Raw genomic sequence first — 56015 nt, 5'->3', positions numbered from 1 at the left:
CGGCAATGCCCACGCTGCACGACACATTCAGCTCGTGCCCGTCCACCGGATGGCTCTGGCGGATGAGCGGGATCAGCCGCCGCTCCACCAGCTGCTGCACATCCTCGCACCCGGCCACGTCGCGCATCACCACCACAAACTCGTCGCCCCCCAGGCGGCTCACGGTGTCGCGGCTGCGCACGGCCTGGGTGAGGCGCGCGGCCACCGAGCGCAGCAGGCCGTCGCCAATGTGGTGGCCCAGCGTGTCGTTGATGGCCTTGAAGCGGTCCAGGTCGATGAACAACACCGCCACCTTTTCGCCCGTGATGGATGCCTCTTCCAGCGCCATCTGCAGGCGCTGCTCGCACAGCGAGCGGTTGGGCAGCTCGGTGAGCACGTCGTGGTGGGCCAGGAACTGGATGCGCTCCTCGCTGCGCTTACGGTCGGTGATGTCGATGGCAATGCCGATGTGGTTGGCCACTGCGCCGCCCTTGCTCTTGCCCTCGCGCAAGGCCGACACCATGAGCCAGGCCGGGTAGGTTTCGCCCGAGCGGCGGCGAAACCGCACCTCGCCCTGCCAGTACTCCTTGTCGAGCATGGCGCGCTGGATCTGCGCTGACAGCAACTCGGCCTCCGTCTCTTCCAGCAAAAAGCCCAGGTCCTCGCCGACGACCTCGTAGAAGTCGTAGTGCGTGCTGCGGCAGAACGCCTGGTTCACACGGATGATCTGCTGCTCGACATTCATGATGATGAGGCCCTCGGACAAGGCCTCGAACACATTGGCCCACAGCCCCAGGCGCCGCTCCATCGCCTTGCGCACGTTGATGGGCGTGAAGGTCGTGAGCACCGAATCGCGCCCCTGGAACTGCAGGCGCCGCGCCGACAGCATGGCCCACGAGGGCTCGTGGCTTCCCTTCCAGCGCACATCGAATTCATCGACCGAGTCCTGGTCCGCCAGGCGCTGAAAGAAACGCGCGCGCACGCCCGGCTCCAGCCCCACGGCCCAGGGGTCGGTCTTGCGGCCGCCCAGCCAGTGGACGGCGGGCACGTTGTAGTGCAGCACCTCATGATCGGGAATCGACGTGACGACCATGGGGATGGGGAAAGCCTCCACCAGCTCGCGCTGCGCCTCGGCCGCGCGGGCGCGGGCGGCCAGCTCCTGCTGCAGCAGGCGGTCGCGGTCGAGCTGCGACAGCATTTCGTTGAAGGCCGTGACCAGGCGGCCGATTTCGTCACGGCTGACCCAATGCGCGCGCAGCCGGTGGTCGCCGCTCCTGCGCACCTCGTCGGCCACGCGGGCCAGCTGCTGCAGCGGCTTGGCGATCTGCCGGGCCACCAGCGTGACCAGGCTCAGGATGCAGCCCAGCAGCACCACCGCCGTGCCCAGGTGCAGCCACATGCGGGCGAACAGGCTGTCGGCGCGCAGGTTCAGCAAACGCTCCAGGTCCCCGATGCCCACCGACCAGGCATCGCGCAGCGCGCCCAGCACCAGGGCCTCCTGCACGCCCACCCGTGCCACCGCCAGGCCCGACTCGCCCGCCGCCACCCCTTGCAGCAGCGACTGGAACCCCGCCAGCGCGCTCTTGAGCGCCTCACGCTGGCCGGCCAGCGCAGCGCGCATCTCGGGCGAGCCGGCAATGAAGGCCTGGTTGTAGTCCGACTCGATGCCCAGCGCTACCGCGTCCAGCCGCCCCGCCAGCGTGAGCAGCTCCGACGACCACTGCGGCCCACGCCGCGACGGCATGGCATTCAGGAAACTCACCGTGTCGTGCACCGCCTGCAGCAGCTCGGGAAAACGCAGCACCACGAGCGACATCACGTAGTAGCTGTCCAGGTCAGGGTCCAGGATGAGGTTGGACTGGTTGCCCACCGTGGTCAGCAGCTCGCGCCCCTCGCGCAGCAGCTGGCTGCGCAGGTGGATGAGCGACTGCGAATCAGCGGCGGGCGAGCCCCCCTGGGCCTGGCCAGCCAGCTGCTGCAGCGCCACGCCAAACCGCTGGGCCACATCGGCCGTGCTCAATGGCTCGTCGTGGGCCGCACGCACGACCTCCAGGCGGGTCAGCACATCGGCCACCAGCGGAGGCTGCTGCGATGCTTCCAGGAACTGCCCCATCAGGCCGTCGCGCACCACCTCCGCGTAGGTCGTGCCCACCACCTCCTTGCGCGTGAAGTCAATGGCCAGGTATTTCTCGTGGATCAGGATGCTGGAGACGTAGATCACCGCCGTCAGGTCCAGCAGATAGATGAGCATGAGCTTGCGGCCCACACTGAGCCGGCCCAGCCAACCCGATACTTGGTGCATGAATGCCATGGTGTCTGCGGCGGTGCCGCCCGGCCGGATGGCCAGGGCTCCCCACCGATGAATAGGAGTGTTACAACATGAAGCAATTTCCGCGCCATTGCAGCGCAGCCCGCCCTCGGGAGACCATCGTCCTGGCGCGGTGACAGCGAACAGACGGGCAACCCTTGCACCACGGGCGCGCATAAAGGCTATAATCTCCGGCTTTGCTGGCAATGCCCCGTCGGCCAAATACTAGTTACAGACGGGGAAACCGCTTTGTACGGACTTGAGGCCCGATCTCCCCAAGCCCCTCTGCAGGCACCATTTGGAAAACATTAGCTAATGACTACGATCCGCGTAAAAGAAAACGAACCCTTTGACGTTGCCCTGCGCCGCTTCAAGCGCACCATTGAAAAGCTCGGCCTGCTGACCGACCTGCGCGCCCGTGAGTTCTACGAAAAGCCCACCGCCGAGCGCAAGCGCAAGAAGGCTGCTGCCGTGAAGCGCCACTACAAGCGCGTGCGCAGCATGCAACTGCCCAAGAAGCTGTACTAAGTACCGCTTCGGCACCGTCCCTCATCGGACAGCCGCCAAACCCGCGCTAGGGACGCCAAGCGCGGGTTTTTGTTTTTGGGGTTTGCCAAAAGGCTTTCTGGCGTCGTTGCAACGCCTTGTCGTAGCCACACTACTGCCTACGGCGTTGACGCCTAGCCAGAAAGCCTTTTGGCAAACCCCTGTTCTTGTCTAAAAACCAACCAAGGAAGCCGCCATGAGCCTCAAAGACCAGATCACCGAAGACATGAAAACCGCCATGCGCGCCAAGGACAGCGAGCGCCTGGGCACCATCCGCCTGCTGCAGGCCGCCATGAAGCAAAAGGAAGTGGACGAGCGCGTGGTACTGGACGATGCGGCCATCGTCGCCATCGTGGACAAACTCATCAAGCAACGCAAGGACAGCATCACCGCCTTTGAAGGCGCGGGCCGCCAGGACCTGGCCGACAAGGAAAAATCCGAAATGGCCGTGCTGCAGACCTACCTGCCCGAGCGCATGTCGGCCGAGGAAACCCTGGCCACCGTGAAGGCCATCGTGGCCGAACTGGGCGCATCGGGCCCCGGCGACATGGGAAAGGTCATGGGCGTCGTCAAGACCCGCCTGGCGGGCAAGGCCGACATGGGCCAGGTGTCGGCTGCCGTGAAGGCTGCGCTGGCGGGCTGATGGCCTGATCCAGGCCATCTGCACGCTTGCTTCTCTTTTAATAGTTGCCAGCGCTTTTATAGAAGCTCTGGCAGCTATTTTTGTTCATACCCCATCTGAATGCCGACGTCTACACAGGCATCGGCATCGATCAGAAGCGCACTACCACCTTGCCAAACGCGCCGCGCTCCAGGTGCGCAAAAGCAGCGGGCACTTCGTCGGCGGTGTATTCGCCCGCAATGACAGGTTCCAGCCCGTTGGCATCCACGGCGCGCACCAGTTCCTCCAGCGCGCGGCGATGGCCCACGCTGATGCCCTGCACCGTGGCCCGGCCCCTCAGGAAGTCGTAGACCGAGCCGCTGACCGTGTCGCCCGCCAGCGTGCCGATGACCGATACGCGCCCGCCGGCGCGCAGCGCCTGAAGAGAGCGGCCCAGGTTGGCGCCGCCCACGGTTTCCAGCACCTGGTCGGCGCCACTCCCACCCGTCAGCGCCCGCACCTGGGCCGGCCAGTCAGCATCACGCGCTAGTGCGTGGGTGGCGCCCAGCGCAAGCACCTGCTCGCGCTTGGCGGCATCGCCCGAAACGACGATGGGCATCGCCCCGTGCAGGCGCGCCACCTGCACGCCAAACAAGGCCACCCCGCCCGTACCGTGGATGAGCACCGCCTGCCCCGCGCGCAGCCCGCCGGTTTCCACCAGCGCAAACCAGGCCGTGAGTCCCGCGATAGGCAGGGTACTGGCGGCGGCCGCGTCCAGCGTGTGGGGCGCCGCCACGGCCCAATCGGCATCGAGCAGCACGTGCGATGCCAGCATGCCCGGGCCGGGCGCGCCCAGCGGCACGGCGCTGGCAGGGCGCTCGCCATCCAGCCAGCCACCCCAGAAGGTGCTGAGCACCCGGTCGCCGGGCTGCCAGCGGGTCACGCCCTCGCCCACGGCCAGCACGGTGCCGGCCAGGTCGGATGCGGGCGTGAAGGGAAACGACAAGGCCATGCCCATGCCGTCCCGCGCCATGAGCAGGTCACGGTAATTCAGGGCCACGGCCTCGGTGCGCACCAGGATCTGGTGGGGCGCCGGCGCCGGCACAGGGGTCTGAACCCGCTCCAGGTGGGGCAGGCCAAAGCGAGGCAGTTGCCAGCGTTGCAGGGTGGACGGGAGGGTGCTGTCGATCATGTTGTTCAAGCTCCGGAAAAACAAACGAAAAAACCAGGCTCGATGCTATTGGCGTCCTCACATCACTAGTGACTCTTATTTTTCCCAAAACTGGCGAATAAAATTCGCCAATGAATGAAAGATTGCAGGGCATCGAAGCGTTTGCCGCCGCGGTGGAGGCGGGCAGTTTTGCGCTGGCGGCCTCGCGCCTGGGCCGCACCCGCTCGGCCGTGGGCAAAAGCATTGCGCGGCTGGAGCAGCGGCTGGCCGTGCGCCTGTTCCACCGCACCACGCGCAGCCAGAGCCTGACGGATGACGGCCAGGCCTATTACGAGCGCTGCCGCCGCGCGCTGGACGAGTTGGTCGCTGCCGATGCGGCCATAGAGGCCGGCCGCCACGCCCCGGTGGGCACGCTGCGCATGAGCATGCCGGCGCTGTTCGGGCGCGTCTGCATCGCACCCCTGCTACTGGACCTGGCACGCGACCACGAGGGCCTTCGGCTGGACCTGCAGTTCAGCGACCGCCGGGTGGACCTGGTGGAGGAACGGGTAGACCTGGCCATCCGCAGCGGGCCGCTCACCGACAGCAGCACGCTGGCGGCCCGGCTGCTGGGGCACCAGTGGATGGGCCTGTACGCCGCCCCGGGCTATTTGGCACGACATGGGCGGCCGGCCCACTGGCAGGCGCTGGTGGACACTGCAGGCAGCCACCGCTTTGCCTGCTATGGCCACGACGAACAGCGGCCGCCATCGTGGCCCTACCACGACGGTGCGACGGGCGAGCTGCGCGAATTCGAGGTGCCGGCTCGCGTGCGCTGCGACAGCCTGGAAGTGCTGGCCGCGAGCGCGGAAGCGGGCCTGGACATCACCCGCATACCGCAGTGGCTGGCCGCACCCGCAGTGGCGGCAGGCACGCTGGTGAAGCTTTTCGATGAGGCGCAGCCCTATGGCTACGCGCTGCACGCCGTGTGGCCCAGCACGCGGACCCTGCCGCACCGCACGCGCGTCGTGATCGATACGCTGGCCGCCCGGCTGCCGGCGCTGCTGGGATCGGCACACCCCCTGCCACGCAGCGCAGGCCGGTAGCGGCGCGGCGCTCCGCGCGCCGTGCCTGCCCTATCCGCCCTGCATTCCATCGGCTGCCGGCAGGCCGAGGCCCAGCCCTTCCTGCCGAAACATTTCCTGCAGAAACTCCACGCACACCCGCACCTTGGCCGAGCGCTCCAGCCGCGTGGGGTACACGGCCCACACATTGGCCTCCTGCCGCCACTGTGGCAGCAGCTGCACCAGGCGCCCGGCCTGCAGCTGCGCGCCCACATCCCACAGCGAGCGCAGCACCACGCCGCGCCCGTCCACCGCCCATTGCACCGCCATCTCGCCGTTGTTGGCCGACAGCGGGCCGCGCACCTTCACCGACTCCTCCTGCGCCCCGCTGCGCAGGCGCCACACGCCGAACGGATGGTCGCGCTCCTTGATCACCAGGCAGTCGTGCGCGGCCAGGTCGGCCACCGTGCGCGGCGTGCCCTTGCGCTGCAGGTAGGCGGGCGCCGCGCAGAGCACCCGGTGGTTGTCCGCCAGGCGGCGGGCGATGAGGTGCGGCGCAATCTCGTCGCCCACGCGCACATCCAGGTCAAACCCTTCGCCCGCCACGTCCACCAGCCGGTCGAACACTTCCAGGCGCACCTGCAGCCCAGGGTGCTGCTCCACCAGCCGCGACAGCGCGGGCGCCACGATCTGGCGGCCAAAGCCGAAGCTGCTGCTCACCCGCAACAACCCGCGCGGCTCGCTGCGGGTGACGGCCACCTCCTGCAGCAGCTGTTCCATGTCGTCCAGGATGCGCTGTGCCCAGTGGAAGACGCGCTCGCCCTCCTCCGTCACCGCCACACGGCGGGTGGTGCGGTGCAAGAGCCTCACCTGAAGGTCCTGCTCCAGCAGGCGGATGCGCTTGCTGACGTAAGCCGGGGAGGTGCCCAGCTCGGTAGCGGCAGCGCCAAAGCTGGATTTGCGCACCACCGCCGTGAATACGCGCAGGTCTTCGGCAGCGGGATTTTTATGCACGATATGTGAAGAATAAGATAACGATTGGCGGATTGTAGTTTTCATGGGCGTTTGGAACAATTGCGCTACCGGGCGACCCATCGTCGCGCACCTCCCCCCACCAAGGAAACGAGCAATGACCCAGCATGAGAAAACCTACCGCATCGCACTGATCGCCGGCGACGGCATTGGCAAGGAAGTCATGCCCGAAGGCCTTCGGGTGGTGCAGGCCGCCGCGCAGCGTTTCGGCATCCCGCTCGAAACCACCACCATCGACTGGGCCAGCTGCGACTACTACGCCCAGCACGGCAAAATGATGCCCGACGACTGGAAAGCCCAGCTCTCGGGCATGGACGCCATCTTCTTCGGCGCCGTGGGCTGGCCCGCCACCGTGCCCGACCATGTCTCGCTGTGGGGTTCACTGCTCAAGTTCCGCCGCGAGTTTGACCAGTACATCAACCTGCGCCCCGTGCGCCTGTTCGAAGGCGTGCCTTGCCCCCTGGCCGGCCGCCAACCCGGCGACATCGACTACTACGTGGTGCGCGAGAACACCGAGGGCGAATACACCTCGCTGGGCGGCGTGATGTATGAAGGCACCGACCGCGAGATCGTGATCCAGGAATCGGTCTACTCCCGCCACGGCGCCCACCGCCTGCTCAAGTTCGCTTTCGACCTCGCCCAGAGCCGCCCCAAGAAGCATGTGACCCTGGCCACCAAGAGCAACGGCATCGCCATCAGCATGCCCTGGTGGGACCAGCGCGCCGAGGATGTGGCCCAGGCCTATCCCGCGGTCACGCTGGACAAGCAGCACATCGACATCCTGACCGCGCGCTTCGTGCTGCAGCCGGGCCGCTTCGACGTGGTGGCCGCCACCAATCTGTTCGGCGACATCCTCTCCGACCTGGGCCCCGCCACCACGGGCACCATCGGCCTGGCGCCCTCGGCCAACCTCAACCCCGAGCGCAACTTCCCCAGCCTGTTCGAGCCCGTGCACGGCTCTGCGCCCGATATCTACGGTCAGAACATTGCCAACCCGATTGCAATGATCTGGTCGGGGGCGCTGATGCTGGACTTCCTCACGCAAGGCCAGGGAGCTGGAAGGCAGGCGCACGATGCCATCGTGGCTTCCATCGAGGAAACCATCAAGAGCGGGCCGCGCACGCCGGACCTGGGGGGCACGGCCAACACCACGCAGGTGGGTGAGGCCATTGCGGCGCATGTTGCCAAGGGCTGAGCCCGTTCACTGCGCGCCCGTTGCAACCGGACTTGGAGTCGCCCGCAGGGCGACCCCACGCCAAAGTGGCCTCACGACGCCCCCAGCGTGCAGACGGCACTGGTCCGACAAGAGAGGGCAGGCATGGACAAGCAGGATGCGCACTGGCGGCCCCTGCACGGTAGTCAAGTTCCCTGCAGAGAGTCTCCAGGCCCGGCCACCTCCTTCAGGCAGCCGACCAGCAAGGCCGTCACCGGCGTCATCCGCTGCCCGCGCAGCGTGATGAGTCCCACCGGCGGCAACTCCACCGCCACCGGCAGCTTCAGCACCGCCACCATCCCCTGCCCCGCGAAATGCTGCGCCACCGTGCGTGCCATGAAAGCCACCGCACCGCGCTGCCGCAGGAAGGAGATCTGCGACAGGAACGAGGCAGACTCGACGATGTCAGCCGGCGGATGCAGGCTGTGGGCAAAGAACTGCTGCTCCAGCTTCACCCGCAGAGACGCCCATGGCGGGGGCAGCACACAGGGCTGGCTGGCAATGTCCGCCCACTGCACCTTGCGCCTGCCGGCCAGCGGGTGGCCGGGGTACACCACCGCCACCATGGGGTCTTGGTAGAGCGCCTCGGTCTCCAGGTCGGGTGAAGCGTAGCCGGGCTCCAGCCGGCCCACGAACAGATCCAGCTCGCCCAGGCGCAGCTTGGGCAGCAGGCGCGTGAGGTCACCCTCTTCGATGAGCACGGTGGTGTGGCCGGAGCGGGCCTTGAGCCGCGCCACCGCCTGCGCCAGCAGCACAGGCGTGGCCACCACCATCGCGCCCACGCTGGTGCGACCCGCCGCACCACTGGCCTCGGCCGCGATCTCATCGCGCGTGCGCTCATAGCCTGCCAACACCGAGCGCGCAAAACGCACCACGCTGGCGCCGGCTGGCGTAGGCTCGGTGCCGCGCGTGGAGCGCTCGAACAGCGGCAGGCCGAACATGCTTTCGATTTCCGCCAGGGTCTTGGAAACGGCGGGCTGCGTGACCGACAGGAACTCCGCCGCACGCCCCAGGTGCCGAAACTGGTCGAGCGCCACCAGCATCTGCAAGTGCCTCAGCTTGAGGTTGCTGCGCAGAACACGGTCAATTTGTGCCATGGTGAGTCCTTGTGAGTTCGTGTTTTCTGTCGCTGTGCACGATACATAACCAAAATGCAATGAAGACAGTCCATATTTTCATTGGATTGTTATGCAACGGTTTTGAACAATCGCAGCTCTCGATTCAAGAAACCACAGGAGACCAACATGCAGACTCCACGCAATGGACGGCGCCAGTTCGTCCTCGGTGCCCTCGGTGCCGCCACCCTTGCCACCACGTCCAGCCGCCTGTTCGCACAGGCATGGCCCGAGCGCCCCATCACCTTCATCTGCCCCTGGCCCGCGGGCGGCACGGCCGACCAGTCCATGCGCGCGCTGTGCACCGTGGCCGGGCGCATCCTGGGCCAGAGCATTGCGGTGGAGAACAAGGCGGGAGCCTCCGGCATGATCGGCTCCAAGGCACTGGCATCGGCCAAGGCCGATGGCTACACCATCGGGCAGATCCCCATCTCGGTCACGCGCTTCTCGCAGCTGGGCACGCTGCAGGCCGACCCGCGCAAGGACTTCACCTACATCGCGCGCACCTCGGGCCAGACCTTTGGCATTGCGGTGCCTGCCAGCTCGCCGTTCAAGACACTCAAGGACTTTGTGGCCTACGCCAAGGCCAACCCCGGCAAGGTGAGCTACGCCCATGCGGGCGTGGGCGGCGCCACGCATGTGGGCATGGAAGAGTTCGCCAGCGTGGCGGGCATCCAGCTCAACCACGTGCCCTACAAGGGCGGCGCCGAAGCGCTGCAGGGCGTGCTGGGCGGCCATGTGGATGCGCTGGCCGATTCCAGCTCGTGGGCGCCGCATGTCGAAGCCGGCAAGCTGCGCCTGCTGGCCACCTGGGGCGATGTGCGCACGGTCCGCTTCAAGGACGTGCCCACCCTGCGCGAGCTGGGCTACGACGTGGTGGTGGACGCCCCCAACGGCATTGGCGCCCCCAAGGGCGTGGACCCGGCCATCGTGGCCAAGCTGCGCGACGCCTTCAAGCAAGCCGTGGCCAGCCCCGAGTTCAAGACCGTGATCGACAAGCTGGACGCACCGCTGCTGTACCTGGACGGCCCCGACTACGAAAAGTACGTGAACACCGTCTACCAGAAAGAGACCGTGCTGATCGACAAACTGAAGCTGCGCGAGCTGATGAAGAGCTGAGCGCACGGTGACGCACGGAGCCCCAGGGATCCCCTGGTGGGCTCTGCCACCTTTCGGCCCCATTGATGAAAGCCCCCATGTCCCGCACCGATAGCACCCTGCTGCACCTGCACCCCAACGACAACGTGCTGGTCGCCAAGACCGCACTGGCACTGGGCCAGGACATTCCGGAGCTGGGCCTGCGCACGCGCGCCCAGGTGCCTGCCGGGCACAAGATTGCCGCGCGCCGCATTGCAGCGGGCGAGCAGGTCAAGAAGTACGACACGGTGATCGGCGTGGCCACGCGCGACCTGGAGCCCGGCGACTACGTGCACAGCCACAACCTGCAGCTGGTGGACTACTACCGCGACCCGGCCTTTGGCGCCGATGTGCAGCCGGTTCATTATGTGCCCGAGGCCGAGCGCGCCACCTTCCAGGGTTTTGTGCGGCCCGGGGGCGGCGTGGGCACGCGCAATTTCATCGGCATCCTGTCGTCGGTGAACTGCTCGGCCACCGTCATCAAGCGCATTGCCGCGCACTTCACGCCCGAGCGGCTGGCCGCCTACCCCCACGTGGATGGCGTGGCCGCCTTTGCGCAGACCAGCGGCTGCGGCATGTCCTCGCCCAGCGAGCACTTTGATGTGCTGCGCCGCACGCTGGCAGGCTATGCACGCCACCCCAACCTGGCGGGCGTGCTCATCGTGGGCCTGGGCTGCGAGCGTAACCAGGTGGACGCGCTGGTCGATTCGCAGGGGCTCAAAGAAGGCAAGCTCATGCGCACGCTGGTGATGCAGGAGGTGGGCGGCACCCGCGTGACCATCGAGGCGGGCATCCGCGCCATCGAGGAAATGCTGCCCATCGCCAACGAGGCACGGCGCACCACCGTGAGCGCCAGCCACCTGAAGATTGGCCTGGAGTGCGGCGGCTCGGATGGCTTCTCGGGCATCACCGCCAACCCCGGCCTGGGCGCGGCCATGGACATTCTGGTGCGCCACGGCGGCACCGCCATCCTGAGCGAAACACCCGAGATCCACGGCGTGGAGTTCATGCTCACGCGCCGCGCCATCACCCCCGAGGTGGGCCAGAAGCTGCTGGACCGCCTGGCCTGGTGGGAGCGCTACACCGCCGGCCAGAACGCGCAGTTCAACGGCGTGGTGGGCCATGGCAACCAGGCGGGCGGGCTGGCCAATATCTTTGAAAAATCGCTGGGCAGCGCCATGAAGGGCGGAACCACCCCGCTGCGCGCGGTGTACGAATACGCCGAGCCCATCACCGAAAGCGGCTTTGTGTTCATGGACTCGCCCGGTTACGACCCCGTGGCCTCCACCGGCCAGATCGCCAGCGGCGCGCAGCTCATCTGCTTTACCACCGGCCGTGGCTCCATGTTCGGCAGCAAGCCCGCGCCCACCATCAAGCTGGCCAGCAACACGCCCATGTTCACCCGGCTGGAGGAAGACATGGACATCAACTGCGGTGTGGTGATCGACGGCGAGTGCACGGTGCCCGAGCTGGGCCAGCGCATCTTTGCGCAGATCCTGCGCCATGCCAGCGGCGAGGAAACCAAGAGCGAGCTGCTGGGTCTGGGTGACCACGAATTTGTGCCATGGCACATGGGGATAGTCAGTTGATCCCCCTTGAGTCGCCTGCACTGGCACAGCGAAAGAACAAGGGAAACCAAACGCTCCCAAAAAAATAGCTGCTAGCGCTTGTCCGATGAACGCCAGAGCCACATTCCATTCAAACCCATGTCCGCATCCCTGACCCTCACCCGAGCCGACCTCATCCGCAGCGCCAACTTCATCGCCGGCCTGTGGAGCGAAGGCACCTCCACCCGCCTGGATGTGACCAACCCCGCCACCGGCGCCGTCATCACCTCCGTGCCCGACTCGGGTGCGGTGGAGGCGCGCGCCGCCCTGGACGCAGCCCACGCCGCTTTTGCCACCTGGCGCAAAGTCCCCGCCAAGCAACGCGCAGCCATCATCAAGCGCTGGAACGACCTCGTGCTGGCCCACCAGGACGATCTGGGCGCCCTGATCTCCATGGAGCAGGGCAAGCCCCTGGCCGAAGGCAAGGGCGAGGTGACCTATGCGGCCAGCTACATCGAATGGTTTGGCGAAGAGGCCACGCGCATGAATGGCGAAGTCATTCCCGCCCCGGTCTCCGGCCGCCGCATGTTGGCCCTGAAGGAGCCCGTCGGTGTGGTGGCCGCCATCACGCCCTGGAACTTCCCGGCCGCCATGATCGCCCGCAAGATCGCCCCGGCCCTGGCCGCAGGCTGCACCGTGGTCTGCAAGCCGGCCGAAGACACGCCACTGACCTCCCTGGCTTTGGTGCAGCTGGCCCATGAAGCCGGGGTGCCTGCCGGGGTGCTGAACATCGTCACCGCCTCGCGCCAGAACACACCGGCCGTGGTGGATGTGTGGCTGGACGATGGCCGCGTGCGCAAGATCACCTTCACCGGCTCCACCCCGGTGGGCAAGCACCTGGCACGTCGCAGTGCAGACACGCTCAAGAAGCTCTCGCTGGAGCTGGGGGGCAATGCACCCTTCATCGTGTTTGACGATGCCGACCTGGATGCGGCGGTGGACGGCCTGATGGCCGCCAAGTTCAGAAACGGCGGCCAGACCTGCGTGTGCCCCAACCGGGTGTTTGTGCACCGCAGCGTGTTCGATGCCTTTGCCGCCAAGCTGGCGGGCAAGGTGGCAGCGCTCAAGGTGGGCCCGGCCAGCGACCCGGCCTCGCAGATCGGCCCCATGATCAATGACCGGGCGGTGGAGAAGATCGAGCGCCATGTGCAGGATGCCGTGGCCAAGGGCGCCAAGGTGCTCACGGGCGGCCAGCGCCTGACCCACCTCGGCCCCAACTACTACGCGCCCACCGTGCTCGGCGGGGCGGATGCCCGCATGGCCTGCGCCTGCGAGGAAACCTTTGGCCCCGTGGCGCCGCTGACGGTGTTTGACGACGAGGCCGAGGTGATTGCACAGGCCAACGACACCCCGTTCGGGCTGGCGGGGTACTTCTACAGCCAGAACGTGCGCCGCATCTGGCGCGTGGCCGATGCGCTGGAGACGGGCATCGTCGGCATCAACGAAGGGGCACTGGCGGCCGAGGCCGCTCCCTTTGGCGGAGTGAAGGAATCGGGCTACGGGCGCGAGGGATCGACGCACGGGCTCGACGACTACCTGCACACCAAGTATGTCTGCCAGGGGCAGCTGGATTGAGGTAGCCACGCCCCGCAGCACAAGACGCGACAGAGGTCCGCCACGACGGGCCACGCAACAGGTCACCCAAACCATTCAACCAAGGAGACAAGCCCATGAGCATTACCAAAGCCCTCTCACGCCGGCCCATTCTGGGCGCCATCGCCGGCATGGCACTGGCGTGCGCCCTGCCCCTGGCGCATGCGCAAGCCCCCTTCCCGAGCAAACCCATCACCATGGTGGTGCCCTACCCCGCCGGTGGCGCCAACGACATGCTGGGGCGCCTGATCGGGCAGAAGATGGGCGAGGCGCTGGGCACACCCGCCGTGGTCGATAACAAGCCCGGCGCCGGGGCCCTGCTGGGCGCGGGCATTGTGGCGCGCGCTCCAGCCGACGGCTACACCCTGCTGGTGGGCGGCCTGGCCACCCACGCGGCCAGCCCCAACCTGCTCAAGGCCGACTACGACCCACTGAAGGACTTCGAGCCCATCGGCATGATCGGCCGCGCGCCCATCGTCGTCATCACCGCTACCGACTCGCCCTACAAGACGCTCAAAGAGGTGGTGGATGCCGCCCGCAAAGACCCGCAGGCCATCATGTACGGCTCGTCGGGCAATGGTTCACCCCTTCATCTGGCGGGCGAGCTTTTCCTGTCGATTGCCAAGGTCAACATGACCCACGTGCCCTACAAGGGCGGCAACGCCCACATCATCGATTTGATCGGCGGCCGCGTGCCCGTGATTTTTGACACCGCCACCAACTCCATGCCCCTGCTGCGCGGCGGCAAGGTGCGGGCGCTGGCCGTGGGCAGCGCCACCCGCCTGCACGACCTGCCCGATGTGCCCACCCTGGCAGAGCTGGGCTACCCGCAGTTCGAGTTCTCTGCCTGGTACGCGCTGTTTGCTCCGGCCAAGACCCCGGCCGATGTGAGCGCCAAGCTCTCTGCCGCCCTGGCCAAGACGCTCAAGCTGCCCGAAGTGGCCAGCAAGCTGGGCGACCTGGGCGTGACGGTGGGCAGCGGCAACGCGAGCGAGCTGCGCACCTTCCTGGCCCCCGAATACCAGCGCGTGGGCAACCTGATCAAGACCGCCAAGATCAAGGCCGACTGACGACGACACTCTCCTGGCGCGTGGTGCCAGGAGGGGCAGCCTGCGGCAACGCCAGACATCACTACACACCCTTTGGAGACACCCATGCCCGACGGCCTGCTGCAACAGCACCCCGATGACGCCACCCGCCAGGTGGCCGACCTGCCCTCCCCCCGCGTTCAGGCCCACGCCGCCAACCTGATGGTGCTGGGCGATGGCGCCCTGGCCTGCGTGTGGTTTGGCGGCTCGATGGAGGGGCGCTCGGACATCTCGGTCTTCATGTCCCGCCTGGCTCCCGGGACCCGGCAGTGGTCCGAGCCCGTGCAGCTGTCGCACGACGCTGAGCGGTCAGAGCAAAACCCCGTGCTCTTCCCGGCCCCCGATGGCACCCTGTGGCTGCTGCACACGGCCCAGCAGTCGGGCCACCAGAACACCGCCGTGGTGCGCGTGCGCCGCTCGACCGATCACGGCCAGACCTGGTCGCCCACAGAGACCCTGGCCGACGCCCCCGCCGGCACCTTTGTGCGCCAGCCCATCCATGTGCACCACGACGGCAGCTGGCTGCTGCCCGTGTTTTACTGCCGGGCCGAAGCAGGCCAGCCCTGGGACGGCAGCCACGACGACAGCGGCGTGCTGCGCTCCACCGACCAGGGCCGCACCTGGCAGCGCATCAGCCTGCCCGGCAGCCTGGGCTGTGTGCACATGAACATCGTGCCGGCGGCCAACGGCCAAAGCCTGCTGGCGTTCTTCCGCAGCCGCTGGGCCGATCACATCTACCGCACCCAAAGCGACGATGGCGGCCTGACCTGGCAAACACCCCAGCCCACCCAGCTCCCCAACAACAACTCGTCGGTGCAGGCCCTGCGCCTGGCCGATGGGCGCCTGGCCATGATCTTCAACGCCAGCAGCGCCGCCAACGCCACCGAGCGGCGCGAGTCGCTGTACGACGAGCTGGAAGACACCGGCGAAGGCGCCCAGGGCGCCACCGTGGCCGCCCCGCCCGCACGCAAGGCCTTCTGGGGCGCACCGCGCGCGCCCATGACGCTGGCCCTGTCGGCCGACGATGGCCTGACCTGGCCCTGGCAGCGCCACCTGGAAGTGGGCGACGGCTGGTGCATGAGCAACGACTCCGAGCGCGGCCGCAACCGCGAATACTCCTACCCCTCGCTGCGCCAGGATGCCGACGGCACCCTGCACCTGGCCTACACCGTATTCCGCCAGCACATCCGCCACGTCCGCCTGCAGCCAGACTGGGCCACACAACAACCCTGAACCAAGCATGAGCCAAGCCACTTTCCACGTACTCGTCACCGCCGCGCACTGGGCCCCTGAAGCCCAGGCGCTGGTACAAGCCGCAGGCGGCCAGATCCACTTCATGGCCGAGCCCATCACCGAAGACCACCTGATCGCCCGGCTGCTGGAGACCGGTGCCCAAGTGCTGCTGGTGCGCGGCATCAAGCCTGTGAGCCAGCGGGTACTGCAAGCCGCACCTGCGCTGCGCCTGGTGGCCAAAAACGGCGCAGGGGTGGACGGCATTGACCTGGAAGCCGCCCGCGCGCGCGGTGTGGCGGTGGCCGTGGCCCCAGGAGCCAACGCCCGCGCCGTGGCCGAGCATGCCGCGGCCCTGATGCTGGCCCTGGCGCGCCAGCTGCCCCTGCTGGACCGCATGGTGCGCGCTGGCCAGTGGGCCCCCAGCGCCTGGCAGGGCCGCGATTTTCGCGATGCCACGGTGGGCATCATTGGCTACGGCGCCATTGGCCGGGGCACGGCGCAACTGACCGCCGCGCTGGGCGCGCGCGTGCTGGTGCTGCGCCCCCATGGCCAGGCCGATGGCTTTGCCACCGAACCCGATCTGCACCAGCTGCTGCCCCAGGTGAACATCCTGAGCCTGCACTGCCCGCTGACCGAGCGCACCCGGGGCCTCATCGGTGCACGGGAGCTGGCGCTGCTGCCCCAGGGCAGCCTCCTCATCAACACCGCGCGCGGCCCGGTAGTGGACGAAGCGGCCCTGGTGGAAGCCCTGCGCAGCGGCCATCTCGAAGGCGCGGGCCTGGACACCTTTGACACCGAACCCCTGCCCGCCACCCACCCCCTGGCCCAGCTGCCCAATGCCTTGCTCACGCCGCATGTGGCGGGCGTGACAAGGGGGGCGTCGCTGCAGGTGTCCACCATCACGGCACGCAACATCGTGGACCACCTCACCGGCCCAGGTGCACCTGCCCAGCACCGCATGGCCTGAGAATTCACCCACCGAAACCAAAGCACCGCCCGAAACGCCTGCACTGTCTGCAGCACGCGCCGAGCCTCTTATTGCCCCCACAGAACCATGCCAGCCCACAACCCCTTCAAAACCGCCCTGGCCGAGCGCCGCCCGCAAATCGGCCTGTGGCTGTCGATGGCCGACCCGTACCTGGCCGAAGCCGCCGCCACCACCGGCTACGACTGGCTGCTGATCGACGGCGAGCACGCCCCCAACGACCTGCGCAGCACCATGGGCGCGCTGCAGGCGGTGGCAGCGCACCCGTCGCACCCCATCGTGCGCCTGGTGGAAGGCAGCACCGCCCTCATCAAGCAGATGCTGGACATCGGCGCCAAAACGCTGCTGGTGCCCATGGTGGACACGGCCGAACAGGCGCGCAGCATTGTGGCGGCCACGCAGTACCCGCCCCTGGGCATTCGCGGCGTGGGCAGTGCCGTGGGGCGCTCGTCGATGTGGAGCAGCCGCAGCGACTACCTCTCGGTGGCCGACGACGAAGTCTGCCTGCTGGTGCAGGCCGAAACAGTGACGGCCCTCACCCACCTGGAGGCCATTTGCGCGGTGGATGGCGTGCACGGCGTGTTCATCGGCCCCGCCGATCTGGCCGCATCGATGGGCCACCGGGGCAACCCTGGGCACCCCGAGGTGCAGGCCGCCATCGAGGGCGCCATGAAGACCATCATCGCCAGCGGCAAGGCGGCGGGTACCCTCACCTCGGACCCTGTGCTGGCCCAGCGCTACCTGGACTTGGGCTGCACCTTTGTGGCCGTGGGGGTGGATGTGCTGATGTTTGCCAATGCAGCGCGCAAGCTGCGCGGGCAGTTTGCCGGTGCCACCGCTGCGGCAGCACCGGCCAGGGCCAGCGCGGCGTATTAAGCGGCATGCAGGGTGCTGCGAAACCTCGCCGGCGCTCCGCAAGCACCACACCCAACAAAAAGGCTCCGGGAACCCAGGAGCCTTTTTGCGTGAGGCCTTGTCGCCAGCCAGTTATCAGCTGCCCGCCACCTTCATGCGGTTGACCAGGATGGAGCCCACGGTCTTGGCACCGTAGTTGTAGGTGTCGGCGCCCACGGCCTCGATGCCCTTGAGCATGTCCTTGAGGTTGCCCGCGATGGTGATCTCGTGCACGGGGAAGGCGATCTTGCCGTTCTCCACCCAGAAGCCGCTGGCGCCGCGCGAGTAGTCGCCCGTCACGTAGTTCACGCCCTGGCCCATCAGCTCCACCACAAAAAGGCCCGTGCCCAGCTTCTGCAGCATGGCATCGAGGTTGTCGCCGGCCTGCGTGAGGCGCGAGGTCATCACCAGGTTGTGCGATCCACCGGCATTGCCCGTGGTCTTCATGCCCAGCTTGCGCGCCGAGTAGCTGGACAGGAAATAGCCCTGCACCCGCCCGCCCTGCACCACCTTGCGCGGGGCCACGCGCACGCCTTCTTCGTCAAAGGGCGAGCTGCCCTTGCCACGCAGCACAAACGGGTCCTCCAGAATGTCGATGTGCTTGGGAAACACCATCTTGCCCAGCGAATCGAGCAAGAAGCTGCTCTTGCGGTAGAGCGAGCCGCCACTCACGGCCTGCACAAAACCGCCCAGCAGGCCGGCAGCCAGGGACGATTCAAACAGTACCGGGCATTGCGTGGTGGGAATCTTGCGTGACCCGAGGCGGGCAAGCGCGCGCTGTGCGGCATAGCGGCCCACGGCCTCGGGCGAGGCCAGTTCGGCCGCGTTGCGCATGGAGCTGTACCAGGCATCGCGCTGCATCTCGGCATTGCGGCCGGGCAGCGAGGCGATGGGGGACACCGAAAAGCTGTGGCGCGAGCTGGCATAGCCACCCCGAAAGCCCCGCGTGTGCGCGCTGAAGAAATGGCTTTGCTGTGCCGACACGCCGGCACCTTCGCTGTTGGTGATGCGGCGGTGGGTCTTGAGGGCGGCGGCCTCGCACGCCATGGCCAGTTGCGCGGCCTCTTCGCTGGTGATGGCCCAGGGATGGAACAGGTCCAGGTCGCGGTGCGTATCGGCCGGTGCAATGTCGGCCTCGTCGGGCAGGCCGGCCATGGGGTCTTCGGCGGTGAAGCGGGCGATGTCGTAGGCGGCCTGCACGGTCTGCTCGACGGCCTTGTCCGAAAAGTCCGACGTGCTGGCATTGCCACGGCGGTGGCCGATGTACACCGTCACGCCCAGCGACTTGTCGCGGTTGCGCTCCACGTTCTCCAGCTCGCCCTTGCGCACACTGACCGACAGGCCACAACCCTCGGAGGCCTCGGCGCCTGCGTCGGTGGCACCCAGTTTCTTGGCATGCGCCAAGGCACGGTCCACCAGGTCTTCAAAGAACGGACGGCTGTAGCTGAAGCCGCGCTCCGGAGCGGGCGAAATCGCGGCGACTGGGGCGGAGGCCGCAGCGCCAGTGGCGCGGGAGGCGCGTTGGGTGGGTTTGTTCATAGCGGCGGCTATGATACTTGCCGCTGTGGTGCGCGCTGCGCCACCTCTCTCTTTGCCCCCACCCATGTCACGCAAACCCAAAAAAGGCTACTTTGTGCGAGGCCAGTTCGTTGCCGAAGGCAGCGAAATGGACATCCAGCTCAAGGCCGAACTCAAAGGCACACCCGATGCCAGCCGCACCGATCTCAAGCGCGAAAGCGACGAGCTGCAAGACCTGGGCAAGGAGCTGCTGACACTGCGCACCGACCTGTTCGACGCCGTGGGCCTGCCCGACAAGCTGGTGGAGGCGCTGGCCGAGGCCCGGCGCATCACCAACTTCGAGGGCAAGCGCCGCCAGATGCAGTACGTGGGCAAGCTCATGCGCAAGCTCGAACCCGAGCTGGTGCAGGCCGCCCGCCAGGCACTGGAAGAGCAGCACAAGGGCTCGGCCAGCGAAAAACTGGCGCTGCACCTGGCCGAGCACTGGCGCGACCGGCTGATTGCCGACGACGCAGCCCTGGCCCCCTGGATGGCCGAACACCCCGACACCGACACCCAGCAACTGCGCGCCCTGATCCGCCAGGCGCGCAAGGACGCCACGCCAGCCGGCAAGACCGCCAACGTGCAGGTCTCCGAGGGCCTGGCCCCGCGCAAGGGCCGGGCCTACCGCGAGCTGTTCCAGCTGGTGCGCGAGCACCTCGGCGGCGCGGCCGGCCCCGACGAGCAGCCCGAGGAGGACGAGCACGATGACTGAAGCCATCCACGACCCGGTCAAGATCGGCATCGTCTCGATCAGCGACCGCGCCAGCACCGGCGTGTATGAAGACAAGGGCCTGCCGGCCCTGCAGGACTGGCTGACCCGCGCCCTGCGCAACCCCATCACCTTCGAGCCGCGCCTGATCCCCGACGAGCAGGACACCATCAGCGCCACGCTGATCGCCCTGGTCAACGCGGGCTGCAGCCTGGTGCTGACCACCGGCGGCACGGGTCCGGCCCTGCGCGACGTGACGCCCGAGGCCACGCTGGCCGTGGCGCACAAGGAGATGCCGGGCTTTGGCGAGCAGATGCGCCAGATCAGCCTGAAGTTCGTGCCCACCGCCATCCTGTCGCGACAGGTGGCCGTGGTGCGCGACCAAAGCCTCATCATCAACCTGCCCGGCCAGCCCAAGGCGATTGCCGAAACGCTGGAAGGCCTGAAAGACGCCGACGGCCAGCCGCTGGTGGCCGGCATCTTTGCGGCCGTGCCCTACTGCATCGACCTGATCGGCGGGCCGTATCTTGAAACGCACGACTCCGTGTGCAAGGCGTTCCGGCCCAAGAACGCCATCCGGTCCGCCCGCACCTGACCGCAAGCCAGATCAGCCCCTGGCCCCTCATTCATCAGCGCAGACAGCTATCAGTTTTGCTGCATTTGGGCGCAGCAACACGGCGCCAGCCGCCGCCGCTTCTTGATCTGGGACAAGCCCGCCCACCTCCGTCACCCCACTGGCACCATTGCGATATAGCCTCGGCAGGTTGTTCAACCCCAGCCTCCAAGGAAACCGCCATGCCTTCCATGATGAAAGCCGCCGTGTTCGTCGAACCCGGCCGCATCGAGCTGACCGACAAGCCCATCCCCGACGTGGGCCCCAACGATGCCCTGGTGCGCATCACCACCACCACGATCTGCGGCACCGACGTGCACATCCTCAAGGGCGAATACCCGGTGGCCAAGGGCCTGACCGTGGGGCACGAGCCCGTGGGCGTGATCGAGAAGCTGGGCAGCGCGGTGCAGGGCTACACCGAGGGCCAGCGCGTGATTGCCGGCGCCATCTGCCCCAACTTCAACAGCTACGCGGCGCAAGACGGCTACCCCAGCCAGGACGGCAGCTACCTGGTGCCGCAAGGCCTGTGCGGCTGCCATGGCTACAAGGCCACGGCCGGCTGGCGTTTTGGCAACCTGATCGACGGCACCCAGGCCGAGTACGTGCTGGTGCCCGATGCCCAGGCCAACCTGGCCCCCATCCCCGATGGCCTGACCGATGAGCAGGTGCTGATGTGCCCGGACATCATGTCCACCGGCTTCAAGGGCGCCGAAAACGCCAACATCCGCATTGGCGACACCGTGGTGGTGTTTGCGCAGGGGCCCATTGGCCTGTGCGCCACGGCGGGCGCACGCCTGCTGGGGGCCACCACCATCATCGCCGTGGATGGCAACGACCACCGCCTGGGCATCGCCAAGAAAATGGGCGCCGACGTGACGCTGAATTTCCGCAATGTGGACGTGGTCGATGAGGTGATGAAGCTCACCGGTGGCAAGGGCGCCGACAGCTCCATCGAGGCGCTGGGCACGCAGGCCACCTTTGGCCAGGCCATGAAGGTGCTCAAGCCCGGTGGCACGCTGTCGAGCCTGGGCGTGTACTCGGAAGATCTGTCGATCCCGCTGGCGCAGTTTGCGGCGGGCCTGGGCGACCACACCATCCGCACCGCGCTGTGCCCCGGCGGCAAGGAGCGCATGCGCCGCCTGATGAACGTGATTGCCGCCAACCGCCTGGACCTGGGCGTGCTGGTGACGCACCAGCGCAAGCTCGACGACATCGTCGAGGCCTACGACCTGTTTGCCCACCAGCGCGATGGCGTGCTCAAGATCGCGATCAAGCCGTTCTGAACGGCCTGTGCCCTGGGTTTTGAGCCAATAGGCCTCCAGCGCCTATCCATCCAGCGCTGGCAGGTGTAAAAAAGAAGCACGCCAATGGCGTGCTTCTTTTTTGCGCATAGCCGGCTGCGGCTACTTGCCCACGAGGTCGCTCAGCTTGCCGGCCTCGAACTGCTCCTTGAGCGCCGCATCGTCGGGCACGCAATCGCCCGTCTTGACGCACTCCGACAGCTTTTCGATGGCCTGCCAGAGCAGCGCGATCTGGTGCTCTTGCGAGGAGGCGTTGTCGATCAGGCCGCGCATGGCCTGGGAGAGCGGGTCGTCCTCTTGCGTGATGCCGTAGGTCGTGAACTTGCGCGGCTGCTGCGGCTCGGTCACGTCGGCACTTTCGCCCGCTTTGGACGGGATGATGCGTGCCGGAATGCCCACCGCCGTGGCGCCCGCGGGCACCGGCTTGATGACCACGGCGTTGCTGCCGATCTTGGCGCCATCGCCCACTTCGAAACCGCCCAGCACCTTGGCGCCGGCACTCACCACCACGTCGCGGCCCAGCGTGGGATGGCGCTTGGCGCCCTTGTACAGCGAGGTGCCGCCCAGCGTGACGCCCTGGTAGATGGTGCAGCCGTCGCCGATTTCTGCCGTCTCGCCCACCACCACGCCCATGGCGTGGTCGAAGAAAACACGCTCGCCGATCTTGGCGCCGGGGTGGATCTCGATGCCGGTGAACCAGCGTGCAAAGTGCGAGATGAAGCGCCCCAGCCATTTGAGGCCATGGTGCCAGCACCAGTGGGCCGGGCGGTGCAGCCAGATCGCGTGCAGGCCCGGATAACAGGTGACCACCTCCCACGTGCTGCGCGCGGCAGGATCGCGATCGAGGATGCACTGGATATCGGAGCGCAGACGGGCCAGCATGGTTGTTATGGTTATTGGTAAATGGAAAACGCAGTCTATCGTTTCGCTTGGGCCGTCTCGAGCATGGCTTTGGCGACACCACGCAGGATGTGGATTTCCTCCGGACTCAGTTGCGCGCGGTTGAAAAGCTGGTTCAGCCGCGGCATGAGCTTCTTGGGCGCGGCGGGGTCGAGAAAACCGATGCCGGTGAGCGCCTGCTCCCAGTGGGCCAGCATCCCGGCCACCTGGGCGGCATCGGCCTGCACGCGGGCGGGCGTGGCCTCCTGCACCGCAAACCCGCCCAGCGCCTGGCGCCATTCGTAGGCGATCACCTGGATGGCCGCGCCCAGGTTGAGCGAGCCAAAACCCGGGTTGGTGGGAATCGACAGCGCCACATGGCAGCGGTACACATCCTCGTTGGCCATGCCGAAGCGTTCGGAGCCAAACAGAAAGGCCACGCCCGACTCAGCCGCCGCACCGTCTGGCTTTACAGCATTTTCGACCTCCAGCGCTTGTCTACTCATCGCTGAATGCTCTCTTTTCAGGAGCATTTCAAAGTGCGCGCGGGGACTGGCCGTGGGCGGGCCAAAGTCGCGTGGCGTCATGGCGGTGGCGCACAGGTGGCTGACGCCATCGAGCGCTTCGTCCAGCGTGGCGACGATGCGTGCGTTCTCCAGCACATCGAGAGCGCCGCTGGCGCGCTGGATGGTTTCCTCGCGCCGCAGCACATTGGACCAGCGCGGCGCCACCAGCACCAGGTCGTCAAAACCCATGGTTTTCATGGCGCGGGCGGCGGCGCCCACATTGCCGGCGTGGCTGGTTTGAATGAGGATGAATCGGGTACGCATGGAGAAATCAGAAAGAAACAAGGGGCCACCGGGGCATGCGCCATTGTCGCCGCTGGCCCGGGCCGGGCCGGGCGGAGGTGCCAGCCCCAGCGGCCGGGCGCCGCCTGCAGGGCCGCGCACCCTGCGTGGGTGTAAAACTCTGTGCGTGGCATGGGCGTTGTGCACTGGTGTGGCGACCCGGACGTTAAGGGCCTGTTGAAGGTCGCTTTGGCACCTCGCACCTCACTCCACCGCTTTCCCACTTTCAACCATCCCTCCATGCACGCTCCCTCCTCCATCGCCAGAACCCTGGGCAGCTGGCTGCTGCTGGCGTTTGCCCTGCTGCTGTCGTCCACGGCCTGGGCGCAGCGCGACGAAGGCCCCTACCAGATCCTGCAGGCGGTCTATGGCACCGACCAGTACAGCATCGACGTCACCGACCGTCTGCGGCAACTGGCCCGCCGCGACCAGCGCTTTCGGCTCACCAATGACCTGTTCGGCGCCGACCCGGCCCCCGGCCTGCGCAAGATGCTGCGCATCCATGCCCGGGGACCCGACGGCCAGCCCCGCAACTTCGACTTCAGCGAATACAGCTGGGTGGATGGCGCGCAGTTCACGGGCTGGCGCAGCGGCCGCTGGGGCCGGGGCTACGACAACGATGACCGGCAAGGCTGGAATGGCGAGGACCAGGGCAGGTATGGCTACGCTGACCGGGACCCTCTCGACATCCGGCAGGCCACCTATGGCACGCCGCAATCGCGCTTCGATGTGACGCCACAGATCCGCCAGCTGCTGCGGGGCGGGCAGCGTTTCCAGCTGAACAACCAACTCTTCAATGGCGACCCGGCGCCGGGCCAGCGCAAAACCCTGCAGATCGTGCTGGGTGGATTTGGCAGCCAGCCCGAGATTCTCGAATACGGCGAAGGCAGCTGGATCGACGGATCGCGGATCGCGCAGGCCCGCGCCCAACTGTGGGAGCAGCGCGGCGGGCGCTACGATGCAGACCACGGCTACGTCAACATCGAGCGCGCCCTCTACGGCAACGGTTACCGCCAGGTGGACATCACCGCGCGCCTGCGCAGCTTGGTGCGTGACGGCCGGCTGGAAGTGGCGGTGGACAACCAGCTCGCCGGCGCAGACCCCGCCCCCGGTGAGCGCAAGAGCCTGATGGTGGAGTTCAGCCTGGGCCAGGGGCCGGTGCAGCAAACCACCGCACGCGAAGGCCAGTGGCTGCAGCTGCCCTGAAGCGCCGCTGAATCTGCGGGATGGCGGAGATGGATGAGCCCCCGCAGCCTGGTACCCGCCCCGCGCCCAGCGGTTTTTGGGTGCAGCGGGTAGAATCCTTCCCCTTGCCGCCGCATCGCCGGTCCACGCCTTGTCCCAAGGCCCCTGTCCTTCACCCACAATTTATGTCGTCCACCCTGCACCCCATGCTCAACGTGGCCATCAAGGCCGCACGCGCCGCCGGCGCCATCATCAACCGCGCGGCCCTGGACGTGGAATCGGTGCGGATCTCGCAAAAGCAGATCAACGACTTCGTGACCGAAGTGGACCACGCGTCCGAAAAGATCATCATCGAGACGCTGCTCACGGCCTACCCCGGCCACGGCATCCTGGCCGAAGAATCGGGCACCGAATACGGCGCCAAGGATTCCGAGTTCGTCTGGATCATCGACCCGCTGGACGGCACCACCAACTTCATCCATGGCTTTCCCGTCTATTGCGTCAGCATTGCGCTGGCCGTGAAGGGCAAGATCGAGCAGGCCGTGATTTACGACCCCTCGCGCAATGACCTGTTCACGGCCACCAAGGGCCGCGGCGCCTACCTGAACGAGCGCCGCATCCGCGTGAGCAAGCGCACCCAGCTCAAGGACTGCCTGATCTCCACCGGCTTTCCTTTCCGCCCGGGCGACAACTTCAAGAGCTACCTGGCCATGATGAGCGACGTGATGCAGCGCACCGCGGGCCTGCGCCGTCCCGGCGCTGCCGCGCTGGACCTGGCCTACGTTGCCGCGGGTTTCACCGATGGATTCTTTGAAACCGGCCTGTCGATCTGGGATGTGGCGGCGGGCTCGCTGCTGGTGACGGAAGCCGGCGGCCTGGTGGGCAATTTCACAGGTGAGGCCGACTTTCTGGAGCAGCGCGAATGCCTGGCCGGCAACCCGCGCATCTACGGCCAGCTGGTGCCCATCCTGGGCAAATACAGCAAGTTTGCGAGCGCGGGTGACAAGGCCGCCGTGCGCCAGGCGGCTGCCACCGACACCCAGGAAGCAGATGGCGCTGCGGACACGGCAGAATCTGCCACCCCACAGGCCGACGCAGCCAAGGGCGAAGACGCGCCGTTCTGACCCGCCTTCGCACCGAGAAGCCACGCTCGCGACGAGCCGTGCTCAATCGCGGGGAGCCATAGCTCCTTCGCACAGGACCCTGGCAAGAAAGCCGCCGATGCTCGCAACACGGCGGCTTTCGGCATTTTGGTCTCGAAGCTACGCTGCCTGTAAACCCATGCCATGGCGTTTCTCAGAAAAACAGTTGTCGTCTGAAACATTGCGCCTGGACTACGCCACCACCCCCATGATGGCGCATCAAGAGCGCATGCCTCGAAAACCCGCATGCACCATGGTTTTCCTGGAGCAAACAGCGATGCGCAGCTTCGCGTCGAGGTCGACGGCCAGCTCCGAGAGCAACTCCAAGGACCGGGCGTTGAGCTTGTCCGGACCTGCGTGAAGCACCAAAGCTTCATCCCGCGCCGACACCAGATGGGCGATCTCAGGCAGGCACATGCGGACAGTCGATTCGATCACCGCGTCTATCTCCGGGTGGCCCGTTTCAAGCTGCATCGACGCCAGCAGCTCGACCGTGAGGTCGGATCCCAGCATCAGATCCCCCGTCACCCAACTGTTGACCGTGAATAGCGATATGGGCAGGCCCTTGGCGTCGAAGCCGATGGCTAGCAGGTGTCGCGTGTGCGCGTCCGAGGCCGGCTGCCCGCAGAGCCGCGCAAACGCCTTTTCGGAGCGCGATTGCAGCCTCCGCCCCCACAGCGGACGCCTGGCAAAGAGATGGATGTGCCCATGCTCGATGGCGCCGGGGCGGTCCTCGGGGCTGTGCGAGTGGTAGAACCACTGGTAGCCGCGGCCCGCGTCGATCGCGTCGTCCTCAGGGTAGTGGCTCCATTGCTTCGGGAGCGCGCCTCCAAGCAAGCCGCCCAACAGATGCTCCCCCCGCTCTGCCAAGGCTCCATAGACCGCAAGCAGGCGTGGGCCAGCGCCGGGATCATTTGACAAGCGCCCGTTGGAGCGCCGGCCCGCGGACATCTCGCTCAGCTCTTGGGCGCGCACTTCGCGCCGCATTTCGGAGCGCACTTCTTGGCGCCGCATTTCGCGGCGTTCTTCTTGGGCGCGCACTTTTTCGCGCCGCACTTCGGAGCGCACTTGGACAGGCCGGCCTGGGGCGCGCACTTGGCGCCTTCCTTCCTGTCTTGGGCCGCGGCGGGCAGCGCCAGGGTCGCGGCGGTCAGCGCCGCCAGGGTCAATTTCAAGCTTGTCTTCATATCCAGTCCTTGGGTTGGTTTCGGTGGCGAGGACGATCCTCGGAGGCTAAGAGGGGTCCCGGCCGCGATCGGATTCGCGGGAACTCAAAAATAGTTGGCAGGCCACGGAAACAGCCGCAGCGGCAGCGCGCTCAGAGCGATCCTCGAGCCGCCGATCCAGTCGACGGGGCGGTTCAAAAGAAATATTTCTCCGGCCGCGAACCCTTTTGCCGCCCTGGCCCCTCTTAGAGCCAAACACACTCCAAGGAACCACCATGAAAAAGCTCGCTTCCATCCTGCTCTGCTCGCTGCTGGGCGCCCTCGCCGCCTCGACCGCCCTCGCGGCCGGCGACCCGGGAGCTCAAATCACTCGCCCGCCCGGCTACCAGCCCAAGGCGGGCGACGTGGCGCTGGGAGAAAAGCTCTTCAACGACACCAAGCTCTCCACCAACGGCATGAGTTGCGCGAGCTGCCACGCCAACCATGGCGCGTTCCAGGTGAGCTTTGCCAAGCCCTATCCCCACACGGTCGCCATGGCCCGGGACCAGTTCGGCCGCAAGACCGTCCATCTCGACGAAATGGTCCAGGGCTGCATGGTCATGCCGATGGCCGCCAAGCCGCTGCCTTGGGACTCCAAGGAGCTGGCGGCCTTGACGGCCTACACCGCGTCGCTGCAAAAAACCTTCAAACCATCCAAGTAAGCGCCAAGAAGCTTCCCATGAAGCTCGCCCAGGCCGCCGCCATCCTCGCCCTCTCCGCCGTCGCATTGATCGCCGCGGCCGGCGAGATCAAGCACTACACCCAAGCCGAGTTCGACAAGCTCATCGGTGCCGCGCTGCCCGCGGTGGCGCTGGCCTACGTAGGGCGCGGCGCGATGGCGCGATGCGCGGAACGCTCATGCAGGCCGGCAAGGCTGGCAAGACGATCATGGGAGGCATCATGATTGCCTTGGCCGCGATGATCCTGTCCGGGGCGGACAAGCCCATCGAAACCTGGCTGGTGGATCATGCACCGGCCTGGCTCACGCAATGGACCACTCGTTTCTAACCCTGATTTCCTGGGATCTTTATGGCCATCAAAGCAGCAACCTTCGATACCGGCGGAACCGTGCTGGATTGGCACACCGGCATCCGCGACGCGCTGGCCGTGGTGGGTCGCGCGCATGGTGAGGAGCGGGACTGGGGCGTGTTGACCAACCAGTATCGGCGTCTCGCGATGAAGAGGATCGTCGGCCAAGTCCAACCCGCATTCAACATGGACGACGTCCACGTCCACGCGCTGGAAGAGCTCCTGAACGCCAACGGCCTGTCCGTGTTTTCGCCAGCCGATCGGGCGTGGATCGCGAACACCTGGCACAGGCTTTCGACCTGGCCCGATTTCGCCGCGCCCTTGCGCGAGATCCGCAGCATCATCCCCGCGATCTCCTTCACCATGCTCCCGCTGTCGCTGGTGGTGGATGTGTCGCGGCTCAACGGCATCGCATGGGACGCCGTCCTCTCCTGCGAAGCCATCGGCTACTACAAGCCCGACCCCAGGGCCTACCGGCAAGCGGCCAAATGGCTCGCGATGGATCCTTCCGACATCCTCATGGTCGCTTGTCACAACTTCGACCTCAACGCGGCGCGCGCATGCGGCTTCAAGACCGCCTTCGTCCGCAGACCCGAGGAGTGGGGTTGCGAGCCCCCGCCGGACCCGACTCCGCATCCCGATTGCGATTACGTCTTCGACACATTTGACGAGCTTGCCGAGACTGTGCGGGCCATCGCTCCCCCAAAAGCAAAACCCGCTCCGTCTTGAAACATTGCCTGAATACAGGTTTGCTGACCCCTAACACATCCAAAGGAAATCCAATGACAGTCTCTCTCCCTCGCGCAATCGCCAGTGCCAGTCTTCTCGCGGCGAGCATGCTTGTCGGCTCGGCTGCCATGGCCGATCCGCTCAGCGTGCAAGCCACCATGGTCCCCAAAGAGCAGATTCAGCTCGACTTCAAGGATGGCTCGGGCCACTTCGTGCTGATGGTTCGCCGCGAAGGCACGGCCGCTGGCTCAGGCCTGCTCGACGGCGCCCAGATCGTCGAATTTGGCCGCCACGACATCATCCCGGGCGTGGCTGGAGACCCCAGCGGCTACCTGGTGGCCACCAAGGGCGAAGGCAACGTCGCCTACATCAAGTGGACCGTGCGGGCCGTCTTCCTTCCTGCCAAGGACGGCAAGCCCCAGATCAACGACAACGGGTTCTGGGAAGTCGTCTCCGGCACGGGCGCGTTCAAGGGCCTCAAAGGCGCCGGCACCCTCCACATCAAGGCAGCCAACCCCACCGACCGCATCTTCATCCTGGACGGCCAGATGGTTCCCCAGGCGAATTGAATTTCAAGGCAGGGCGAGCATGCGACGCAACCCGCCTGAGGAGGCCGCTCTTGTGGGCGATCCCCTGGACCGGCTCCTCTCTCAATTCGCCCTCCGCGCGGGCGTTTTCTACACGGGCAACATCTGCGGCCTGCACGATTTCAAGCGCGACGAGCAGCGGGGCCACCTGCATGTGGTCAGGCGGGGCCCGGTCAACCTGGTAAACGCAGGAAAGCCCGACGTATTCATCGAGCGGCCCTCGCTGATCTACCTGCCGCGCCCCGAGCGCCACCGCCTGGTGGCCAACGAGCGCGAAGGTGCCGACGTGGTCTGCGCCACGGTGCTGACGGGCGCGGGCGGGCGCAACCCCATCTCCGACTCCCTTCCCGACCTGGTGCTGATCGAGATCGACGGCTGCCCAGGCCTAGAGCCGATCCTGGAGCTGATGTTCTCTGAAGCGTTCGGCGCGGGCAGCGGTCGCCAAGCCGTGCTCGACCGGCTCTGCGAGGTCCTGACAATCCGCATGCTGAGGCATTGCATCGAGCGCGGGCAAGTCTCGGGCGGCGCGCTCGCGGGCATGGCCGACCCCAGGCTTGCCAAGGCACTGGACGCGATCCATCAGAGTCCTTCGGGCTCTTGGGATTTGAGCTCGCTGGCGGCGCAAGCCGGCATGTCGCGGGCGCGGTTCGCCGAGCACTTCCGGCGCGTCACCGGCGCCACGCCCGCCGATTACCTCTCGTCGTGGCGGCTGATGCTCGCGCAGCGCTTGCTGTCCAAAGGCGTTCCCGCCAAAACCGCCGCCCTGGACGTGGGCTACGGGAGCTCCAGCGCCTTGCATCGCGCCTTCCTGCGCAAGTTCGGCCAATCGCCCTCGGAGTGGCTCAAACAGCGTGCAATGGCGGACTGATTCGGCTGAGGTGGCACGGCGGAACGCCCGGACATCCGATTGAGACGCTCGGTCAACTTCGTTGACCCTTCCACTCCTACGATGAAGCCGAGTCCATCGCAAACCCCTCTGCGATGGCCCCACCATCCCCAGGAGAAAACCCATGGCCTATCTCAAGACGCTGACTTCCGTCGTCCATGCCCAAGCGCAAGGACCCCAAAAGGAGATCCTCGACACCGCCCTCAAGCAGGTCGGCTTCATCCCCAACATGTATGCCAACATGGCAAATGCCCCGGCCATCCTGGACACCTACCTGAGCGGCTACGGCAAGTTCAGGGGCGAGTCGGGCTTCACGCCTGCCGAGCAGGAGGTCGTGTTCCTCGCCGTGAGCCTGGTCAACGGCTGCACCTACTGCGCCGCCGCCCACAGCATGATTGCCGACAAGGTCTCCGGTGTCCCCGGCCCGGTCCTGGAGGCGATCCGCCAAGGCCAGCCGATCCCCGACGCCAGGCTCGCCGCCCTCTACGAGCTGACACAGGACCTGGTCCGCACGAATGGCAAGCCGTCACGCGGCAAGCTCGATGCATTTCTGCAAGCGGGCTTTTCCGAAAGCCAGATCCTCTACATCGTCCTGGCCGTCGCCGTGAAGGTCCTGAGCAACTACTCCAATCACGCCTTCGGCACACAGGTTGACGAGCGCTTCGCCGCTTACAAGCTCACCTGAGCGCATCCCCAGGATGGCTTGGCCGGCCCCAAGTACCAACTTGCGAAAATGGCCTGCCGGTGAAATAAATGCCGGGCGCGCGAACCGTTTCAGCGCGGCGCCTCCTCTTAGTCACTGAGGACCGTCCTCAAACAAACTATCCAAGGAGCTCGCCATGTTCTACGTCAAAAATGTCCCCTCGTGGGAACGCATCCTTCGCCTCGTCATGGGTGCGATGGCCCTGGCTTTCGCCGCCATGAGCTGGGGCTCGCCCTTGGCCATGGCCGCGGGGGCCATGGGCGCGGTCCTCGCCATGACCGGCCTGGTGGGCTTCTGCCCGATGTGCGCCATGGTCGGCCGCAAACTCGACAAGGGGCATTGAGCATGGCAACGGCGGCTGACCACACGCCTCTCATCCTGGCCGCTCAAACGGGCGACCCGGCCGCCATCGGCCGCCTTTTGGCGGTGTGCCAGGCCGACGCCCGGCGCTACGCCCGCAGGCACTGCCACGCGAGCGACGTCGACGACGCCGTCCAAGAGTCGCTGCTGACGATCTCCCGCAAGGTCAAGGGCCTGAAGGCCGCAGCCGCTTTCTCCTCCTGGCTCTTCGTCGTCATCAAACGGGAGTGCCGGCGTCTCGAGCGCATGATGTTCAGGCATGAGCCGCTCGAAGAGGAAATCGCAGAGCAGCAGCTCGCCTGCCGCTCGGACGACGCGCTTCGCATCGACCTGGCGCACGCCCTGGAGTCCCTGCCAGCGCACTACCTCGAAGTGATACTGCTGCGCGACTTCGAGGAGCTCACCATCGCCGAGATCGCCGAGCGCCTCGACGAGAACGCCCCCGCGATCAAGAGCCGGCTGCATCGCGCGCGGGAATTGGTGCGGGAGTATCTTCTGGGGGGAGGCGGCGAACCCGCCGCGCAACCGAAAATCAAGGCCGGAGGCAAGTCATGAGTTGAGCTCCCATCGCAATCCTCGCCGTCGTCGCCCTACTCGCTTCCATGCAAGCACTGATGTGGTTTTGCGCAAAGCGAAGCGGCGGCCGGCCCGCACCCGACACCTCTGCCATCGACGGCCCAGCCTCGGGGGATTCGGGGCGGCTGCATTACTTCTTCTCGGCGAGCCGCGGGCCTTGCCAGGCGACGAGGCCGATGGTCGAAAAGCTGCGCGAGACCCATCGCAACCTGATGCCCGCCGACATTGCGCAGCGCATCGATCTGGCCAGGAAATTCGCAGTCGCCGGAACATCCAGCTTCGTTTTGATTGGGGGAGACACCGTCCGGGACGGTTCTGCTCGGGACCAGACCGAACGAAAATTTTCGCGGCTGCCCAGCGGCGTAGCCGGCGTAGCCGGCGTAGCCGGCGTAGCATAAGGCGACAACATGCAAACTCGCTCCGTCCTCACGTGCCCTCTGTGCGGCCACCAAGCCGAGCTGGAAATGCCCCTCGACGCTTGCCAGTTCTTCCATGAATGCGGCGAGTGCCACTCTGTCCTTCGGCCCCTCCCTGGCGATTGCTGCGTCTTTTGCAGCTACGGATCGGTCAAGTGCCCGTCGATGCAACACCCAGAGACAGGCGGGCCCGCGGGGGCTGGCGGCTGCTGCGGTTGAGCTCCCGCAGCGCGAAGCGCCGCTCGACTCCTCCGGGCAGGCGACCAGGCTGCGGCGTCTGACCCGCTTGAGCTGACTTCTTGGCCGGTCGGCCCGGCATTGCACCCTCAGCCGTCGCGCCCGGGAGCGCTCCACCCAAGGCCCTCGGGCGGACTCCACTGGGGCTTGCGCGCCAGGAAACCGTCTGCCCTTTTCCACGTCGGTCCCTGCCGGGCGTCTCGAACCGCTCGTCCGTTCGAAAGCTGTGCCCCCTGGACACTATTCGCATATTCATCAGAAGGTGGGGTTGGGGCTGGGGTTGGTCCCATGCTTGACGGTCAATGCGACCTTCTCGCGAGCCTTGTCCCTCGCCTTGACAAGCGGCAGGGGTATTTCGGGTCCCCGTTGGCCCCAGGCTAGCCCCACATCGATCTTGGGCTTCTTGCCTCGGACCATCTTCTCGACCACATATACCGATGCCCTGGCCCCACCCGGACAGCGAATCCGGACGGAGCCTTTCGGCTGGTGTCATAGACGAGATAATTAGAGCTATCGGTCGGCTGCCACTGTTCGAATTTCAACCCAGCCTTGGGCATCTTCATCAGAGACACCTTCTGAACAAGGTCTTCGGTCAGATCAAGATTCATGCCATCCCTTTCAGGCAGCTTGGCGGCAAGCTTGACAGATCAACGTGGCTTGTGAGAGGCGCAACGCAGGACAACATGGCTTGATAGAAAAAGATGGAATTCCCCTCTGAAAACATAGAAGACAAGGCAGTTTCCCAGAGGGAAAGGCCCAAGCTTGCGAGCGATCTGAGCGGTCACACCCCCATGATGGCCCATCATTCGCGCATTGCATCGCAACCCGCATGAATACTGGATTTTCAGCAGAACATCATTGAATTTGGCTCTGACTTGGCGGAGTTTGAAGCAGCCCGATAGACCCTGCTTCACAGGGAGGCTGTTTTACAGAGAGCCAAACGCCTCAAAAGCGGAACCGACTCCGCCAAAATGGCCTCGTTTTCCAAAAACTTGGCGGAGCGCTTGCCTCAGTGGGAATGCTGGTGGTGGGCGTCGGGGAAATGCGCGTGCTCATGCTCCATGGGCTCATGCCGATGCGGATGCGTGTGCTTCTCGTCGGCCTTCATCGCGAGCCCCGGAGCCCAAGGATGCGCATGCTGATGGTGCTCGTCGTGCGCGTGCTCATGCGCGTGCTCCATTGGCTCGTGGACATGGGCATGGGCGTGGCTCTCCGTCAAATGGAGCCAAACGCCAAGGCCCATCAATAGGCCGGCAGCCAAGAGCTTCGCTGTGATCGGCTCGCCGCCTGCCAGAGCGAGGATGGCCCCGAAGAAGGGCGCGACCGAGAAGTAGGCCCCGGTCCTGGCCGCACCCAGGTGGCGCAGGCCCACCACGAACAAGGCCAGGCTCACGCCGTAGGCCAGAAAGCCCACCAGCATCGCCGCTCCGATCGAAGCAGCCGATGGCAAGGCATCCCCGACGATCAGAGCCAAGGCGAGATTGACCGATCCCGCGCACAGGCCTTTGACTGATGCGATCCAGGTCGCATCGCTCAGAGAAACCTTGCGGGTCAGGTTGTTGTCGATGCCCCAGCAGAAGCAAGCCCCCAGGATCGCCAAGGCGGGCCAAAGTCCTGCGAAGTCCGCTTGCTCCGGCCAGCTCAGCAGCAAGGCTCCAGCGGCGATAGCGACCATGCCCAAGGCAATCCTGCGGTCGAAGTTCTCATGGAATGCGAACCAGGCCAGCAAGGCGGTGAAGACGCCCTCCGCATTGAGCAGCAGTGACGCGCCGGAAGCAGGCATGGCCGAGAGCCCTAGCATCAGCAGGACAGGGCCTGCCACCCCGCCGAAAGCAATAGCGCCGGCCAGCCACTTCGCTTCTCCCCTGGGAAGCCTCGCGGGAGCCGCTCTGGATGCTCTCCTGTAAGCCCAAAGGCCCAGACCGGAGCCCAGGTAGAAGATGCCCGCGAGCATCCACGGCCCCGCGCCTTCCAACAGCAGCTTGGCGAGCGGAGCGCCAGCTCCGAACAAGAGGGCCGCGCCCAATGCGGCTGCGATCCCAGGATTCGACTTCATGTGTTCCATGCCTCCATTTTCCCAGCTTGGACGGCGAGGATCGCCATGCAGCACGATGGTTTATGTATTTACATCTACAATATTGAAAATATCTCTACATACAAATAGATTATTCGACATGGACTCTTGGATCACCCTCATCACCAGCCTGCCCACAGAAAACGCCACCGCCCGCATGCGTGCTTGGCGAGCTATCAAGGCAACGGGCTCCGCATCCTTGCGCGATGGCGTCTACCTGCTGCCGGATCGCCCAGCATGCCGCGAAGCCTTCGAAGCCATCGCGGCCGATGTGCAGGGCTCGGGCGGAACCGCCTTGGTGCTGGGGGCTTCGCCCTCCGACGCTGCGGAGTTCGAAAAGCTCTTCGATCGCTCTGAGGCCTACGCGGAATTGCTGGCGGGCATCGCCGATGCCCGCTTGGCCCTCGATCCCGAAGAGCCCGCCGCCGCGCTCAAGCAGTCCGCCAAGCTCGCCAAGGCGTTCGACGCCCTGAGCGCCATCGACTACTTCCCAGGAGAGCCCAGGCGGCAGGCCGAGCAGGCCTTGCGGGAGTTCGAGGCCGCCGCCCGCGAGTTGGCGTCCCCCGGAGAGCCGACCGCATCGCAGGGAGCCATCGCGCTGCTCGACCCGAAGGACTACAAGGGCCGGACTTGGGCGACCCGCAAGCGGCCATGGGTGGACCGGCTTGCCAGCGCGTGGCTCATCCGCCGCCGCATCGACGCCAAGGCCAAATTCCTTTGGCTGGACGCGCCCTCGAAATGCCCAAAGTCCGCCCTGGGCTTCGACTTCGACGGGGCTGCCTTCACCCATGTCGGCGCGCGCGTGACCTTCGAGGTCTTGATTGCCAGCTTCGGACTTGACGATGCCGCGATGGGCCGCATTGGGGCGATCGTCCACTTCCTCGATGTCGGCGGCATCCAGCCGCCCGAGGCTGCCGGCCTCGAAGCGGTCCTCTCCGGACTGCGCTCGACTTTCGAAGACGACGACAAGCTGCTCGCCGCCGCCTTCGGCGTGTTCGACGGCCTGCTCGCCCATTTCCAACAAGACCCAACCTCCGTGAAAGCCAAGCCATGACTGCGCCCGCTGCCTCAGCCCCCTCTTACACCCTCTGGCAAATGGCCGCCTACTTCTTGCGGCTGGGCACCTTCGGATTCGGAGGTCCCGTGGCCTTGGTCGGGTTCATGCGCCGCGACCTGGTCGAGGGCAAGGCCTGGATCACCGATGCCGATTACAAGGAGGGCTTGGCCTTCTCGCAGATCGCGCCGGGGCCGCTGGCCGCCCAGCTCGCGATCTACCTAGGCTTCGTCCACCACCGCATCCTCGGAGCGACCGTGGCGGGCCTGGCGTTCGTGCTGCCCTCGTTCCTTATGGTCGCGGCCATCGGCTGGGCCTACCAAGCATTTGGCGGGCTGCCCTGGATGGCGGCCGTCTTCTACGGGGTCGCCGCCGCCGTGGTCGGCATCATGGCCATCGGGGCCCACAAGCTCGCCACCAAGAGCCTGGGCAAGGACAAGCTGCTGTGGGCCATCTTCGCCGCGCTGGCGGCCGTGACCATCGCCACCCAATCGGAAATCGCCTGGCTGTTCATCGCCGCAGGCGTCCTGGTCTGGATCGTCCGCCGCAAGCCCAAGCCAGGAGCCAATGCGCTCTCCATCGCCGCTCCCGCTTGGCTGGCCCCATTCTCGGGAGCCTTCTCCGACCCGAGCCTGCTGGTTCAAATCGGCATCTTCTTCGCCAAGGCAGGGGCCTTTGTGTTCGGCTCGGGCCTGGCGATCGTGCCTTTCCTCTACGGCGGGGTTGTGACCGAGCACCATTGGCTGACCGACCGGCAATTCGTGGACGCGGTGGCGGTGGCCATGATCACGCCGGGGCCCGTGGTCATCACCACCGCCTTCATCGGCTACATGGTGGCAGGCATGCCGGGAGCCATCGTGGCCGCCGCAGGCACCTTCCTGCCCTGCTACCTGATCACCATCGCCGCCGCGCCGAGCTTCCGCAAGTGGGGCAAGAACCCCTCCGTGATCGCCTTCGTGGATGGCATCACCGCCGCCGCGGTGGGGGCCATCGCGGGATCGGTGGCGGTCATCGCCTCGCGCTCGGTCAATGACATCCCCACCGCAGCACTGGCCATCGCCGCCACGGCCCTGTTGTGGCGCTTCAAGAAATTCCCCGAGCCCCTGCTGGTGCTGGCTGCCGCCATCGCTGGCATGGCCCTCTACCCGTTGACCCACTGACCCAAACAGGAGGCCGCCATGAAATGGATCACCCGCGAACGCCCGAAGATCGACCGCATCGCCTGCCCGTGGCTGGTCGCGCGCTTCATCGACCCCGATCCCGAATTCCTCTATGTCCCATCCGCCGATGTCGCGCGCATCGCGGCCGAAACCGGAGCCATCCCCTATGACGTTCCCGGAGCCGAGCTGGGACATCATGGCGAGCTGTGCAGCTTCGACGCTGTGATCGAGCGCTACGGGATCGCGGACCCTGCCATCGCCAAGCTCGCCTTGATCGTGCGCGCCGCCGACACCGGACGCCCAGAGCTCGCCAAGGAAGCCGAGGGCTTGCTGGCCATCTCACGCGGGTTGTCGATCAATTTCCAAGACGACCACGCGATGCTAGCGCAAGGCATGGTCGTCTATGACGCACTCTATGCGGCTTGCGGTGGCGACATTGGCCAAGCGAAGCCGAAAGGGCTGGCGGTCGCTTGATGGGCCATTGGCTTCTGCCGACAGGCGCGCATCCTTCCGCCGCACCGCTTCTGCTGGGGCGGGCGCTGCGAGCCTTCGCGGACGGCTATGTGGCCGTGCTGCTCCCCGCCTACCTGGCCGCCTTGGGCCTGGGAGCCTGGGAGGTGGGCGCGCTGGCCACGGCTACGCTCTTGGGCTCGGCCCTGGCGACCATCGCCATCGGCGCCTGGGGGCATCGCTTCCACCATGGGCGGCTGCTGCTTGGGGCGGCTTTGCTCATGGCCGCAACCGGCTTCGCGTTCGCGGCCAGCTCGGCGTTCTGGCCCCTGCTTCTGATCGCCTTCGTCGGCACGCTCAATCCCAGCTCAGGGGATGTGAGTCTCTTCCTGCCCCTGGAACACGCCCGCATCGCCGAAGCTGCGGAAGGCGAATCCCGAACTACCTTGTTCGCCCGCTATAGCCTGATGGGCTCGCTGCTGTCGGCGGTCGGAGCATTGGCTGCCGCATTGCCTGGCTGGCTCTCCTTCCACGCAGGGCTCTCCCAGCTTGCCGCCTTGCGCAGCATGTTCGTCCTCTACGGGGCCATAGGCCTGGCCGTTTGGGTTCTCTACCTTCGGTTGCCCAAGCCGCACGAGGAGGAGCGCAAGCCTCCGGCTCACCTTGGCCCTTCTCGAAAGACCGTGGTCCGGCTGGCGATGCTGTTTTCTGTGGACTCGTTCGCGGGAGGACTGGTGGTCAATTCCTTGCTGGCCCTTTGGCTGTTCCAACGATTCGACATGTCCGTGGCATCGGCCGGGCAATTCTTTTTCTGGTCGGGGCTTTGTTCGGCCGCCTCGCAACTTGCGGCTCCAAAACTTGCGCGCCGCATCGGCCTGCTCAACACCATGGTGTTCACGCACATCCCGGCGAGCGTCTGCCTGATCGCAGCGGCGTTTTCATCGAACCTGCATGCCGTGTTGGCCCTGCTGATCGTTCGCTCGCTGCTCTCGCAAATGGATGTCCCCGCGCGCAGCGCCTTTGTGATGGCGGTGGTCACGCCTGCAGAGCGGGCAGCCGCAGCTAGCTTCACCTTAGTGCCTAAGAGCCTGGCATCGGCAGCCGCTCCCACCATTGGCGGAGCCCTGTTTGCCGCAGGGCTCCTGGCGACTCCTCTGGTCGCATGCGGAGTCCTCAAGATTTCCTATGACCTCGCTATCTGGCGCGCGTTCCGAAAGCATGAAGCTCCATCGTCTTGATGGTGATCAGACGAATACCTCCGAATCCAAAAGCTCGGCGAAGCATCAAATACTTGACGTTGGCGCCAATTCAGCGGAGTTGCCACGCGCTGTGGAACTCCTCCGAAAAACTGATCCCACGATTTGGGCAAAATCCAGCCTAATGACACGACAAAATTCCACCGCAAGCAGTCCTTTGAATACCCAGGAGCCACAGCTGAACAGCCCTGCTCATACTCCTGTTATGGCCCACTACCCACGGGCGACTTAATTTTCATTGACAAACAGAAGATGGAAACTCTAGGGAGTCCCCCTATGGTCCCCAACGATCGTGCAGGCAAATGAAGGCGCTTGACGACAACGCCGCCATGAGAAGCGACGCTCTCGACGCCTACCCTCCACTTCTGCGAAGCATGCTCGCAGGGCAAGAATTCATGCCCTTGATCCGCAGCGCGGAGCGCCCGAAACATCGATCCGACTGGCGCGCTTTCCTGCGCGATCTGACCCGCCTTCCGCCCTCCTCCTCAGTCCTCTCTGAGGCCTTCCATACGCAATGGCATGTCTGCCATCACAGGTTGCGCGAGCTGGTTGAAGACGACGATCTGATGCTCGACGCGGCATGGGTTTGGCTGCCTCGCTACAAGGGGCCGGGTCTTGATCTTTTCCGTGGCGAGAACATCGATCGCTTCGAGGCCGGACAAATTGGATCGGCGTGGTCGGACAAGCATGAGACCGCTAAAACCTTCGCCAGCGGCCTCAACGCCGTGGGCATGGGCGGAGTGATCCTGCGGGCCGTCGTCCCTGCCCACGCCATCGTCGCCGGACCGTCGGCGCACTCGTCCTACTTGGGCGAATCAGAGTTCACCATCGACACCCGCAGGCTCGGTCCAGTCTCAATCATCGCCCGCTTCCCGCCCAGCCATTGATGGTCGAAGAAAGCTGAAAATGGGCCATGGCCACTTTCAGATTCACCTTGCCCGAGCGCGGCACAAAGCGCGAAGTCTCTGTCGAAGTCAGCGATGATCTTCTCCAAGAAGACGAAGAGCACATCAGCACGTATTCCCAGAGGTCAACTTGGTGGGGAAGGCTTCCACAGTGGCTTCGTCCTGCGGACCTCGACCGCCGTTGGGATTGGACGCTGGTTGAGGCGCGCAGGGCAAAGGCCGAACTCAAAGTCTCAATTTGGGTGATGAGGCCCATCGGAGCCTTGGCCCCTGAGCTTCCCACCCTTGGCGTCTTGATTCTTCAAGAGGCGGGCGCGAAGGACTTGAGCGGCAATCCACTCGTTCTTGTAAATCTTATCGGCATCCATCCGAAATGTAGATCGATGGGCTTCTGGTTGTTGCGTCGGCCCGGGAAAGTGAGGGGCGTGGCTCACGCGTTGTTGAAGTTCGCCTCGGAACGCGCTAAGAGTAAGGGCAGCATCGGCGGCATCGGACTCGACGCCGTCGGACGTTCGACGTCCCTCTACGAGAGCTTGGGACTCGAACGAAAGCGCGAGGGGGACAAAGGGGATGGAACGAAATACTACGAAGGCTTTGTCAAGTGATGTGCAACAACCATCCTCGCGTGACGCCAGTCCGTTGACGATCAGCGAGGCTAAGTTCCAAAAGGAGTTGGACCTCCTCATCGAAGCCACGCCCGAAATGGATTGCCCCAACTTGCGGCGACCCGATTGGCTAACCGGTGGCCGCGTTGACGAGCCGTCGCCGCCGCGAAGCAGGACGGGCCGATTGGCCCGGTCGCTAGCTGGCTTCATAGCGAGGCTTGGGCTTCGTTGATGACCGTGCCGAACGGCCGCGAACGGTCAGCGGCGCCTCAGGCATGCTTCACCGCCACGCGAGAGGCCATCCCAAAGAAAAGTCCGCCGAGCTTGCGCATCGGGCGGACTGGAAACCATCGCTGTCATTGCAATGGCCCCGCTCAGGGAGGTGAAGCAGGGGAACTTGCGTTCAGACGCAACTATAGCTGCCATCGGAAGTGGCGACGAGTCGCATCGGCCGACAAGGAGATGACAGGCGGTTCATCGATTCGCGTCGCCCATATTGACCAGGCAACCTGGCTTTGGGAGTGTTTTCGCCTATCGGGCAAATCCTTTGCCCGACATGACATCGGGAGCACCTCTTGAGCACAGCATCAACCCTTCTTCCATTGGCGGCCATTGGCGTAGCCGCCATCGGTGGTTTCATTTTCATTTCGAAGCTCAAGGCCGCGCAACAGCAGCAAGCCGAAGAAGAGCAGGACAACGAGCCGCTGAGCTACAAAGCAAAACCCATCCTCACGCCAAACGAACTTGAATTTCTTGGAAGGCTGGAAGCCGCCGTTCCAGAGCTTCGCATTTGCCCGCAAGTGTCCATGGGCGCTCTACTCGAACCCGCCATATCCAAAAAGGAAAACGGCAAAAAATGGCTGGCAACCCGAGGCACGTTCAAACAGAAGATGATCGACTTTGTGGCCATGGATCGAAAGACTGGCGCCGTCATCGCCATCATTGAGCTTGACGACAAGACCCACGACGCAGACAAGGATGCCAAGCGAGACGCAATGCTGCATTCCGCCGGCTACAAGACGGTTCGCTGGAACTCGAAGAACAAGCCTGACACCGCAACGATCAGAGCTGAACTACTCGGAACTTCATGACTTGGTGACGGGCAAGGCCCTAGTCACCCTCGTCCCCGTTGCGCCGCTTGACCTCCTGCTCAGCCTCTTCGAGCAGTTCGTTCTCGTTGTTGAGCTCCTCGTCTTCAGCGTCCTCGACCGCGACTTGCCCAAAAAGCTCGCGAACCCCCGGGCTATCGTCGTCTTCGAGGTGAATGCAAACGTTGCCGTCCTCGTCGTCTTCAAGAAATGCATGCCACATGGAGCCTCCTTTGCCATGAATCGAGTGCGTGATGGTCGCAGCCATCAGCGCGAATTAACCACGCCGACATTCTCCATGCTCACGGTATTCCGCTTCACGACCTGGCGATCGGCATGTCGTCCCATTCGGTCGTGTATGCCGGGGTGCGCCTTTGTTGCTTCATCGACCAATCCCTTGGGGTCTGGCCGATCTTCGCGCTGCCAACCTTGATCGAGCCCCTGCCCCATCGGTCATTGACCGAGTCGAGGGCTTGCATGAGTCGGGCTTTGTCCCTGCCGGCCTCTGGTTCTTCCAGGCACAGCTCGAATTGCTCTTGGGCAGCAGGACGAAGCTCCATCAACATCACGCCTGCCTTCGCCAGCTTGAAGCCTGGCTGATAGATCGCACGAAGGCCAAGCAGGGCCGCATCGACGATGGCGGATGTGTCTGAGCATGGCCTGCGAAGGGGGACGATGATCGAGCGGGAATACTGCGGGTCTTTGCGAAAGGGGCTTGTGCGGATGAACACCAGGACATCGCCAGCATGACTCGACTGCGAGCGAAGTTTCTCCGCAGCCCGCGACGCAAATTCAGATACCGCTTCGACAAGGGGGCCATAGGCCTCAACAGGCCGCCCGAACGATCGGGTGCAAGCAATCTGCTGTTTGGGCTCTGCTGGATCGTCCAAAGAGATGCAGGCGACGCCACGAAGCTCCCGAACAGTCCGTTCGACCATGACCGAAAAGCGAGCTCTGGCGGTCGCCGGATCGAGCCGGGCAAGGCCTGCTGCGGTCGCGATGCCGCCCTCACGGAGTTGCTTGCCAATGCGAGGACCGATGCCCCATATGTCGCCGACATCTGTCGCCTCCAGCAGCTCATCGACCTGGCTCCGTTCGAGCTTAGAGAGGTCGCAGACCTGGGCGTGCTCAACCGGGTAGCTGCCAGGCTTTCGCTCAGCAGACTTTGCGACGTTGTTGGCGAATTTGGCCAGCGTCTTGGTGGGGCCGATCCCGACACAACATGGGATGCCGATCCAACTCAGGATGCGGGAACGCATGGCCATGGACCGGGCCTTCAGGTCGCCTCGAACGCCATCCAGGCCGATGAAGCTCTCGTCGATGGAATAGATTTCTTGCGTGGGTCCAAGCCCCGCAGCAAGGCTCATCATCCGATCGGACATGTCGCCATAGAGCGCGAAGTTCGCCGAGAGGGCAACCAGGCCATCGGATTCTTCCAAGTGCCTAATCTCATGCCAGGGCTGGGCCATCTTGACCCCAAGAGCCTTGGCTTCGTTTGAGCGGGCTATGGCACAACCATCATTGTTCGAAAGCACAACGACAGGGATGCCTTCAAGCGAGGGCCGGAAGACCCTCTCGCACGAAACATAGAAGTTGTTGCCATCGACCAAAGCGAACATGGGCGCCACTCATGCTTGCAGCGATTTGATGGCGTGCAGAACCACGCCCCAGACTTCGACCGACTGGCCGTCGCGCGGAACGATGTCGGGGTAGCAAGGGTTTGCGGCTTTGAGTTTCATCCGCCCTGCCCTCATCCAAAGCGATTTGCAGACGAACTCGCCTTCGACGATCGCAATCACCACATGCCCGCTGCGTGGCGGTATCGCCCGGTCCACCACCAGCACGTCGCCATCGAAGATGCCTGCCTCGCGCATCGAATCCCCGCGAGCTCGCAGCAGGAAGGTCGCCTGGGGATGTTTGATGAGCTTGGCCGTCAGGTCGATCCGCTTTGCCCCAAGGTCTTCTGCCGGCGATGGAAAACCCGCCCGCACGCTCGCTACCAACTCATGCAGGAGCATGGGCGAGCCGCCGGCCGGAATGGGCCTGTCAGCGCACAAGTTTGGTTGAAAACTGTATATTTGCACATGCTGAGTTTACATCCAGCATCAAACCATGGATAGATTCAATCCGCCTGTGAAAATTGCCCCCAAATTTCAGCTTGCCGTCGCCTCAACCTGCTCAGATAGTCTTGCCACTCCTTCTCATCGAGGTCTTTCGCATCGCGGAACCGAAGAGCTCTGCCCATCTCGCTAGTCCACTCAGCCTCTGCATGCAGGCATGCTTCGACATCGGCGTCGCAACCAATCTGCGCGCAACGCTCCCTGACCCACTCAAGGTCGACTAAGCTGGCGCGCTTTGGCAATTCTGGAATTTTTGCAATGCTGGAACCTGTCGACATATCGCCTTCAATGAGTTTGAATAGATGGAATAAGCCATCTCAAAACCAATTCAGCCTGTCAACTTCGCGATGCCAAATAAACGACTTTTCGATGCAAACAAAACTCGAATTCCAAAGGAATTCCAAATCGAGCGCCTAAAACCACCAAACAAAACCATCGAGCTGATCCATACAGCCGGCGACAAAAGCGAATTCAAGATAGTGGTTTCGGAAAACGGAAAGATGCAGCGGTCAATTCCAATACGCGACCCAGAAATGGGAAACGCGATCGCCTCCGGACAACCTTACATATTCCAACTTTTGCAAAGCAAAAACGAGCAGGGCTTGACCAACGAGCTCGCTGGCATCGCTTGCGAGCCAATCAGCTCAATTGTTGATAGCCTGAGAACCGAGCATTGCAACGTCACATTGAGTGTGACTGATGAAGCAGGCCGGCCTCCAAACTGCGATTTCTCGCTCACTTTGCGAATGATGTCAGACACCGTCTTTCCGAAACAAATGAGCAACTTCGTCTCCAATCCAGCGCTAGCGAATGGCATCTCCAACGGGATGAGGCCGCTGATGACGGCATTGGCGTTGTCTCCAGCGATTTGGAACCACATTCTGAACAACGACCCCATGCTGATCAGCGAAAGGGAAAAGCAATTGATATTGGCTGCGATTCCGCTTTTGGCTGCTGTGAAAGTCAAGCCGAGCAAATCAATCTGATGCGTGCGGAAAGTTAACATCCTCGAATGTGCGCGCATTACGAAGGCATCAAAGACCCGAAAACCTACGCCGAACGGTATTCGGCGGCCCCTCCCCAGGAGGCGGGCAAGGTTGACCTCTGGCCAGGCTATTTGGGCTCTTACATCCGAAGGCATCCGCATGCCGATGTCGGCGATGAGGCCGTGCCGGAACGCGAGGCTGTCATCGGATCGTTCGGACTGATCCCGCATTGGGCGACCGATGCCAAGCTGGCACGCAACACCTACAACGCCCGCAGCGAGACGGCTGCCTCGAAGCCCAGCTTCCGCGACGCCTGGAAGAAGGCCAGGCATTGCATCATCCCGGCCCAAGCCATCTACGAACCGGATTGGCGAAGCGGCAAGGCCGTGTCCACACGAATCGAGCGAGCCGATGGCCAACCCATGGGCATCGCGGGCCTGTGGGATTCATGGAAGCAAGCCGATGGAAGCTGGCTTCACAGCTACACGATGCTGACCATCAACGCCGACCATCACGATTTGATGAAGGCATTCCACAAGCCGACTGACGAAAAACGGATGGTGGTCATCCTGCCCGAAGCCGCCTATGGCGACTGGTTAGCGGCATCGGCAGCCGACAGCATGGATTTCATGCAGCCCTATCCCTCGGATCGAATGGCAGCAATCGCCCCAGCAGCCCAAGGCCTGTTTTGAACCCGTCTCGCGTCCTTGGCCGATGGCCCAAATCCCTCGCCATGGCGTCGCTATGCATGGCGACGATGGCCGCAGTTGCCGATACGCTGGATGGCAAGGTCGTTGGCGTATCCGATGGCGACACCGTGACCCTGCTCACTGCCGAACATCGTCAAATCAAAATTCGCATCGCGGGCATCGACGCCCCCGAGAAGGCGCAAGCCTTCGGCCAGGCAGCCAAGAAAGCCATGTCGGCGTGCGCATTCGGAAAGGCGGCCAGCGTCGAATGGAAGAAGCTCGATCGCTACGGCCGGACCATCGGCCAGCTCTCGGTCGATGGCGTCGATTGCGGACTTCGCCAAGTCGAGCTGGGCCTAGCCTGGCATTACAAGGCCTATGAGCGAGAGCAGGCTCCGACTGACAGGCAGGCCTATGCCGAGGCCGAAAAAGCGGCCAAAGAGGCCGGCAAGGGGCTTTGGAGCGATCCCAAACCCCAGCCGCCTTGGGAGTTCAGGCATTCCAAGGCATCTCATTGAAAGGCAGCCGGCTCAGACTGCCTCTCCAATGGTTGTCGCTGATCAGCCGCCTTTGTCCTTGGCGGCCTTTGCGCGAGCTTCAGCAATGATTTTGTCGCCCTCAGGCTTGCCCATCTTCGCCCTTGCCCACTTCATGTCGAATTCGACATGCTTGTTTGGATTATCAGGATCGTCTTTGAAGGCCCATCGGCCAATCGCGCCCAAATGCCCGCCTTTGGCGCGGTAGGCCTTTGCCGCCTCGAGAAGCTCAATTGGAATTTCCTCTTCGCCAGGCGTTCCCACGGTGGTTCCGGGTTGCGAAGCAGGCGGTGGCGGCGGGGTCGGCTCAGTCGGGCCATCCCCATCGTTGCGTCCTTGCTGATCTTGACCCTCGCCCGGCTTGCCTTGCTCCTCTTCTTGTCCTTGCAATGCTTCCATGAGCCCCTTGAGTCCAGAAGACATTTCGATCTTTTCCAACACCACGTCCTCGCCAGCTGGATAAGGCTCTTCGCTCAATCCCCACTCGACAGCAATCAGCCGGCACTTGTCGCCAAGGGCCACGCAGCAAACGTCCGCATCCACATCGGAAAATGCATCCTCTGGCATTCCAGGCCCGGAAAAAAGGCCTTGCGAAAGCTGCATCGCAAAGCTCAACAGGGCGAACCCAAGGGCTCGGCCTTCGACGCCATCGCGGACTTTGCGGCGGTTGAGGATGTGGATGGCAACCCGAGTCGAAAGGACATCAGGGATCTCCGCACCTTTGCGCGGGATGCCCAAGAATGGATCGCACCAGCCTGACTGGACAAACAGGGACAACTGAGTGGTGGCGGCCAAACGCGCGACCCGCCCAAAGCAGCTCTTTTCAAGTTCCCAAAGGCTCCCTTCGGCTAGCAAGGCATTCATGTCGACAGGTTCGTCTTCATTACCCGCCACCAATTCGCGCAAGCCAGGCGAAAGAGTCCACTCTTTCAAGACATCTTGCGCAAGCCCTTCTTGACCAGGGCTTGGAATGAAGCCCAGAAACACCTTCGCAGCGAACTCCTTGTGGAAGCTGTCCATGGCAGGCATGACATGGCTGGGATCGAACAGGTAGGCGAATCGAAGATCATTCTTGAAGATATCAACGACCTCAGGGCTGTAGAACTCAGGCCGGCCGAAGAGGTTGTTGCGGATCGCAAAGCCAAGCGTCAACTGGTAAAGCCGCTTGAGGTATTGCTCTCCATTGGAGCGATCGAAGCCGCTGTCGTCTCCGTCCTCTGGCTCGTTTACGTAGAAGCCTCGAATTTCGTCGAGCTCCCCTTTGATCTGCAGGAGGGTTCTCGCCAAATTTTCCGAAGGCGAGAGTTCGGTCGATTCGCCATCGGCTTCATCCCCCGATTCTTCATCTTCCCGTTCCGCTTGGCGAATGAACTCTTTGAGCTCTTCGATTCGAGCGGCCCTCAGCTCCGAAGGTTCCTGCGCGTTCAACTGCTCCAGCAATGAATATGGCGTCGCCCCATCCTTGGATTGGGCGAACGGGTTGGAGCCCGCGTCGAGCAGCAGGCCATAGGTTTGATCTTGGGCTTCGCCCCAGCCGACCGTGGCGCACAAGTAAGCGAGCGCGGTGTCGCCATTCGCATTGGCCGCGTCGACATCTGCGCCATGTTCAAGCAGCCACTTGACGGCTCTTGGATAGCTTCCGGGAGCAACTTGGGTCGACGCGAATTTGTGCAGGGCCGTCATGCCCGTGCTTGGGTTGGGCTCGTTGATGTCGAAGCCCGACCAGACGAGAAATCGGGTAACGGCGAATTCATCCTTCAAGCCTTGATAGGCATGCTTGTTGTAAGCGGCAGCCGACACCAACGGAGCGGCTTTTGGCAGCCCCGCGCGGTGGATCGCCATGGCGGCAAAAATCTTGTTGTCGCGAAGGTCGTAGACCATCGCCTGCATAGCCTCCGGAAATTTTTGGGACTGGACCAGCTCGGCATAGCGATCCAGATACGGCTCCGATCCGCCCAGCTCCTCGTCGGCTTCCACGGCGAACTGGCAAATCTGCGCCCAATCGTCGTCGTCCTCGAACTCGCCGCTGAGATCTCCGTAGTAGAGCAGCATCTTGAGCCGGTCCAAGTCGCTTCCACCGGACATCTGAGCCAACAGCGATTCAATCTTTTCCTGAGCGTTTGCCATGCCGTCTCCTTTGTTGATGTTTCGTTAGTCTTCCCAAATTAGTGATTCCTAGCGCCTGTCGCTCAAAGCAACCGCCCTCGGATGTTTAGCTTCGATGACCGCCCCCAGTCATGAGAGCAAGGCGTTGAACGCGGCGAAGACTTTTTCGGCCCTTTCAAGAGTGGCCAAGACTGCCGGCGAGTCGCCATCAAGAATCTGCGGGTTGTCGAGCAGCCAACGGGCTGGGCCGAAGTGGTCGAACTCGGCAACCTCTTGGGGCATGAGCTTGAAAAGGGCTTCGGCCTTCTTGACGATGCGCTCGGTCTCGGATGCCGCAAGCAACGCATCCTTGGTGACTTCTTTGCCCGCTGGGGGCTTGTAGGCTCCATTGAGAATTTCAGCGAACAAGGCCGGATCGAAGAGGTCTTCAACATCGGCTTCCTGCTGGCCCACAAAGTCTGCTGCAGTGAAGAAGCGGCCGGCTTTGAGGATTTGCTCCTTCTTGACCGCCTCGATCTTCTTCTTGTCCGAGTTGGCCACATCGGAGAGAACGGCGATGTCGATGTGATTGCCCCCGAACAGTCTGACGAACGGTGCGATCTTGTCGATTCCGCCCGATGGGCACAGAGTCCAACGACGATCCATTCCTTCGCGGTTGCGTTTTCGAAGGGCCTGCGAAAGCGTCTGCAAGTAGAGGATGTCGGATGGACCTTCCACCAGCCAGGTATGCGAGCCGATGAACATCGACTGGGTAACCTCGTATCCCAAGGCCCCCTGCAGCGGGAATAGCGTGTCGTCGCTGACCTCCAAGACATCCGCGTGGATCTTGGTTCCTTTGAGATCCGGACGCCCGGTTTTCGGGTTGTAGTGGATGACATCCTCGACGATCCGCACATCGTTCAAGCGGTCCATCGGAACCATGAAAGGCGAATGGGTCGTGAAGATGACCTGATGGTCGGGCAGCAGGCGTTCGACGATGTAACGCAACAAGTCGCCCTGGGCTTTGCCATGCAGAGTCAGGCCAGGCTCATCCAGCAGAATGATCGCGTTGCTTTCGGTCTTCTTGAGTTGCTTGAATTGGGCCAGGAATGAGAAAAACCAGACGAAGCCAGCGCTGCGTTCTGACAATGGCAATGTCGCCTTGTGATTGGTGTTGCGGATTCGGATATCCGCGACGATCCCGGTATTGAACGGAGAAGGATCGCTAGGCTTGCCCGAGTCGATTTCGATGACCACTTCCAGCGCGTTGTTCTGGCTCCAAAATTGGAAAATTTCCTCGGTGATCTCGTTGCTCGCCGCCTCACACTTGGCCTTGAGAGCCTCGCGACGATCTGCTGCGATGAGTTCTTCCAGCGTCGTCCCAGCGTATTCCAGGAACGAAAGAAAAATCTTGTCGCCTACGTCAACCTTGTTTTGCTGCCGATCTTGTTGAAGCTTATTGAGCGAGACCATCCCCGACATGCGTTCGAAGTGGGAAGTGAAGAAGAACCGGGGCTGCCGCGGCTCCAGGATGTCAATGACGCCCAAGATAAATCGCGACTTCCTTACCTTCCTGATGTCTTCAAGCAACGCGGTTTGCTTGGCCGATGGTTCAGTCAGACCTGCAAGAGCTTTCTCGGCGCCTTGTCCGTCTGAGACGTTGTGCAAGACATTTCTATCTGTCGCATCAAGGGCATGCTTGCTGACCAAGTGCTCCAAGCATTTCGCCTCGTCGACCTCGATTACCCAACTTCGTTTATCGTCGTCATATCGGAATCCATAGTGGACCTGGAAGATGTCGCTCTTAAGAACCCCTGGTCCGAACCGCTTTTCGACGGCAGCGATATCGGCAGCCTCAAGCTTCCACCAAGTCCGGATGACCTCGGCCTCCCCATTAGGATGGCGATCGTCAAAGCGTGTGGAAAAACGGCGCGGATAGTCGATGGTCTCGTCGATCTCAAAGTCTTGCGACTTTGACGGCCTCAACGCCCTAAGCGCGCTAAGGATGGCCGTCTTGCCCGCCTCGTTTTTGCCAACCAAGCAAGTGAGCGCGCCAATTTCGAAAGCGCCGCTGTCTTCAACCGAGCGGTAGTTTTGAACCTGAGCCTTGACCAATTTCATGGGTTTCCTCCTTCAATGTTGGTTTTGTTGGCTATCTCAATAATGTTTCAGACCTTCATCCTGTTTGTCCGTTGCTCAGCGCGCCCAACCCGCCATCGCGAACCGATCTAGCTCGCCTCTTTTGGTTGGATGTTTCGAAAGCAACTCAGCCAAATCGCCACCGTCGATTAAGCTCACATTCAATAGTGACGCTTGCTGACGAGCTGCCTGGTTGAACCTGCGATTCGTCGCGGCGACAAGCTCGAACGCCACGCCCGGATATCGAGCGGCGTAAGCCGCCGCCCCGGCCGACACATCCTTTATGGCTTCCCACCCCATTTCTTTCCCGTCGACGCCAGAGCTCTTGCACTGGATAAGCGCGCCTCGATTGCCATCGATGGCCACGACATCCACTCCGCCATCGCCGGTCCTCGGCGTCTTCAAAGTGCGAGAAAAGCCTTGCTTGCTCCAGAGCAACGCGCAGAAGGCTTCGAACGCATCCGGGCCAAGCGAACCAAGATCGGCAGGATCGAAGAGCTCTTCGCTGAATGGCGATCCACCGCCCGGCGACTGGATGTCGGCAAAGTCGGAGGGGTTGATGTCCCCTGACCCGTTGAGCATGTCATGCGAGAGCCCTCGCTTGCGCTCGAGCAGCAGATCGAGCTTCTCGTCGAACGTCATGAAGTCGCCGCCCACAACCACCGGGTAGTAGACGTGGACATCCTTCTTCTGTCCTATGCGGTAGGCCCGATCCGTCGCTTGGTCTTCCTTGGCCGGATTCCAGGTCCGCGTGTAGTGGATGACATGGTTTGCGGCCTGGATGTTGACGCCGAACCCCACCGCCAGTGGCGACAAGATGATCACGCCGAAACCATCTCCTTGCTGGTAGGCATTGATGCGGGCCTGGCGGTTGTTCGAGGAGCCTGATTCAGTGGAGGTGTCGCCATTGATCACATCAGGAACGAAGCCGAACACCTCGGAGATGGCCCGCTGGAGGACCCGTTGCAAGTCTCGGAATTCGCAGAAGACAATGACCTTGTCGCCTGATCCAGAAGATTGGATTTCCTTGAGTCGCCTTAGCATCCAGTCCATCTTCGGAGAAGCCTTCTTGATAGCCTCCACCGTCTCATCGGTCGTCGCAATATGGCCGGGCGGGCGCGGATCCGAACACAATCGGCGCAGGTATTGGAGCAAGCCCAAAGGCGACTGGAGGCTGCTTCCTTGGCCTGGGCCGCGAGACTTGAACTGCGCCACAGCGTCCGCGTAGAGAGCTCTTTGGCGTTGGGACAACGGCAACTTGCGGCAGCCCTCATTGTGGATTTTTCTGGGCAGATCCTTGGCGACCTCGGCCTTTGTTCGACGAAGCTTTTGCGGTTCGATCAACTCCCGCAGCTCCGCGACCCTGGCCTCCGCTTCCGCGTCCCCTTCGGCCTCGATAGGCCTGCGGTATTTGCCGCCGAAATCCTTCAAAGACCCTAGCAATCCTGGCTGCACGAAATCGAACAAGCACCAAATGTCGGCGAGCGTGTTCTCGACCGGCGTTCCCGTGCATGCGATCTTGAGCCTGGCGTTTTGCTTTTTGGCCGCCCGCGTCACCATCGCGTTTGGGTTCTTGATTTTCTGAGCCTCGTCGCAGACCATGACCGACCATTTCTGCGCGGCCAACGAAAACTCCAAGTCGCGCAGCGTCTCGTAGGTGGTCAAGACCACCTTTGCGTCGCCAAGCCATCCGGGCGTCAGCAGCTTTGGCGATCCGGACTCCAACAGCCCATCATCAAAGGAAGACTTCGGCGCCCGCTTTGACGCGAGATTCGAGCCGTATAGCGTCAGCACGTCCATCGTTCCATCGACGAAGAACTTTTCAATCTCTGCTTTCCAGTTGTCCAGCAGCGAAACCGGCGCGATGACGAGGAATGGATCGACCAATGGCTCAGACTCGATCAGCGAAGCCATGAATGCCAGCAGTTGAATGGTCTTGCCCAAGCCCATGTCATCGGCCAGCAGGGCTCCTCGGCAGGCAGAAGGAGAGTGCCTCCACATCTTCTGCAACCAAGCCAGTCCCTCAAGCTGATGATCTTTGAGCTCGATGCCCGCGCGAAGGCTTGAAGGCATGGAGAGCGGACCGGCATCGGAAGACAATTCCCCTCGCCGCTCCTCGTAGTCGAGCCCATCCACATTGGGCTTGACCACCAATCCCTTGCGCTCAACCGGCCGCCTTTCTGTCTTGTCCTTTTTTGGGTCGTAGTTGCCGCCCTTGACTTCATCCTTGACACGGCCAAGCGTGTCGAGAGCCTCCTTGGCCCAGCCGGTGGGCACGGGTTTGGGACAACCCGGAAACGTAAAGCTGTCGCGCTTCTCAACTTCCGCCTGCTCAACTTCCTTGCGAAACTTGTCCAGGTCGCGACCGTCCAATGGAATGGCGACCGCCTCGCCATTGGCATCGGTGAACCAAAGTCCCAGGTCGATGTTCTCCGGAACCCACCCTGCTTCATCGCTCTTCTTGGAAATGAATGGCGAGTAGTAGGGCTTCTCAACTCCAAAGCCGCCAATGCGATCGGAATACAACGAGAGGTCGAAGATGTCCGTGGCTTTGATCTTGCGAGGCTGAGACATCCGGCCGAGCGCGGATCGCAGCTTGGCGAGCTGGTCTGGCGTGTCTCCCAGGATTTCGAGATCGAATCCCTTCCAGTGGCAGCATTGGGCGCCGGCCACCACGCGAGCATCCAGCTTCGAAATGAAGGCCTCGAGCTCCGCAGCCGATTCGAACTTGACGCGCTCAGCAACCAGCTTGCCTTCGAAAAACTCTTCGATCAGCAAGCCCGTTTCGCACGGAAAGCCTGATTGGTCGTCGACGACAACCGCCGAAAACTTGGCAAACACGATGCCAGCGTCTTCGCGAGCCCGCTCGAACTGATCGGGATCGATCATCAAGTCGGCCGAGGGCCCGAGCGTGGCGAATGGGTTGCGCAGGAACGCTTCCGCACGAGCGCCAGCGACGCGCCGGCCTGGCATGCGATGAATCTCAGTCAGAACAGCCTTGGCATCCTCCGACAGAAGCACGTGGACCATGCCATCGCCGTCAGGAATTTCATACCGATCCTGAACCGACTGGAATCGGTCGAAAACTTCGAGCCATCGATCTGGCGAGCCGTCGAAGCCAGGCAATATCTCCACCATGTCCTGAGCGCCGGAACCGCCCTTGCGCATCTGGATGTCGATGCGCTCCGGCGTCAGCACAACAGTCTTGGACAGGAAGCCGGACAGCTCGGCATTGGCCGCGATCGCCAACCTGCGGATGCGCGACCACTCCTGCTTGTTTTGCTCGTGAGTCCTCTGAACCCCCTTCTGCGAACGCATCGAAGCGATAGCCTCAACCGTCCGCCAGGCCGCCTCGGACAAAATGCAGTCTGACCCATCCTTTGACGCAACAGCGCCCTTCAAATCCAGAGCTCCAGGCACCCGTTCACCTGAAGGATCGACCCACCCGTCAATCCGGATCGAGAAGTCTGCATCGGCGAGGCCGCCTGAGCTCGAAAGGATTGGGCTCCATGGCTTCTGAGCGGGAAGCTTCAAAATGGGCAACGATTCCGCATGGGCAGGAGAGCTGGCGAGCTGAAAGTAAGACTCCCAATCCACGAAGGCATCGCGATCTGGCACCGATGCGAAACCTTCGTCAACCAACTGCCTGAGCAGCAATGCGAGTTCGGCATCGCGGTCGAAGTCTCCTGGCCTATCCAGCCAGGCATCCACCGCAGGTTCAGGTTGAAAACGGACGCCAGAGCGATCCCAAGAGATGTTGATCGAAGCCTTCGAGCCCTGCGCCGCAGGTTTTGCCGAATCTTTCGAGCCAAACCATCGAATCATCGATCACTCCTTGAACCAACCGCGCGTCGATCTGCGCACCATTCCCAGGGCCGACAGCTGCCTCGCGATCGGCGCGAGCTTGTCATCCGGCGTCAACTTCAAGGAACCACCGTTCGCTCGCGTGTCCACGACCACGATGTCGCGGCCATTCAATAACTTTTCGAGATCGGGGACGCATGCAGGACGCTCATCTGGATTCACTCCGAGCACAGGCAGCAGGTCGTCGTCAAACTTCTGCTCCCAGCTCTTCAAAGCAGTCGGAGCATCCATGTGGCTCTTTTTGAACACATTGGCTCTCGGCTTGAGGCTGAAAATGTCGATCGACTCCCTAGCCCTTCCCGAACTCAAAGCGTTGGAGACGGCCCTCGGCAGCTTCTCCCATTCAAGCAGGAAGAAGGCATTGCCCTTGGAGCCAAACTCGATAGCCAAATATGGACCGATGCGCATCACAAAGGCATTGTTGTCGCCTGTGGTCCCCTCAAGATCCAATAGGCGGCCCTTCGCCCGGTCGCGAAACTCGCGGAAGCTCGAATCGTTACGACTCTGCGCGTAAGGACCAAGCGCGAACCACATGTCATCGACGAATGGAGCAAACCGCAGCCAATATGCCAGCCGCCTCCGATCTCCGGCTCCTTCGGCGCTGAGCAACTCAAAGAAGTCCTGGATGAGCCGGCCTTTGAGCCAGCCAAACACCATCTCGCGAGCCTGTTGATCTGGCCGGCCATCGTCCATGACCACATGGGCGTCCCAATTGGCCCTGCGAAGCCATGGATTGCCGATCACGCCGACCGATGCGTCTCGAAGCCCAGGATGCTCAGGCGCAGCCGAAGACTTCGCATACCGCGACACAAGCAGCGCGATGCACTTGATCTTGAGCCGCTCGCCAACCTTGACGCCCAGTTGCCCGGTGGCGATTTGCAAGAGGCTCGGCAAAGCCTCCTTGAAGCGCCGATCGTCCAGCCTGGCCGCAGCCCTCATCTGGGCCAGCACAGCGGCTTCCATGACCCACGAATCGGCTTCTATGGCCAAGCAGCTTCGGGCATCGTTGAGCCCGGCTGGGTCGCCACGCAGCAAATCGGGGCCAAACTTGTCGCATGGCTTGTCGGTCAACAGCTCCGCATGGCGATCGAGGCCATCGAACCACTGCGGCCGGTTGTCGAGCTTGCCCAGCAGAATCAATCGCTGGCGGTGCAGCCATGCCCGCAGCTCCTTCCAACCTGCTTCGGCATTCGCGTCTGCCTGGCTGAGCGGAAATGAGAAGTAGGCCGATAGCAGCGCCTGGAAGCAACGAAGCTTGCGATGCAAGGCTTCCTGCGAATCCGCCAGGCCAATTGCCGCCCTGCGCAGCCTTTCATCAGAGAGGATGCACCAGCCGCGCGAGTCCATCGACCCGACGCCAAGGCAGACGTATTTGAGCTCGCGGAAGCTCGGAACCTTGCCGCTGCGGCGAAAGTCTTCCACCGACGCCATGATCGTCCGACGATCGACAGCGATCGAGGCTCCGCCATGGTCGCGAATCACCTTCTCTTTGGCCAGCTCAATCCCCCTGGTGTCGAACCAAGTATCCGGATGCCTTGCCGGGGCTGCAAAGACCCGATGGAGGCCAGACTGAAGCTGCTGGAGGGCGGGAATCATCTTTGATCATTCGGGCAAGTCTTGCCCGGATCCAATGGAATGTCCGGGACAGGATCGGCCTTTGAGCCGAAGTCCCGAAACTCAAGCTTGATTTCCACCCTGCGCATGCGGGCAGCGCCATCGTTGTCGGCGGTGTTGAAGGACGAGCCTCCGACAAGGAATAGCGTTTGGATCAGCTTCCGGTCCGCCTCGGCAATCGCATCGGGCGCCTGGGAATTGAGCAACGCGCACAATACCCGCTGGGACCGCAGATAGCTGAGGTTGAGGTTGTAGAGGTAGTTGCCCGCGCGGCTCGCAAAACCTTCGACCACCACTCGCTTGAGCCAGGCCTCGCAGCTCTGGGCCCTGGCTACCTTCAACACCTCCGGAACGAAGGAACGGATGAATTTCTCATCTGCGGGCTTTTCGAAGGAATGCAGGCCGTTGGCGAACTGGACGACAGTGCCGAAGTCAATTGAATTGCCATGGACAGTCACGCCCTTGAACTGGGGCTGATCGGTCACGCCCTTCACATCGGCCAAGCATTGCTCGATGGTCTTCTTGCGCAGTTCGATGGTGTCGTCGATGGTCTTCTGCTTCTGCGTGATGGCCATGAGAGCGACGGCCATGGACACAAGGAACAAGACCATCAGCGCTGTCATAAGGTCGGAAAACGAAATCCAAAAGGGCTTCTCCCCTTCGTCCCGACCGCGCCTCGCTTTGGATGATTTCAGGCCGAACATCGCTCATCACCTGCGAGTTGGCTGGGGAATGTCGTCGAGAACATCGCCAAGGTTCTTGATTGCGCTTGAAAGCAGCCCAACCCCCGATGGCCAGGTCAAATTCCCCCACCCTTGGCCACCCCAAATTCCCCCAGGCAGGACGACCAGATTATGACGACTCGGGTGTGATGGCGATG

General features: G+C 63.6%; 55 protein-coding genes (1 of these 55 running past the window's edge). 36 read left to right on the top strand and 19 right to left on the bottom strand.

Going from position 1 to position 56015, the window contains the following annotated elements:
- A protein-coding gene (locus BLW02_RS11785) for an EAL domain-containing protein (RefSeq protein ID WP_092698806.1) crosses the window boundary here: on the bottom strand, positions 1-2290 show its 5' portion. Its footprint begins 974 nt before the window's first position; the window shows 2290 of its 3264 coding nt (coding positions 1-2290); its start codon is at positions 2288-2290; the stop codon falls past the left edge of the window.
- A gap of 312 nt (positions 2291-2602) precedes the next feature.
- On the opposite strand from BLW02_RS11785, the gene rpsU reads away from it, so the two are divergent.
- Positions 2603-2815, top strand: coding sequence for a 30S ribosomal protein S21 (rpsU, locus tag BLW02_RS11780; protein WP_007833691.1), 213 nt, complete (start codon positions 2603-2605; stop codon positions 2813-2815).
- 214 nt (positions 2816-3029) lie between these two features.
- Complete coding sequence (locus BLW02_RS11775) at positions 3030-3476, top strand: GatB/YqeY domain-containing protein (RefSeq protein ID WP_092698804.1); 447 nt, start codon at positions 3030-3032, stop codon at positions 3474-3476.
- Positions 3477-3606: 130 nt separating this feature from the next.
- Here the strand turns inward: BLW02_RS11775 and BLW02_RS11770 are convergent, their stop codons facing one another.
- The gene (locus BLW02_RS11770) at positions 3607-4626 is read right to left on the bottom strand and encodes a zinc-dependent alcohol dehydrogenase family protein (protein WP_092698847.1); all 1020 of its coding nucleotides are present in this window, start codon (positions 4624-4626) and stop codon (positions 3607-3609) included.
- 110 nt (positions 4627-4736) lie between these two features.
- Here BLW02_RS11770 and BLW02_RS11765 point away from each other — a divergent pair, with 110 nt between their 5' ends.
- Positions 4737-5690 (top strand): LysR substrate-binding domain-containing protein, encoded by a 954-nt coding sequence (locus tag BLW02_RS11765; RefSeq protein WP_092698802.1) that lies wholly within the window; start codon positions 4737-4739, stop codon positions 5688-5690.
- 30 nt (positions 5691-5720) lie between these two features.
- Here the strand turns inward: BLW02_RS11765 and BLW02_RS11760 are convergent, their stop codons facing one another.
- Entirely contained in the window at positions 5721-6662 is a 942-nt protein-coding gene (locus tag BLW02_RS11760; protein WP_208859727.1) for a LysR substrate-binding domain-containing protein, read from the bottom strand.
- 115 nt (positions 6663-6777) lie between these two features.
- Here BLW02_RS11760 and BLW02_RS11755 point away from each other — a divergent pair, with 115 nt between their 5' ends.
- Entirely contained in the window at positions 6778-7875 is a 1098-nt protein-coding gene (locus tag BLW02_RS11755) for a tartrate dehydrogenase (protein WP_092698798.1), read from the top strand.
- Positions 7876-8039: 164 nt separating this feature from the next.
- On the opposite strand, the gene BLW02_RS11750 is transcribed toward BLW02_RS11755, so the two are convergent.
- Positions 8040-8990 carry a LysR substrate-binding domain-containing protein gene (locus BLW02_RS11750; protein ID WP_092698796.1) on the bottom strand — a complete coding sequence of 317 codons (951 nt, stop codon included), beginning with the start codon at positions 8988-8990 and terminating at the stop codon, positions 8040-8042.
- 147 nt (positions 8991-9137) lie between these two features.
- Here BLW02_RS11750 and BLW02_RS11745 point away from each other — a divergent pair, with 147 nt between their 5' ends.
- The 7 genes from BLW02_RS11745 (at position 9138) to BLW02_RS11715 (ending at position 17527) form a co-directional block, all read left to right on the top strand.
- Entirely contained in the window at positions 9138-10127 is a 990-nt protein-coding gene (locus BLW02_RS11745) for a Bug family tripartite tricarboxylate transporter substrate binding protein (protein ID WP_026437254.1), read from the top strand.
- 77 nt (positions 10128-10204) lie between these two features.
- Positions 10205-11734, top strand: coding sequence for a UxaA family hydrolase (locus tag BLW02_RS11740; protein WP_092698845.1), 1530 nt, complete (start codon positions 10205-10207; stop codon positions 11732-11734).
- Between the two features lie 117 nt (positions 11735-11851).
- Positions 11852-13327, top strand: coding sequence for an NAD-dependent succinate-semialdehyde dehydrogenase (locus tag BLW02_RS11735; RefSeq protein WP_092698794.1), 1476 nt, complete (start codon positions 11852-11854; stop codon positions 13325-13327).
- A 95-nt stretch (positions 13328-13422) separates the two neighbouring features.
- On the top strand, positions 13423-14415 hold the full coding sequence (locus BLW02_RS11730) for a Bug family tripartite tricarboxylate transporter substrate binding protein (RefSeq protein ID WP_092698792.1): 993 nt from the start codon (positions 13423-13425) through the stop codon (positions 14413-14415).
- 84 nt (positions 14416-14499) lie between these two features.
- Positions 14500-15666: a sialidase family protein gene (locus BLW02_RS11725; protein WP_092698790.1), complete on the top strand. Its 1167-nt coding sequence runs from the start codon at positions 14500-14502 to the stop codon at positions 15664-15666.
- Between the two features lie 7 nt (positions 15667-15673).
- Positions 15674-16633 (top strand): NAD(P)-dependent oxidoreductase, encoded by a 960-nt coding sequence (locus BLW02_RS11720; RefSeq protein WP_092698788.1) that lies wholly within the window; start codon positions 15674-15676, stop codon positions 16631-16633.
- Between the two features lie 87 nt (positions 16634-16720).
- Positions 16721-17527, top strand: coding sequence for an aldolase/citrate lyase family protein (locus BLW02_RS11715; protein ID WP_092698786.1), 807 nt, complete (start codon positions 16721-16723; stop codon positions 17525-17527).
- 114 nt (positions 17528-17641) lie between these two features.
- Here the strand turns inward: BLW02_RS11715 and pmbA are convergent, their stop codons facing one another.
- Complete coding sequence (gene pmbA, locus BLW02_RS11710; RefSeq protein WP_092698784.1) at positions 17642-19084, bottom strand: metalloprotease PmbA; 1443 nt, start codon at positions 19082-19084, stop codon at positions 17642-17644.
- Between the two features lie 64 nt (positions 19085-19148).
- On the opposite strand from pmbA, the gene yjgA reads away from it, so the two are divergent.
- The 3 genes from yjgA to BLW02_RS11695 all read left to right on the top strand — a co-directional run bounded on the left by yjgA (position 19149) and on the right by BLW02_RS11695 (position 21710).
- A complete protein-coding gene (yjgA, locus tag BLW02_RS11705; protein ID WP_092698782.1) occupies positions 19149-19817 on the top strand; it encodes a ribosome biogenesis factor YjgA in 669 nt (222 codons plus the stop codon).
- Positions 19810-20409, top strand: a complete 600-nt coding sequence (mog, locus tag BLW02_RS11700) for a molybdopterin adenylyltransferase (protein ID WP_092698780.1) — start codon at positions 19810-19812, stop codon at positions 20407-20409. Before yjgA ends, mog begins: the two co-directional genes overlap by 8 nt.
- Before the next feature lie 200 nt (positions 20410-20609).
- Entirely contained in the window at positions 20610-21710 is a 1101-nt protein-coding gene (locus BLW02_RS11695) for an NAD(P)-dependent alcohol dehydrogenase (RefSeq protein WP_092698778.1), read from the top strand.
- Positions 21711-21830: 120 nt separating this feature from the next.
- Here the strand turns inward: BLW02_RS11695 and cysE are convergent, their stop codons facing one another.
- Positions 21831-22610: a serine O-acetyltransferase gene (gene cysE / locus BLW02_RS11690; RefSeq protein ID WP_092698776.1), complete on the bottom strand. Its 780-nt coding sequence runs from the start codon at positions 22608-22610 to the stop codon at positions 21831-21833.
- Positions 22611-22645: 35 nt separating this feature from the next.
- Entirely contained in the window at positions 22646-23437 is a 792-nt protein-coding gene (locus BLW02_RS11685) for an RNA methyltransferase (RefSeq protein ID WP_092698774.1), read from the bottom strand.
- A 258-nt stretch (positions 23438-23695) separates the two neighbouring features.
- Here BLW02_RS11685 and BLW02_RS11680 point away from each other — a divergent pair, with 258 nt between their 5' ends.
- Both BLW02_RS11680 and BLW02_RS11675 read left to right on the top strand, forming a co-directional pair.
- The gene (locus BLW02_RS11680; RefSeq protein WP_092698772.1) at positions 23696-24661 is read left to right on the top strand and encodes a DnaJ-like protein C-terminal domain-containing protein; all 966 of its coding nucleotides are present in this window, start codon (positions 23696-23698) and stop codon (positions 24659-24661) included.
- Positions 24662-24825: 164 nt separating this feature from the next.
- Positions 24826-25764: an inositol monophosphatase family protein gene (locus BLW02_RS11675; RefSeq protein ID WP_092698770.1), complete on the top strand. Its 939-nt coding sequence runs from the start codon at positions 24826-24828 to the stop codon at positions 25762-25764.
- 237 nt (positions 25765-26001) lie between these two features.
- On the opposite strand, the gene BLW02_RS11670 is transcribed toward BLW02_RS11675, so the two are convergent.
- Together BLW02_RS11670 and BLW02_RS11665 are read right to left on the bottom strand one after the other, a co-directional pair.
- Complete coding sequence (locus BLW02_RS11670; protein ID WP_208859726.1) at positions 26002-26796, bottom strand: DUF6969 family protein; 795 nt, start codon at positions 26794-26796, stop codon at positions 26002-26004.
- On the bottom strand, positions 26739-26969 hold the full coding sequence (locus tag BLW02_RS11665; RefSeq protein ID WP_092698768.1) for a hypothetical protein: 231 nt from the start codon (positions 26967-26969) through the stop codon (positions 26739-26741). Before BLW02_RS11665 ends, BLW02_RS11670 begins: the two co-directional genes overlap by 58 nt.
- Positions 26970-27223: 254 nt before the next feature.
- Here BLW02_RS11665 and BLW02_RS11660 point away from each other — a divergent pair, with 254 nt between their 5' ends.
- The 10 genes from BLW02_RS11660 (at position 27224) to BLW02_RS20215 (ending at position 32492) form a co-directional block, all read left to right on the top strand.
- Positions 27224-27649: a c-type cytochrome gene (locus tag BLW02_RS11660; protein ID WP_092698766.1), complete on the top strand. Its 426-nt coding sequence runs from the start codon at positions 27224-27226 to the stop codon at positions 27647-27649.
- Between the two features lie 17 nt (positions 27650-27666).
- Entirely contained in the window at positions 27667-27891 is a 225-nt protein-coding gene (locus BLW02_RS11655; protein ID WP_092698764.1) for a hypothetical protein, read from the top strand.
- Positions 27892-28016: 125 nt separating this feature from the next.
- Positions 28017-28745 carry an HAD-IA family hydrolase gene (locus BLW02_RS11650; protein ID WP_092698762.1) on the top strand — a complete coding sequence of 243 codons (729 nt, stop codon included), beginning with the start codon at positions 28017-28019 and terminating at the stop codon, positions 28743-28745.
- Positions 28746-28798: 53 nt separating this feature from the next.
- Positions 28799-29314, top strand: coding sequence for a hypothetical protein (locus BLW02_RS11645; RefSeq protein ID WP_244273682.1), 516 nt, complete (start codon positions 28799-28801; stop codon positions 29312-29314).
- Between the two features lie 52 nt (positions 29315-29366).
- Positions 29367-30200 (top strand): helix-turn-helix transcriptional regulator, encoded by an 834-nt coding sequence (locus BLW02_RS11640; RefSeq protein ID WP_244273681.1) that lies wholly within the window; start codon positions 29367-29369, stop codon positions 30198-30200.
- A 142-nt stretch (positions 30201-30342) separates the two neighbouring features.
- Positions 30343-30903: a carboxymuconolactone decarboxylase family protein gene (locus tag BLW02_RS11635; RefSeq protein ID WP_092698758.1), complete on the top strand. Its 561-nt coding sequence runs from the start codon at positions 30343-30345 to the stop codon at positions 30901-30903.
- Positions 30904-31057: 154 nt separating this feature from the next.
- Positions 31058-31264, top strand: coding sequence for a YgaP family membrane protein (locus tag BLW02_RS11630; protein WP_092698756.1), 207 nt, complete (start codon positions 31058-31060; stop codon positions 31262-31264).
- 2 nt (positions 31265-31266) lie between these two features.
- The gene (locus BLW02_RS11625) at positions 31267-31836 is read left to right on the top strand and encodes an RNA polymerase sigma factor (RefSeq protein ID WP_092698754.1); all 570 of its coding nucleotides are present in this window, start codon (positions 31267-31269) and stop codon (positions 31834-31836) included.
- 47 nt (positions 31837-31883) lie between these two features.
- Positions 31884-32255, top strand: a complete 372-nt coding sequence (locus BLW02_RS11620) for a thioredoxin domain-containing protein (RefSeq protein ID WP_092698752.1) — start codon at positions 31884-31886, stop codon at positions 32253-32255.
- Positions 32256-32264: 9 nt separating this feature from the next.
- A complete protein-coding gene (locus BLW02_RS20215; protein ID WP_092698750.1) occupies positions 32265-32492 on the top strand; it encodes a GDCCVxC domain-containing (seleno)protein in 228 nt (75 codons plus the stop codon).
- A gap of 1027 nt (positions 32493-33519) precedes the next feature.
- On the opposite strand, the gene BLW02_RS11605 is transcribed toward BLW02_RS20215, so the two are convergent.
- Positions 33520-34575, bottom strand: a complete 1056-nt coding sequence (locus tag BLW02_RS11605) for a DMT family transporter (RefSeq protein WP_092698746.1) — start codon at positions 34573-34575, stop codon at positions 33520-33522.
- A gap of 109 nt (positions 34576-34684) precedes the next feature.
- On the opposite strand from BLW02_RS11605, the gene BLW02_RS11600 reads away from it, so the two are divergent.
- From BLW02_RS11600 to BLW02_RS11570, 7 genes are all read left to right on the top strand, one after another.
- Positions 34685-35638, top strand: a complete 954-nt coding sequence (locus BLW02_RS11600; protein ID WP_092698744.1) for a chromate resistance protein ChrB domain-containing protein — start codon at positions 34685-34687, stop codon at positions 35636-35638.
- Complete coding sequence (locus tag BLW02_RS11595; RefSeq protein ID WP_092698742.1) at positions 35635-36798, top strand: chromate transporter; 1164 nt, start codon at positions 35635-35637, stop codon at positions 36796-36798. Before BLW02_RS11600 ends, BLW02_RS11595 begins: the two co-directional genes overlap by 4 nt.
- A gap of 18 nt (positions 36799-36816) precedes the next feature.
- On the top strand, positions 36817-37272 hold the full coding sequence (locus tag BLW02_RS11590; protein WP_092698740.1) for a chromate resistance protein ChrB domain-containing protein: 456 nt from the start codon (positions 36817-36819) through the stop codon (positions 37270-37272).
- Positions 37272-38486 (top strand): MFS transporter, encoded by a 1215-nt coding sequence (locus BLW02_RS11585; RefSeq protein WP_092698738.1) that lies wholly within the window; start codon positions 37272-37274, stop codon positions 38484-38486. The genes BLW02_RS11590 and BLW02_RS11585 overlap by 1 nt, the downstream gene beginning before the upstream one ends.
- A gap of 320 nt (positions 38487-38806) precedes the next feature.
- Positions 38807-39391 carry a hypothetical protein gene (locus tag BLW02_RS11580; RefSeq protein ID WP_244273680.1) on the top strand — a complete coding sequence of 195 codons (585 nt, stop codon included), beginning with the start codon at positions 38807-38809 and terminating at the stop codon, positions 39389-39391.
- A 26-nt stretch (positions 39392-39417) separates the two neighbouring features.
- Positions 39418-40014, top strand: a complete 597-nt coding sequence (locus BLW02_RS11575; protein WP_092698736.1) for a hypothetical protein — start codon at positions 39418-39420, stop codon at positions 40012-40014.
- A gap of 575 nt (positions 40015-40589) precedes the next feature.
- Complete coding sequence (locus BLW02_RS11570) at positions 40590-41105, top strand: DUF2726 domain-containing protein (RefSeq protein WP_092698734.1); 516 nt, start codon at positions 40590-40592, stop codon at positions 41103-41105.
- Positions 41106-41124: 19 nt separating this feature from the next.
- Here the strand turns inward: BLW02_RS11570 and BLW02_RS11565 are convergent, their stop codons facing one another.
- From BLW02_RS11565 to BLW02_RS11550, 4 genes are all read right to left on the bottom strand, one after another.
- A complete protein-coding gene (locus BLW02_RS11565; protein WP_092698732.1) occupies positions 41125-41370 on the bottom strand; it encodes a hypothetical protein in 246 nt (81 codons plus the stop codon).
- Between the two features lie 49 nt (positions 41371-41419).
- The gene (locus BLW02_RS11560; protein WP_092698730.1) at positions 41420-42721 is read right to left on the bottom strand and encodes a Y-family DNA polymerase; all 1302 of its coding nucleotides are present in this window, start codon (positions 42719-42721) and stop codon (positions 41420-41422) included.
- Positions 42722-42730: 9 nt separating this feature from the next.
- Positions 42731-43120: a LexA family protein gene (locus BLW02_RS11555; RefSeq protein WP_092698728.1), complete on the bottom strand. Its 390-nt coding sequence runs from the start codon at positions 43118-43120 to the stop codon at positions 42731-42733.
- A gap of 104 nt (positions 43121-43224) precedes the next feature.
- Positions 43225-43500, bottom strand: coding sequence for a hypothetical protein (locus BLW02_RS11550; RefSeq protein WP_092698726.1), 276 nt, complete (start codon positions 43498-43500; stop codon positions 43225-43227).
- 69 nt (positions 43501-43569) lie between these two features.
- Between BLW02_RS11550 and BLW02_RS19670 the strand changes: the two genes are divergently transcribed.
- Genes BLW02_RS19670 through BLW02_RS11535 form a run of 3 tightly spaced genes read left to right on the top strand, consistent with a single transcriptional unit; the run spans position 43570 to position 45415 of the window.
- Positions 43570-44208 carry a hypothetical protein gene (locus tag BLW02_RS19670; RefSeq protein WP_139285365.1) on the top strand — a complete coding sequence of 213 codons (639 nt, stop codon included), beginning with the start codon at positions 43570-43572 and terminating at the stop codon, positions 44206-44208.
- Positions 44209-44234: 26 nt separating this feature from the next.
- Complete coding sequence (locus BLW02_RS11540) at positions 44235-44900, top strand: SOS response-associated peptidase (RefSeq protein ID WP_092698722.1); 666 nt, start codon at positions 44235-44237, stop codon at positions 44898-44900.
- 56 nt (positions 44901-44956) lie between these two features.
- Positions 44957-45415, top strand: coding sequence for a thermonuclease family protein (locus BLW02_RS11535; RefSeq protein ID WP_244273679.1), 459 nt, complete (start codon positions 44957-44959; stop codon positions 45413-45415).
- Between the two features lie 42 nt (positions 45416-45457).
- Here BLW02_RS11535 and BLW02_RS11530 read toward each other — a convergent pair whose 3' ends face one another.
- The 5 genes from BLW02_RS11530 to BLW02_RS11510 all read right to left on the bottom strand — a co-directional run bounded on the left by BLW02_RS11530 (position 45458) and on the right by BLW02_RS11510 (position 55839).
- A complete protein-coding gene (locus BLW02_RS11530) occupies positions 45458-47560 on the bottom strand; it encodes an ankyrin repeat domain-containing protein (RefSeq protein WP_092698718.1) in 2103 nt (700 codons plus the stop codon).
- A 108-nt stretch (positions 47561-47668) separates the two neighbouring features.
- Positions 47669-49639 (bottom strand): AAA family ATPase, encoded by a 1971-nt coding sequence (locus BLW02_RS11525; RefSeq protein WP_092698716.1) that lies wholly within the window; start codon positions 49637-49639, stop codon positions 47669-47671.
- Positions 49640-49714: 75 nt separating this feature from the next.
- Positions 49715-53482 carry an SNF2-related protein gene (locus BLW02_RS11520; RefSeq protein ID WP_092698714.1) on the bottom strand — a complete coding sequence of 1256 codons (3768 nt, stop codon included), beginning with the start codon at positions 53480-53482 and terminating at the stop codon, positions 49715-49717.
- 3 nt (positions 53483-53485) lie between these two features.
- The gene (locus tag BLW02_RS11515; RefSeq protein WP_092698711.1) at positions 53486-55117 is read right to left on the bottom strand and encodes an EH signature domain-containing protein; all 1632 of its coding nucleotides are present in this window, start codon (positions 55115-55117) and stop codon (positions 53486-53488) included.
- Complete coding sequence (locus tag BLW02_RS11510) at positions 55114-55839, bottom strand: flagellar motor protein MotB (protein ID WP_092698709.1); 726 nt, start codon at positions 55837-55839, stop codon at positions 55114-55116. Before BLW02_RS11510 ends, BLW02_RS11515 begins: the two co-directional genes overlap by 4 nt.
- Between the last annotated feature and the right edge of the window lie 176 nt (positions 55840-56015).

Origin of the sequence: Acidovorax soli (assembly GCF_900107605.1) — a bacterium.
GTDB classification, from domain to species: Bacteria; Pseudomonadota; Gammaproteobacteria; order Burkholderiales; family Burkholderiaceae_C; genus Acidovorax; species Acidovorax soli.
Note: the sequence above shows the minus strand (reverse complement) of the source record. Positions and strands in the feature narration are given on the sequence as shown.

Bases quoted from the DNA above. Each gene is read 5' to 3' on its own strand.
- rpsU (WP_007833691.1), top strand. From the start codon at position 2,603: ATGACTACGATCCGCGTAAAAGAAAACGAACCCTTTGACGTTGCCCTG.
- BLW02_RS11775 (WP_092698804.1), top strand. From the start codon at position 3,030: ATGAGCCTCAAAGACCAGATCACCGAAGACATGAAAACCGCCATGCGC.
- BLW02_RS11770 (WP_092698847.1), bottom strand. From the start codon at position 4,626: ATGATCGACAGCACCCTCCCGTCCACCCTGCAACGCTGGCAACTGCCT.
- BLW02_RS11765 (WP_092698802.1), top strand. From the start codon at position 4,737: ATGAATGAAAGATTGCAGGGCATCGAAGCGTTTGCCGCCGCGGTGGAG.
- BLW02_RS11755 (WP_092698798.1), top strand. From the start codon at position 6,778: ATGACCCAGCATGAGAAAACCTACCGCATCGCACTGATCGCCGGCGAC.
- BLW02_RS11750 (WP_092698796.1), bottom strand. From the start codon at position 8,990: ATGGCACAAATTGACCGTGTTCTGCGCAGCAACCTCAAGCTGAGGCAC.
- BLW02_RS11745 (WP_026437254.1), top strand. From the start codon at position 9,138: ATGCAGACTCCACGCAATGGACGGCGCCAGTTCGTCCTCGGTGCCCTC.
- BLW02_RS11740 (WP_092698845.1), top strand. From the start codon at position 10,205: ATGTCCCGCACCGATAGCACCCTGCTGCACCTGCACCCCAACGACAAC.
- BLW02_RS11735 (WP_092698794.1), top strand. From the start codon at position 11,852: ATGTCCGCATCCCTGACCCTCACCCGAGCCGACCTCATCCGCAGCGCC.
- BLW02_RS11730 (WP_092698792.1), top strand. From the start codon at position 13,423: ATGAGCATTACCAAAGCCCTCTCACGCCGGCCCATTCTGGGCGCCATC.
- BLW02_RS11725 (WP_092698790.1), top strand. From the start codon at position 14,500: ATGCCCGACGGCCTGCTGCAACAGCACCCCGATGACGCCACCCGCCAG.
- BLW02_RS11720 (WP_092698788.1), top strand. From the start codon at position 15,674: ATGAGCCAAGCCACTTTCCACGTACTCGTCACCGCCGCGCACTGGGCC.
- BLW02_RS11715 (WP_092698786.1), top strand. From the start codon at position 16,721: ATGCCAGCCCACAACCCCTTCAAAACCGCCCTGGCCGAGCGCCGCCCG.
- pmbA (WP_092698784.1), bottom strand. From the start codon at position 19,084: ATGAACAAACCCACCCAACGCGCCTCCCGCGCCACTGGCGCTGCGGCC.
- yjgA (WP_092698782.1), top strand. From the start codon at position 19,149: ATGTCACGCAAACCCAAAAAAGGCTACTTTGTGCGAGGCCAGTTCGTT.
- mog (WP_092698780.1), top strand. From the start codon at position 19,810: ATGACTGAAGCCATCCACGACCCGGTCAAGATCGGCATCGTCTCGATC.
- BLW02_RS11695 (WP_092698778.1), top strand. From the start codon at position 20,610: ATGCCTTCCATGATGAAAGCCGCCGTGTTCGTCGAACCCGGCCGCATC.
- cysE (WP_092698776.1), bottom strand. From the start codon at position 22,610: ATGCTGGCCCGTCTGCGCTCCGATATCCAGTGCATCCTCGATCGCGAT.
- BLW02_RS11685 (WP_092698774.1), bottom strand. From the start codon at position 23,437: ATGCGTACCCGATTCATCCTCATTCAAACCAGCCACGCCGGCAATGTG.
- BLW02_RS11680 (WP_092698772.1), top strand. From the start codon at position 23,696: ATGCACGCTCCCTCCTCCATCGCCAGAACCCTGGGCAGCTGGCTGCTG.
- BLW02_RS11675 (WP_092698770.1), top strand. From the start codon at position 24,826: ATGTCGTCCACCCTGCACCCCATGCTCAACGTGGCCATCAAGGCCGCA.
- BLW02_RS11670 (WP_208859726.1), bottom strand. From the start codon at position 26,796: ATGCGGCGCCAAGAAGTGCGCTCCGAAATGCGGCGCGAAGTGCGCGCC.
- BLW02_RS11665 (WP_092698768.1), bottom strand. From the start codon at position 26,969: ATGAAGACAAGCTTGAAATTGACCCTGGCGGCGCTGACCGCCGCGACC.
- BLW02_RS11660 (WP_092698766.1), top strand. From the start codon at position 27,224: ATGAAAAAGCTCGCTTCCATCCTGCTCTGCTCGCTGCTGGGCGCCCTC.
- BLW02_RS11655 (WP_092698764.1), top strand. From the start codon at position 27,667: ATGAAGCTCGCCCAGGCCGCCGCCATCCTCGCCCTCTCCGCCGTCGCA.
- BLW02_RS11650 (WP_092698762.1), top strand. From the start codon at position 28,017: ATGGCCATCAAAGCAGCAACCTTCGATACCGGCGGAACCGTGCTGGAT.
- BLW02_RS11645 (WP_244273682.1), top strand. From the start codon at position 28,799: ATGACAGTCTCTCTCCCTCGCGCAATCGCCAGTGCCAGTCTTCTCGCG.
- BLW02_RS11635 (WP_092698758.1), top strand. From the start codon at position 30,343: ATGGCCTATCTCAAGACGCTGACTTCCGTCGTCCATGCCCAAGCGCAA.
- BLW02_RS11630 (WP_092698756.1), top strand. From the start codon at position 31,058: ATGTTCTACGTCAAAAATGTCCCCTCGTGGGAACGCATCCTTCGCCTC.
- BLW02_RS11625 (WP_092698754.1), top strand. From the start codon at position 31,267: ATGGCAACGGCGGCTGACCACACGCCTCTCATCCTGGCCGCTCAAACG.
- BLW02_RS11620 (WP_092698752.1), top strand. From the start codon at position 31,884: ATGCAAGCACTGATGTGGTTTTGCGCAAAGCGAAGCGGCGGCCGGCCC.
- BLW02_RS20215 (WP_092698750.1), top strand. From the start codon at position 32,265: ATGCAAACTCGCTCCGTCCTCACGTGCCCTCTGTGCGGCCACCAAGCC.
- BLW02_RS11605 (WP_092698746.1), bottom strand. From the start codon at position 34,575: ATGGAACACATGAAGTCGAATCCTGGGATCGCAGCCGCATTGGGCGCG.
- BLW02_RS11600 (WP_092698744.1), top strand. From the start codon at position 34,685: ATGGACTCTTGGATCACCCTCATCACCAGCCTGCCCACAGAAAACGCC.
- BLW02_RS11595 (WP_092698742.1), top strand. From the start codon at position 35,635: ATGACTGCGCCCGCTGCCTCAGCCCCCTCTTACACCCTCTGGCAAATG.
- BLW02_RS11590 (WP_092698740.1), top strand. From the start codon at position 36,817: ATGAAATGGATCACCCGCGAACGCCCGAAGATCGACCGCATCGCCTGC.
- BLW02_RS11585 (WP_092698738.1), top strand. From the start codon at position 37,272: ATGGGCCATTGGCTTCTGCCGACAGGCGCGCATCCTTCCGCCGCACCG.
- BLW02_RS11580 (WP_244273680.1), top strand. From the start codon at position 38,807: ATGAAGGCGCTTGACGACAACGCCGCCATGAGAAGCGACGCTCTCGAC.
- BLW02_RS11575 (WP_092698736.1), top strand. From the start codon at position 39,418: ATGGCCACTTTCAGATTCACCTTGCCCGAGCGCGGCACAAAGCGCGAA.
- BLW02_RS11565 (WP_092698732.1), bottom strand. From the start codon at position 41,370: ATGGCTGCGACCATCACGCACTCGATTCATGGCAAAGGAGGCTCCATG.
- BLW02_RS11560 (WP_092698730.1), bottom strand. From the start codon at position 42,721: ATGTTCGCTTTGGTCGATGGCAACAACTTCTATGTTTCGTGCGAGAGG.
- BLW02_RS11555 (WP_092698728.1), bottom strand. From the start codon at position 43,120: ATGCTCCTGCATGAGTTGGTAGCGAGCGTGCGGGCGGGTTTTCCATCG.
- BLW02_RS11550 (WP_092698726.1), bottom strand. From the start codon at position 43,500: ATGTCGACAGGTTCCAGCATTGCAAAAATTCCAGAATTGCCAAAGCGC.
- BLW02_RS19670 (WP_139285365.1), top strand. From the start codon at position 43,570: ATGCCAAATAAACGACTTTTCGATGCAAACAAAACTCGAATTCCAAAG.
- BLW02_RS11540 (WP_092698722.1), top strand. From the start codon at position 44,235: ATGTGCGCGCATTACGAAGGCATCAAAGACCCGAAAACCTACGCCGAA.
- BLW02_RS11535 (WP_244273679.1), top strand. From the start codon at position 44,957: ATGGCGACGATGGCCGCAGTTGCCGATACGCTGGATGGCAAGGTCGTT.
- BLW02_RS11530 (WP_092698718.1), bottom strand. From the start codon at position 47,560: ATGGCAAACGCTCAGGAAAAGATTGAATCGCTGTTGGCTCAGATGTCC.
- BLW02_RS11525 (WP_092698716.1), bottom strand. From the start codon at position 49,639: ATGAAATTGGTCAAGGCTCAGGTTCAAAACTACCGCTCGGTTGAAGAC.
- BLW02_RS11520 (WP_092698714.1), bottom strand. From the start codon at position 53,482: ATGATTCGATGGTTTGGCTCGAAAGATTCGGCAAAACCTGCGGCGCAG.
- BLW02_RS11515 (WP_092698711.1), bottom strand. From the start codon at position 55,117: ATGATTCCCGCCCTCCAGCAGCTTCAGTCTGGCCTCCATCGGGTCTTT.
- BLW02_RS11510 (WP_092698709.1), bottom strand. From the start codon at position 55,839: ATGTTCGGCCTGAAATCATCCAAAGCGAGGCGCGGTCGGGACGAAGGG.